Source organism: Bradyrhizobium sp. cir1, from assembly GCF_014198245.1.
Classification (GTDB): Bacteria; Pseudomonadota; Alphaproteobacteria; order Rhizobiales; family Xanthobacteraceae; genus Bradyrhizobium.
Genome location: NZ_JACIHE010000026.1, coordinates 1 through 57,671 on the forward strand (window position 1 = coordinate 1; position 57,671 = coordinate 57,671).

Genomic DNA, 57,671 nt, shown 5'->3' on the forward strand with positions numbered 1-57,671 from the left:
GCGGATAATCTGGCTCACGGACGGCTCCTGTGAATGGGTGTGTGACAACCTCATTCTGGCACACCTGATGCCGTAGGGGGCCGTCCACACCATCAGCCACAGGAAGTGGTTTGACGAAGACTCGGAGTTACCAGCTCGCGCGACAACCTCTCCCTGGGAGTATGGGTCCCGGATCTGCGCGCGCTTGAGGCGCGCTTGTCCGGGACGACAGCAGAGTGTTTGGCTACGGCGTCGGCGCGCGATATGCCTCGACCTGCGCCTTCAGCTCATTCAGCGACTTTAGCGGCGCTTTCGGGTCGACGCGGTACTCCCCGCTCGCCAGCCACTTCAGCACCATCGCGTCTACCGTCGGCGAATGGTGGATGACGTCGCTGTAATTATCGAGATCGTGGGTGACCTGCTTGATCGCGCGGAAGTCATGCAGGCGGACGTTGGGCAGCTGCGTCAATCGCTGCGCGATATGCGCCGTGAGATCGGTGACGATCTTCAGCGTCTCCGGCGAGGCATCGCGCATCGCGACGAATTGCAGGATCGAATAGGGCGGGAAGTAGACGTCGAAGGTCACGTCCGGATGGCGCGTGATGAGACCGACGGCATCCTGTTGGAAATGCCGGACCATGGCCTCATAGCCGTAGCCTTCGCCGAGGAAACGGCTGCGAACGGGACTCGTGATGTAGGCGAAGGCGGCGAGCGTCTTCTCCGCATTGTAGGTGCGCGCAATGTCGAAATTCCGCGGCAGCGCGTAGATGTCGTCGACCTCGGACAGCGCGAACTTGACGGGGAGAAACGGCGCCGCGCGAGCGAGCGGTTGCTGCAATGGCGGGATCGACCGCAGCAGCGCGAACAGCGATTCCTTCGCCATCGCCGCGCTGAAGACGTAGGACGCAATCCCCTTGGCCGTCCCGCGATAGAGATCGACGGACAGATATGGGTCGGTCTCGATATCAGCCGCATCGACGAAGCTGAAATCGTCCATCGCCCAGACCACGCGCCGAGCGCCGCGCTCGATCGCCTGCTCCAGCACGAAGGCCTGCTGGCGCGAGTTGGAGCCGGTCATCGCCAGCTTGAGCGAGCGGACGCCGAGCGCACGATCGATGTCGCTCTGGCGGAAATGGATCGCGAGCGAGGTACCCATGAAGGCGGTGTCGAAGGACTGGCTGCGGATCAGCCCGGCATTCTGCACGCGCGTGTCGTCGGAGTAGAACGCGAGTCGCGAGGGGCGAAACAATTGCAGGGGATCGACGACGTAGGTGAGCGCTGCTGCACCCAGCAGGCACACCCCGCTGGCAAGGAGAAGACGCTTCAGGCTGGTGAACGATCCGCGCATCAGAACCGGAAATAAATGAATTCGCTGTGGCTCTGGATGCCCAGGATGCCGAACGCGAGCACCAGCGACGCCGCATAGAGGACCAGCGGCCGCATGCGCCCTGCCCGCAAGCTCTCACCGACCCGGCGGTTGCCGTGATCGTAGCCCATGATCTCTTGCGTGTTCGGCGCCAGCCACACCAGCGCGGCATAGACCACGACCTGCACCAGTGCGGCGATCTCCTCGCGGCCGAACACGATGTTCGCGGGATCAGCCATCGCATGCAGAACCCGCAGCGCCCAGGCGACGCTCTCGGCCCGGAAGAACACCCAGGCGATGACGACGGCGAGGAACGTCAGCACGGCTCCAAGGATGCGCCCCGGCCGTGCCAGCAGCGAGGGAACGTTCGGCACCAGCGCGTTGAACGCGTGATTGATGCAGAGATAGGCGCCATGCAGCGCGCCCCACACCACGAACGTCCAGGCGGCGCCATGCCAGAGCCCGCCGAGCAGCATCGTGATCATCAAATTGACGTAGCGCAGCACCCGGCCGCGGCGGTTGCCGCCGAGCGGGATGTAGAGATAGTCGCGCAGGAACTGCGACAGCGTCATGTGCCAGCGCCGCCAGAACTCGACGATGCTGAAAGCCTTGTAAGGCGAGTTGAAGTTGACGGGCAGGAAGATGCCGAACATCAGCGATATGCCGATCGCCATGTCGGAATAGCCGGAGAAGTCGAAATAGAGCTGGAAGGTGTAGGCTAGCACGCCACACCAGGCCTGGTCGAAGCTCGGCGAGCGCGCCTCGAAGGCGAGCGCGACCATCGGCTGGATGCCGTCGGCAAGGCAGGTTTTCTTGAACAGGCCGATCGCGAAGATGATGATGCCGCACAGGATCAGATGCGCATCGGGGCGCTTTGAGTCCTCGTGCTCGAATTGCGGGATCATGTCCTTGTGGTGAAGGATCGGTCCCGCGATCAGATGCGGGAAATAGGTCACGAACAGCGCGTAATGCGGCAAGGCGTACCGCGCGACCTGGCCGCGATACGCGTCCACCAGGAACGCGATCTGGGTGAAAGTGTAGAAGGATATGCCGACCGGCAGCAGGATGTGGACTGCGAGGTGCGTGCCGAACACCGCATTGATGTTGTCGGCGGCAAAGCCCGCATATTTGAAGATGCCGAGCACGAGGAGATCCCCGGCGAGGCCGCATGCGAGCGCCGCCTTGCGTTGCATGGGGGCGAGCTCCGCCACGATCAGGAGGTGGCCGACGCCGTAATTGAAGGCGATCGAGATCAGCAGCAGGGCCACGAACTGCCAGCCGCCGATCGCATAGAAGGTGATCGAAGCCAGCGCCAGCCAGACCACCGGTGTCAGATTACTGCGCCGCCCAAGCCAGAAATAGCCGGCCAGCACAACCGGCAGGAACAGCAGGATGAACGGGTAGGAATTGAACAGCATCAGGCTGGACCGGCGGCGGGATATGAAGCCTAAAGCATACAAGGGGCGGATCAACAACCCGGCGACTTGGCGCAGTCCCGCTGGCAATCTGCGGAATCGGAACGATATAAGGGAACGCGCGCTGCATCTTCTCCCTCTCCCCGTTCTTACGGGGAGAGGGTCGGGGCGAGGGGCTCTCTCGACACGTGAGATATTCGAGAGACCTGTACCCCCTCACCCGGAATTTGCTCTCGCAAATTCCGACCTCTCCCCGCAGGCGGGGAGAGGTGAGGAGGAAGCGCCGCGCGAATACGTATTGAGATGAGGACCGAGTGACACAAGCCAAGACGCCTTCGAAGCCCCCCGTCGCCCCGCGCCGGCCGCATTCATTCACTCGGCACGGCATCACCGTGACCGACGACTATGCCTGGCTGAAGGACGAGAAATGGCAGGAGGTGCTGCGCGACCCCAAAGTGCTCGATCCTGACATCCGCAAATATCTGGACGAGGAGAACGTCTACACCGAGAGCCTGCTCGGCCATACCGCGTCACTGCAGAAGACGCTGGTGCGCGAGATGCGCGGACGGATCAAGGAGGACGATTCCAGCGTGCCGTCGCCGGACGGTCCGTTCGCCTATTTCCGCAGGTTCCGCGAGGGCGGCCAGCACGAACTGTTCGGCCGCATGCCGCGCGACGGCGGCGAGGGCCATATCGTGCTCGACGGCGATGCGCTCGCAAAAGACCACAAATATTTCAAGTTCGGCGGCAGCCGGCACTCGTACGATCACAAGCTGCAGGCCTGGAGCGCCGACACCAAGGGCTCGGAATATTTTTCGATCCGCGTGCGCGACTGGGCGACGGGCGAGGATCTCGACGATCTCGTCGAGGAGACCGACGGCGGCGTGGTCTGGGCCGCGGATGCTAAGTCCTTCTTCTATGTGAAGCTCGACGACAATCACCGGCCGATGCAGGTGTGGCGGCACAATCTCGGCACCAAGCAGGCCGATGACACACTGGTCTATGAGGAGCAGGATGCCGGCTGGTTCACCCATCTGCACGAGAGCACCAGCGGCCGCTTCTGCGTGATCGCGGGCGGCGACCATGAGACCTCGGAGCAGCGGCTGATCGATCTCGCCCATCCCGAGGCGCCGCCGCGCCTCGTCGCGGCACGCGAGGAAGGCGTGCAATATTCGCTCGCCGACCGCGGTGACGAGCTGTTCATCCTCACCAATGCCGATGATGCCATCGACTTCAAGATCGTCACCGCGCCGCTTAGCCAGCCCGAGCGCAGGAACTGGCGCGACTTGATCCCGTATCGGCCCGGCATCTACATCATCGACCTCGATCTCTATGCCGGCCATCTGGTGCGGCTGGAGCGCGCCAATGCGCTGCCGTCGATCGTGATTCGCGATCTCAAAACGAGCGAGGAGCACGCGATCGCCTTCGACGAGGCCGCCTATTCGCTCGACACCATGGGTTCCTACGAATTCGAGACGACGAATTTGCGCTTTGCCTATTCGTCGATGACGACGCCCTCGGAAGTCTACGACTACGACATGGCGAACCGAACACGCGTGCTGCGCAAGCGGCAGGAGATTCCGTCAGGCCATAACGCTGCCGACTACGTCACCACGCGCATCATGGCGAAGGCGCAGGATGGCGCCGAGGTGCCGGTCTCGATCCTCCATCGCCGCGGGCTCAAGCTCGACGGCACGGCGCCGCTGCTGCTCTACGGCTACGGCTCCTATGGCATGGCGATGCCGGCCTCGTTCAATGCCAACCGCCTGTCGCTGGTCGACCGCGGCTTTGTCTACGCCATCGCCCATATCCGCGGCGGCGCCGACAAGGGCTGGGGCTGGTATCTCGACGGCAAGCGCGAGAAGAAGACGAACAGCTTTGACGATTTTGCCGCCAGCGCCCGCGCGCTGATCGATGCGAAATACACCAGCGCCAAGCGCATCGTCGGCCATGGCGGCTCGGCCGGCGGCATGCTGATGGGCGCAGTCGCCAACCGCGCCGGCGAATTGTTCGCCGGCATCGTAGCCGAGGTGCCGTTCGTCGACGTGCTCAACACCATGCTCGACGACACGCTGCCGCTGACGCCGCCGGAATGGCCGGAATGGGGCAACCCGATCGAGAGCGAGAAGGATTTTCGCACCATCCTGTCCTACTCGCCCTACGACAATGTCGCAGCGAAGGACTATCCGGCGATCCTCGCCATGGGCGGCCTGACTGATCCGCGCGTCACCTATTGGGAGCCCGCCAAATGGATCGCGCGCCTGCGCGCCACCATGAGCGGCGGCGGCCCGGTTCTCCTGCGCACCAACATGGGCGCCGGCCACGGCGGCGCGTCAGGGCGTTTCGACCGGCTCGACGAGGTCGCGATCGTGTACGCGTTCGCGCTGTGGGCAGCAGGGATGGCGGAGGCCTGATCTTCTCCCTCTCCCCGCTTGCGGGGAGAGGGTTGGGGTGAGGGGGGTCTCCGCGGGGACGGCGATAGATGGATTCGCGGAGAGTCCCCCTCACCCGGAATCCGCGCTTTCAGCGCGCATTCCGGCCTCTCCCCGCACGCGGGGAGAGGCGAAGTGACTATCTCCCGTTCTTCTTCCGCCATTCCGCGAAATCGGTCAGCGTCTGCGGATCGGTCGCGGGATAAAGGCCGAAGATGCCGCGGCCCTTGCCAACTTCCTCGGTGACGAAATCCTCGAACGCGGTCATCTCGAAGGTCTCGCTGGCGATCTCGTCGGCGAGATGGGCGGGGATCACGATGACGCCGTCGGCATCGCCGAGAATGACGTCGCCGGGGAACACTGGCGCATCGCCGCAGCCGATCGGCACATTGATCTCGATCGCCTGGTGCAGTGTCAGATTGGTCGGCGCGGAGGGGCGATGGTGGTAGGCGGGAATGCCGAGCTTAGCGATCTCGGCGGAATCGCGAAAGCCGCCGTCGGTGACGACGCCGGCAACGCCGCGCTTCATCAGCCGCGTCACCAGGATCGCACCGGCCGAGGCCGCGCGCGCGTCCTTGCGGCTGTCCATGACCAGCACGGCACCGGGCGGGCAGTCCTCGACCGCCTTGCGCTGCGGATGGGAACGATCCTTGAAGACGTCGATGGTGTTGAGATCCTCGCGCGCCGGCATGTAGCGCAGCGTGAAGGCCTCGCCGACCATGGTCGGCTGGCCGGGGCCGACGGGGTGTACATCCTGGATCATCTGGATGCGCAGGCCGCGCTTGAACAGCGCGGTGGCGACGGTGGCAGTGGAGACGGATTTGAGCTTTGTGCGGGTGGCTTCGCTGAGTTTTGACATTGGCTGAGCTCTCTCGTTAGTCGTCATTCCGGGGCGCGCCACTTGGCGCGAGCCCGGAATCCATCAGGCGGCACAGACTGCGGCACGATGGATTCCGGGCTCATCGCTTCGCGATGCCCCGGAATGACAGGGTCATCAGTAAATCGACGGCTCGCCGATCGGCGCGCCGAAATCGGTCTCGAGGAAGTCGAAGTCGCAGCCGTCATTGGCCTGCTTGATGTGCTTGGTGAACATCCAGCCATAGCCGCGCTCGAAGCGGCGCTCGGGCTGCTTCCAGGCGGCGCGGCGCTTTGCAAGCTCGGCCTCGGGTACGTCGAGATTGATGGTGCGCGCGGCAACGTCGAGCGTGATGCGGTCGCCGTTCTGCACCAGCGCCAGCGGCCCGCCGATGTAGGATTCCGGCGAGACATGCAGGATGCAGGCGCCGTAGCTGGTGCCGCTCATGCGTGCGTCGGAGATGCGCACCATGTCGCGCACCCCCTGCTTCACGAGTTTTGTGGGGATCGGCAGCATGCCCCATTCCGGCATGCCCGGCCCGCCCTGCGGCCCCGCATTGCGCAGGATGAGGATGTGATCCTTGGTGACGTCGAGATCGGGATCGTCGACCGCCTTCTTCATCGAGGGATAGTCATCAAACACCAGCGCAGGTCCGGTGTGCTTGAGGAAGCGCGGCGCACAGGCGCTCGGCTTGATGACGCAGCCATCGGGCGCGAGATTGCCCTTGAGCACGGCGAGCGCGCCCTCCTTGTAGATGGGATCGTCGACCGAGCGGATCACGTCGGCGTTGTGGACCTCGGCGCCCTCGATGTTCTCGCCCAGCGTCTTTCCGGTGACGGTGATGCAATCGAGATGCAGATGTTGCTTGATTTGGCCCATCAGCGCCGGCAGGCCGCCGGCATAGAAGAAATCCTCCATCAGATAGGCATCACCGCTCGGCCGCACGTTGGCGATCACGGGCACCTTGCGGCTCGCGATCTCGAAATCGTCGAGACCGATGTCCTGCCCGGCGCGGCGCGCTTGCGCGATCAGATGGATGATGGCGTTGGTGGAGCAGCCCATCGCCATCGCCACCGCAATCGCGTTCTCGAAGGCTTTTCGAGTCTGGATCACCTTCGGCGTCAGATCCTCCCACACCATCTCGACGATGCGGCGGCCGCATTCACTGGCCATGCGGATGTGGTTGGCATCGGCGGCGGGAATCGAGGAGGCGCCGGGCAGCGTCATGCCGATCGCTTCCGCGATCGCGGTCATGGTCGAGGCGGTGCCCATGGTCATGCAGGTGCCGTAGCTGCGGGCGATGCCGGCCTCGATATCGAGCCAGTCCTTGTCGGAGATCTTTCCGGCGCGGCGCTCGTCCCAATATTTCCAGCCGTCCGAGCCGGAGCCGAGGGTCTTGCCCTTCCAGTTGCCGCGCAGCATGGGACCCGCCGGCAGATAGATCGCCGGGATGTTCATCGAGGTCGCGCCCAGCAGCAGCGCCGGCGTGGTCTTGTCGCAGCCGCCCATCAGCACCACGCCGTCGACAGGATGGCTGCGCAGCAGCTCCTCGGCGTCCATCGCCAGCAGGTTGCGATAGAGCATGGTGGTCGGCTTGAGCAGCGATTCCGACAGCGACAGCGCCGGCAATTCCAGCGGCAGGCCGCCGGCCATCAGGATGCCGCGCTTGACGTCATCGACGCGCGACTTGAAGTGCATGTGGCAGGGCTGCGCATCCGACCAGGTGTTGAGGATCGCGATGATCGGCCGGTCCTTCCACTCCTCCGGGGCATAGCCCATCTGCATGGCGCGGGAGCGGTGGCCGAACGAGCGCAGATCGTCGGGCGCGAACCAGCGCGCGCTGCGGAGCTGGTCGGGTGTTTTCTTCTTGGTCATGATTGGGTGCCCCATTTCTGCACGGTGTTCCGCTCGATGGCGCGGAAGATCAGGTTCTCGACAAAGAGCCCGATGATGATCACCGTCAAGAGGCCTGCGAAGACCGCAGGTATGTCGAGGAGGTTGCGGTTCTCGAAGATGAACCAGCCGAGCCCGCCTTGCCCTGAGGACACGCCGAACACCAGCTCGGCTGCGATCAGCGTGCGCCAGGCAAAGGCCCAGCCGATCTTGAGGCCGGCGAGGATCGAGCCGAAGGCGGCGGGTATGAGGATCTTCGCCACATAAGGCAGCCCGCGCAGGCCGTAGTTGCGCCCGACCATGCGCAGCGTGTTGGACACGCTCTTGAAGCCGGAATGGGTGTTGAGCGCGACCGGCCACAGCACCGAATGGATCAGCACGAAGACGAGGCTGCCATTGCCGAGTCCGAACCAGATCAGCGCCAGCGGCAGCAGCGCAATCGCCGGCAACGGATTGAACATCGCCGTGACCGTCTCGAGGAAATCGGTCCCGATGCGAGTCGAGATGGCGAGGATCGTGAAGATCGCGGCCAGCACGATGCCGGCCGAATAGCCCATGAACAACACTTTGAGCGAGGTCCAGGCGCGCATGGGAATGGTGCCGTCCTTGACGCGGTCGTAGAGCGTGGCGATTGTGTCGTGCAGCGTCGGGAACAGCAGCGGATTGTCGAGCGTGACGCCGTAAGCTTCCCAGACTGCGGCCAGGAACAGGATGATGACGGTCTTGCGGACAAAACCGTCGTTCCAGAGCAACTCGGCCACGCTCAGCTTGCGCTCGACCTCATCCGCGCCGCTGGCGGCAACAGGCGCATCACGTAGCAAGATTCTCGCTTCGCCCACAAACGACTCCCTCAATGCGCCGTTGCTTCGCCGGCGAACAGGAGATCGTGGATCTCTTTCTCCAGCCGGCCGGCGCCGCCGTCTTCGTTCGAGACCTTGTCGACATCGACCACCTCGGCCTTGACGCGACCGGGATGCGGCGACAGCAGCAGGATGCGGTTGCCGATGCGGATCGCCTCCGCGATCGAGTGGGTCACGAACAGCACGGTGAATTTGGTCTCGCTCCAGAGCTGGAGCAGCTCGTCCTGGCAGGTCCGGCGCGTCAACGCGTCGAGCGCGGCGAACGGCTCGTCCATCAACAAAATGTCCGGCTCCATCGCCATGCCGCGCGCGATCGCGACGCGCTGCTTCATGCCGCCGGAGAGCGTGTGCGGATAGGCATCGACCACGCGGGTGAGGCCGACCTTCTCGATATAGGCCCGCGCCTTCGCCTCGGCGTCCTTGCGCGACAGTTTGCGCGCGGTGAGCAGCGGAAACATGACGTTGGCCAGCACGCTCTTCCAGGGCAGCAGCTGGTCAAATTCCTGGAAGATCATCATGCGATCCGCGCCCGGACCGTGGATCTCGCGATCGCCGATCGTCATGCGGCCCTCGCTCGGGCTCATATAGCCGCCGACAGCCTTGAGCAGCGTCGACTTGCCGCAGCCGGACGGTCCGAGCAGCACGAAGCGATCGGACTTGTCGACCGTAAAACTCACCCTTTCCGTGGCGGTGACGACGGCGCTGGAGGTCTTGTAGCGCAGGGTCACGCCGCTGACGTCGAGCAGCGCCATCAGTTGCCTTTCAGGTCATGCGCGACGGGAAGATAGTAATCCGTCCAGGCCTTGGGCTGGTTCTTCAGCGTGCCGGTCTTGTAGAGATGGGCCGCGAACTTCATCGTGCCCTGCGGCTCGAGATTCCACTCCATCATGCCGGGTTCCTTCAGGAGATCGAGCAGCTCTTCCACCGAGGTCTTGTCGCCGGTGATCTCCTTGTAGATCTCGACGGCCTGCCTGGTGTCGCTGCGGATCAGGTCCTGCGCTTCCTTGGTGGCATCGCGCACGGCCTGGATGATCTTCGGATTGGCGTCGGCGAATTTGGTCGTAGTGAAGAACTGCGCCTGGCTGAGGGGCCCACCCATCACGTCCGGCGATGACAGCACGACATGCGCGCCCGGCACGTTCTTCAGCTCCAGGAAGGTGAAGGGCGGGATCGAGAAATGGTTGTGCACCTCGTGCTTGGGATTGGCGAGCGCCGCATAGGCGTCGGGATGACCGAGCTGCACGGTGTTGACGTCGAGCTTCGACCATTGGTCGGCGCCGAACGCCTCGGCGGCCGCGATCTGCAGCACGATGGCCTGGGTCGAGACCTTCACGGTCGGCACCGCGATCTTGTCGGCGGGGCCGAAATCCCTGATCGACTTGATGTTGGCATCGCGGCTGATCAGCGTCATCGGCTGCGCCGAGGTCGCGACAATGCCCTTCACGCCGCCACGGGTGCGATCCCACAGCAAGAGAAGATTGCCGGTGCCGGTGTTGAGGATGTCGACGCCGCCGGCGAGCAGCGCGTCGGTCTGCGCGCCGCCGCCGGAGAAGGTGATCCATTTGGTGGTGACGCCTGCTACGCCGAGGGAAGCTGCGTGCTTCTCGATCAGCTTCAGCTTCTCCATGATGTGGCTCGGCATGTAGAAAATGCCGGGCTGGCGCGACAGCGCGATCTCGGATTTCTGCTGCGCATGCGCCGCGGGCGCGAAGAGTGCGGCGGCGATCACGGCGGCGGCCGCAAGCTGGCTGCGAAGATGCTCGATCATTGTTGTGTGTTTCCTCCGGGTGCGCATCGGGCTGCGTTGACCCTGCTGATGCACTAATATATTAGTGCATCAAAGGCAAGCCCGCTGGGACCCGACATGGAAGCAGCCCATACCGCGACGTCTCGACCCGCCCGGCTCGACCGCGCCCGTCAGGCCGCGCCGCAGGTGTTCGAACGGCTGCGCAATGCGATCATCGCCCTGGAGCTGCCGCCGGGTGCGCCGCTGTCGCGCGCCGAGCTCGCCGGCCAGTTCGGCGTCAGCTCGACGCCGGTGCGCGATGCCCTGATGCGGCTCGAGGAAGAAGGACTGGTCGACGTGTTTCCGCAGCACGCGACCGTGGTCAGCCGGATCGACATCGGCCGCGCCCAGCAGGCGCATTTCCTGCGTCAGGCACTGGAGCTGGAGATCGTCAGGCTGCTCGCCGAGAAGCACGACGACGCCCTGATCATGCGCCTCGACCACGCCATCGCCCTCCAGCAGCAATTCGCGAAGGCCGGCGACTTCGAAGCCTTCATGGCCGGCGATAACGACTTCCACGCCCAGCTTTACGCGGCCGCCGGCAAGGAGGAACTCTGGGCGCTGGTGCGCAGCCGCAGCGGACATATCGACCGGCTGCGGCGGCTGCATCTGCCCTCACCCGGCAAGGCCCAGAACATCGTGCGCCACCACAGGCTGATCACGCGTGCGATCGAGGCGGCGGATGCCGATGCCGCGCAACAGCATCTGCGTAAGCATCTGTCGGGCACGCTCAGCGAGCTCGACAAGATCCGGAGCCACCATCCGGAGTATTTGACGGATTGAGCTAGGCCGCGTCGCGGCCGCTGCGCCGTTCCATCGGACCAGTGCGCAGCCTGAGGAAGAAGGCCTGGACCTCGGTGGCGAGGCGTTCGGCCGCCCCCGAGACGTGGTTCGCGGCCCCCATCACGTCGTCGGCCGAGCGGTTGGTTTCCGCGATGGCGCCGGAGACGGTACCGATGCTGCTTGCCAGCGTCTGCGTTCCGGACGCCGCCATCTGGACGTTCTGCGAGATCTCGCGCGTCGCCGCACCCTGCTCTTCCACCGCGCTGGCGATCGCCGCGGTCACCTCGTCGATCCGGCGCATGGCGGTTGCGACCTCCTTGACGGCGGCGACCGCGCTGCCGGTCGAGTTCTGGATCGCGGCAACGTGCTGGGCGATCTCCTGCGTCGCATTGCGGGTCTGGTCGGCCAGCGCCTTGACCTCGGACGCGACCACGGCAAAGCCGCGACCGGCCTCGCCGGCGCGCGCGGCCTCGATGGTGGCGTTGAGCGCCAGCAGGTTGGTCTGGGCCGCGATCGCCTGGATCAGATCGACCACCGAGCTGATGCTCTGCGCGGCTTGCGCGAGCCCCTCGATCTCGCTTTCCGAGCGCGCGGTCACCTCGCCCGCGGAGCGCACGGTCTTGTTGGACAGTTCGATCTGCCGGCCGATCTCGACGATGGAGCTCGCCAATTGCTCGGCCGCCGCGGCGACGGTCTGGACGTTGACAGCGGTCTGTTCGGAGGCGGTCGCTGCGGACGCGGCCTGGTTCGTCGCATGGTTGGCGATGCCGCCGAGGCTCTCTGCGGTCTGCCGCATGGTGCCCGCATTCTCGCCGACCAGCGCGAGCAGGACGTGCGAGGTCGCGCGAAACTCCTCGACCGCGTCCTCCATGTTGCGGTTGGCCGCTTCGCGCGCTTCCGCCTCGCGCGCGAGAGACGCCGCCGTCTGCTGCTGGGCGATCACATTGTCGCGGAATCTGGCCACCGCCTGCGAGACCACGCCGATCTCGTCGCCACGCTCGGCCGTCCTGAATTCGACACTGGTGTCGCCGCCGGACAGGCGCGCGGAATCGCCCACCAGCTCAACGATCGGACGGGTGATGGAGCGCGCAACCAGGATCGCAATCGTCGTCCCGAGCGCAAGCCCCGCGGCGAGCAGGATCCATTGCAGCAGCAGCAATCGCTCGACCGCATCGGCCACGTTGCGGGCGTCGTCGGCGAGCTTCGACTGCTGGTCGCTCTTGAGACCGCCCGAGCGCTTGCCGTCGGCGTCCTTACGGCCGTCGAGCAGATCGAGGATCCGCGCGGCGCGCGGCGCGGCCTCGGTGGACAGGATGAAGACCGGCATATTCCATTGCGGCGTCTGGCGGATTGCGAAGATCATCTGCGGCAGCGGGGTGAAGGCCTCGTTCGCCTTGACGATGGCCCGGTATGCAGTCGCCTGCCGTTCGGTGAGCAGATCCGCCTGGGTGCCGACCGATGCGAGCGCGCCCCTGAAGGTCGCCAGCGGCTTTTCGAACTTGTCACGATCGGCAGCCTCGCCCGAGGCCACGTACAGGCGCAATTGCGATCCCGCCGCGGCAAGATTGCCGCGGACGTCGGCGAACGTCTTGAGCAGGCGCTTGCGCTGCGGCGTCGCCTCCAGCGCCTCCTCCTCGTCGATCATCGCGGTGATCTCGGCAAACATGGTCGCGATCAGGGGCGCGGCCTCTTTGGCCAGGAGCTCGCTCGCCGGATAGGCCGACGGGGTGAAGGCGGCGGACTCGGCCTTGTCCTGGGCCTGGCGGAATTCCGCGATCAGCGCCCTGGCTTCGCTCCAGTTGGTCTTGTTCTGGGAGCTGGAAAAGCCCTCCGCCATGCGGTCGACTGCGGCGGCGGTGCGATCCAGCTCGGCCCAGACTGCGGCCCGGTCGCGCTTGCCCTGCGCATCGCCGGTCAGCAGATAGCCGCGCAGCGTCGAAAGCGTGGAATAGAGATTACCGACCAGCTCCGTGCTCGCGATCGCGACCGGCGCCCGCTGATCCACGACCGCCCTGATCCGCGACGAAATGTCCGAGACGGCGGCAACGGTGTAGATCACGGTCGCGGCGAGCAGGCCACAGATCAACGCAAAGCCGCCGAGCAGCCGGGCGCGAATTCCGGTGTTCGCGATCGATTTGAACATGAGAGGTCTCGTGGTGATGGGGGCCGACTTGATCGGTTGCCAGAATGCGGAAATGAAATGCGCGAAATGCTGATACGGAAACTATCGGAGATTGTAGTCCGCGGTCTTTAATTCATAGTGAAGGCTCGGATCCCGCACAACTACGGCGAGAATAATATCTCCTGTTTCTGGAATGGGTTACGGGCATTTGGAACCAGAGCTCGAATTCATATGCACGCAAGAGTGCGTATGATCTACAAGGGCATTGCCTCCCGGCGCCGCCAGGAAAGGCCATCGCAGCAAACGCGAGGCGCTTGCGGGGCGGACAGAATCCGCGCAACAATTTCGTATTTGTTGCTTTGATTTGGGGTCGCTGGAACGTCCCGTGCGCCCCGGAGGATTTCAGACATGGCCAACATCCTGATCGTGGATGACGACCCGGCCGTGCAGATCACGATCCGGCTGCTTCTGGAAAGGGCCGGCCATCACGTTACTGTCGCCGGCGACGGCTACAAGGGACTTGCGCTGTTCGAGGCCAGCCCGTTCGACCTGCTGTTTCTCGACATCTTCATGCCCGGCATGGATGGGCTGGAGACGATGCGCCACATCCGGGCGCTGGCCCCAGACATTCCGATCATCGTCATTTCCGGGCGCTCGATCACACCGGACGCCTATGCGGAACCGGATTTCCTGAAAATGGCGACCAAGCTCGGCGCAGTGGCGAGCCTTCAGAAGCCGTTCCGGCCCGACGCGCTGCTCGCCGCGGTCGACGGCTGCCTGAAGGCGGGCGAGCCGGAAGAATCCGATGTCAACTCCGGCCGCCGATGACGAGCCCCTCCTCTCTGCACCGGACCGGAGCAAGCTCCGCCGTCCGGCAAGTCCTGCGAACATCCGCATGACGCTCGCAACGCGGCTAGCCATCGCGATGATCCTTCTGGTGGCGGTGACCGTCGCCGCCGTCGGCTGGCTGGGCTATCGCAACACCACACAAGCGGTCATTCCGCGAGTCCTGGAGCGGGTCGAGGCCCAGTCACGCCTGCTGGCCGCCAATCTCGAATCCTACGTTGCCGGCGCTCGCGGCGATTTGACCGGCTATCGCTCCGCCGCAGCCATCAACGGCCTGATCCGCGCTCACCTCGGTGGGGGCATTGACGCTTCCGACGGCGTTTCGGAGCAAACCTGGCGCGAGCGCATCACGGCGCGATTCGTAGCCGAGATCGAGGCCAAGCCCAGCTATGGGCAGTTTCGCATCATCGGTCTCGGCGATAGCCAGCGCGAGCTGGTCCGCGTCGATCGCTCCGGCCCGAATGGAACAGTACGGATCGTCCCCGACAGCGAACTGGAGCACAAGAGCGAGCGAACCTATTTTCAGGAAACGATACGGCTGGCACCCGGCGAGATTTACGTCTCGCCCATCGATCTTGCCACCCGCCAGGGCGGTACGATGGACCTCCACATTCCGACTCTACGCGTCGCGACGCCCCTGTTCACGTCGGACGGCAAGCCGTTCGGGATCGTCATCGCCAATATCGACATGCGTCCGGCGCTCGACCGCGTCCGCTCGACCACGAGTTCGGGAGGAGAGATATACGTCGTGAATTCGCGCGGCGACTATCTCGTCCATCCCGACCGCACGCAGGAATTCGGCTCGTTGCGCGGACATCCCTCCGATTGGCGCAAGGACTTTCCGTTCTTCTCGGCGCTGGCGGGCACGCCGGACGTCGCCACGCGGCTTACAACCGATGAGTCAGGCCGGCCGAGCGGCGCGGCGATCGCGCCGACGCTGCTCGCGGGCAAGGAGTGGGTCGCCATCGTCGTGACCGTTCCTCCGTCAGTCTTCGGTCGCGTGCCGGCCGCCATTCAAAAGACGTCCCTTCTCGTCGGCGTGCTTGCCGTGCTCGCCGCAGCCTCACTTGCGGTGCTGCTGGCGCGCTCATTGACCCGTCCGATCGGGCGCCTGACCGCGGCGGTGGAGGCAATCGGCAGCGGACGGGCCGCGGACATTCCCGTCGATGCTGGCGGGGAGACCGGCGTGCTGGCGCGGGCTTTTGCCCGGATGGTCGAGGAGACGCAGGCGAAGACGGCCGCGCTCGAACGCGAGGTCCGGGAGCATCGCCGCACCGAGGCGGCACGAAGACATCATGAGGCGCGCGAGCAATTGTTCAGCGCGGCCGTCGAATCATCCGACGATGCGATCGTCATGCAATCGCTCGATGCCGTCATCACGGGTTGGAATCCCGCCGCCGAACGGCTCTATGGCTATGCAGCGAGCGAAGCAATCGGGCAATCCACTGCTATCATCGTGCCGCCCGACCGTCGCGAGCAAGGCAAGGACTATCTGCTACGGATAGCCCGAGGCGAGCTGATCGAGCGCTTCGAGACGGTGCGGCTGCGCAAGGACGGCACGCCGGTCGAAATCTCGCTCAGCCTTTCGCCGATCAGGGGCGCCACAGGCGAGATCATCGGCGCCTCCGGCTCGGCGCGCCGCCTCACCGACGCGCGGCGGACCGAGCGGGCGCTGCAACAGCAGCTCGAGGAGCGGCGACAGCTTTTCGACGCCTCGCAGGACCTGATCATGATCATGAACTCGCGGGGCCATGTCGTGCAGATCAGCCCGAGCTGCGAGGTCATTCTCGGCTACCGGCCCGACGAGATGATCGGCAGCAGCGGCGCAGATTTCATCCATCCCTCGCATCTCGAGCGATCCCGCGCGGAGATGCGCGCGCTCAGGCGCGGCGAGCACCCGAAGCTCGCCGACACCCGCTGCATCCACAAGGATGGGCGCGAGGTCTGGCTGTCCTGGCTCGGCAACTGGTCCGACCAGGCCAGGCGCTTCTTCTTCGTCGGGCGTGACATGACCGAGGCGAGGCTCGCGGAAGAATCCCTGCGCGAGAGCGAGCAGCTCGCGCGCAACATCGTCGAGACCGCACTCGACGCCTTCGTCCAGACCGACGAGCGCAGCATCATCCTGAACTGGAGCTCGCGGGCCGAAGAGCTGTTCGGCTGGCGCCGCGACGAAGCGCTGGGCCGCAGTTCAATCGATCTCATCGTCGCTCCCGGTGAGCGTGAGAGGGTCAGGGAAGGCCTCGCGCGCTTCCTCGTTTCGAGGGACGGCCAGATGCTCAACCGCCGCCGCGAACTGATGTGCTGCCGCCGCGACGGCAAGGAATTCAAGGCCGAGCTGAGCGTCACTGCACTGAAGCGCCGCGAGGGCATCCTGTTCAACGTCTTCTATCGCGACCTTACCGACAAGATCGCGTCCGAGGAGCGCATCCGCCACGCCGACAAGATGGAGGCCGTCGGCCAGCTCACCGGCGGCGTGGCACACGACTTCAACAACATCCTCACCGTGATCACCGGGACGATCGAAATCCTCGGCGACGCGGTGGCCAAGGAGCCCGAGCTCGCGGCGATCACCAGGATGATCGACGAGGCGGCCGGACGCGGCGCCGAGCTGACCCAGCACCTGCTTGCGTTTGCACGCAAGCAGCCGCTGCAGCCGCGCGAGATCGACATCAACTCGCTGATCGTCGACACCGCAAAGCTGCTGCGGCCGACGCTGGGCGAGCAGATCCAGATCGAATCGGTGTTCGAGGACGAGAGCTGCGTGGCGATCGTCGATCCCAACCAGCTGACCACGGCGATCCTCAACCTCGCGCTCAATGCGCGCGATGCCATGCCCGACGGCGGCAAGCTGATCGTGGAGACGGGCGCGGCCTATCTCGACGAGGTCTATGCCAGCGTCAACGATATCAGGCCCGGCCACTACGTGCTGATCGCCGTGAGCGATACCGGCACCGGCATTCCATCCAACATGCTGGCGCGGGTGTTCGATCCTTTCTTCACCTCGAAGGGGCCGGGCAAGGGCACCGGGCTCGGGCTTTCCATGGTCTACGGCTTCATCAAGCAGTCCGCCGGCCACATCAAGATCTACAGCGAGGAAGGCCACGGCACCACGATCAAGATGTACCTGCCGCCGGGCAAGACCGCGACGGCGGTCGGCGACGGCGTGACGCCCGCGACGATCGAGGGCGGACACGAGACGATCCTGGTGGTCGAGGACGACCGCCTGGTGCGCGACTACGTGCTGGCGCAACTGCATGCGCTGGGTTACGTCACCCTGCAGGCCGCGAACGCCGCAGAGGCGCTCGCGATCGTCGCCGCCGGAAAGCCGTTCGACCTGCTGTTCACCGACGTCATCATGCCCGGCAAGATGAACGGGCGGCAGCTCGCCGACGAGCTGATGAAGACGCGCCAAGATCTCAAGGTGGTCTACACCTCAGGCTATACCGAGAACGCGATCATCCATCACGGCCGGCTGGATTCCGGCGTCCTGCTGCTGGCAAAGCCCTATCGCAAGTCGGATCTGGCGCGGATCATCCGCAAGGCGCTGAACGGGTGAGACCCCGTAGCCCGGATGAGCGAAGCGACATCCGGGACTCTGCGCCGGCGTTCCCGGGTATCGCGGAGCCTGTCATCGGGCGGCGCTTCGCGCCGACCCGTTGGCTCACCCGGGCTACGACATCTCGCGCAAAAGCTACGACGCGCGCTGGGCCGCGGTCATCACGATGCGGATCAGGTCGGCGGCGTTGCGCGCACCGAGCTTCTTCATGATGTTGGCGCGGTGGTCCTCGATGGTGCGCGGGCTGATGCCGAGGGTGCGGCCGGCTTCCTTGTTGGACGCACCGGAGGCGAACTGCTCGAGCACCTCGCGCTCCCTGCGCGTCAACGGCTCGCGGCCGGGGAAATGCAGCGAGCCGAATTTCGGCGACGCGTTCTCTGCCTGCCTGCGTGCATAGGCACCGATCGCCTCGTCGAGACGACCGACGATCTCACTGCCGCGGAACGGCTTCTCGATGAAGTCGAGCGCCCCGTTCTTGATCGCGCTCACCGCCATCGCGATGTCGCCCTGCCCGGAGATCATGAAGATCGGCGCCGGATAATCCTCGCCGTGCAACTCCCTCAGAATGTCGAGACCCGACTTTCCGGGAATGTGCACATCGAGCAGTATCGCAGCCGGTGTGCGGTTTCGCGCGACGGAGAGCAGCGCTGCGCCGTCCGCGAAACAGATCACTTCATAGCCCGCCGCCTTCAACACCATCGACAAGGTGTCGCGAACGGCAGGGTCGTCGTCGACCACGAAGATTTCACCGCGAGAGCTTTGTTCGGCCATGTGCCACATCCAGTTGGCATGAAGGACTCGCGTCCGCGCCTCCCGTTATGGCGTTCGGCGCGGATTCGGCCCACCCGTATTTGTACGGGACATGGACTTAACGCACAAGTAGCGGCAGGGTGCCTTATTGCGGGGGACGGAGAATATCCATGCTAAATTACGCAGGCACACCCCCGCTCGCCGCGATGGCTGACGCCGACAGCCGTCAGTTGATCGCAGCCGAACTTCGCTCTCTGATCGCGCGCATCGACCTCAGTATGCGTCTGATCGACGCGGCCATGACGCCGGAAGACATGACCCCCGAAGACATGGAGCCGAAGGACGACAGCGCTAGCGCGGGTTCCAACGAGATTTTCGTGCTCGACGACATCACGCCCCGTTTTGCCACGGCAAGCGCCGCCCTCAACGCCTGCCGGGCGGAACTCGACCACGCCCTGCAGCAGCTGTCGGAATCGGACAGTCCCGCGTAAGCCGCAATCGCGCGCAAGTCAGGCGCGGTGCCGCTCCACGATCGCGTCGGTCGCGACACCACCCCAGGTGTGGATCGCCGGCAGGCCCATCGCGGTCTTGCCGAGATTGGCGAGGCTGATGCGCAGGGCTGCGAGGTCGAGCGGCTTCGGCAGGCTCTGGAGCTCGATCCCGACCGAACGGGCAAAGCTGCGGGCGGCGCTGCGGCGCTTGCCGTCCATGCCGCTGATGACGATTACCGCACCGGCGAACTTCGCCTCGGCCATCTCGCGCAGCACGTCGATGCCGTCGCCATCCTCCAGCACGAGATCCAGCGTCACGCAGTCGAAGCGCGCGCCGCGGAGCTTTTCGATCGCCTCCGCCACCGACGGCGCCACGGTGACCTCGTGGCCGGCCTGCTTGGCCGCGACGGTGATCAGGCTGCGCTGGGTGGCGTCGTCATCGACGACGAGGAGCTGAAGCGCACGCCGCTCGGCGGCGTCGGGGAGGTTCGAGGTGGCGGGGGAGAGGGAACTTCTGGGCATTGCCGGATCCTGAGATTGAGACGGGCAATGGATACACGGCGCGCGCTTAGGCCACGTAAAGCCGCTGCGGCAAATTCATTCGGATGTTTCAGCAAATATAAAGCAACGTGGCGGAAAGCGCAGGCCGCGCCACGCGCCGGTCAGGCCGCCGCGTCGTGACCGCCGGCTGCGCCGCGCTTCTTGCGGTTCTTGCCGCGCAGGAACTGGATGTCCATTTCGGCGCCGTTGACCCGCACCAGCTCGCAGCGGCGGTAGGCAAGGCCGGTCGACGACAGCAGCAGGAAGAACTCCTTCAGGTTCAGCCCCTGGATCGAGCCTTCAACCGTCAGGATGGCATCGGTGTCGGAAATGGCGTTGAGCTTGCAGTCGCGACGCCAGGTGCCGTCGATGGCCATGATGCAGACATCATAGCCCCGGCTGAACGTCACGCGTTCGGCGCCCTTGCCATCCTCGGCCATGCCTATCGTCCTGCCATGACCGCCATGCGCGGCGCCGCGCCGGCAAGAGCCGGCTTGGCAACCGCCGCACGCGGATCGTTCGGCTTGTAGAGACCGCGCCGGTCCGGAAGCGGCCTGAACGTATCGGTCAATCCGACCACGGTTTCCGCCGCGCCAAGCACCAGGAAGCCATCGGGCTCGATCTGGCGCGCCAGGCGGTTGAAGATGTTGATCTTGGTGTCCTGGTCGAAATAGATCAGCACGTTGCGGCAGAAGATGACGTCGAACGTACCAAGCTGGGAGAAATCGTGCAGCAGGTTGAGCTGCCGGTGCTGGATCATCGCCCGCAATTCGGGATTGATCTGCCAGGTCTCTCCGGTCTGCTTGAAATACTTCACCAGCATCTGGATCGGCAGACCGCGCTGCACCTCGAACTGGCTGTAGACGCCGGCCTTGGCCTTCTCCAGCACTTCCTGCGACAGATCGGTCGCAATGATCTCGACGCGCCAGCCGGTGAGGGCCGCGCCCATCTCCTTCAGGCACATCGCCAGCGAATAGGGCTCCTGCCCGGTCGAGCCGGCGGCGCACCAGATCCGCACGCTGCGGCGGCCGGCGCGTGCCTTGATGACCTCCGGCATGATCGTGTCGCGGAAATGATCGAACGGGACCTTGTCGCGGAAGAAGAACGTCTCGTTGGTGGTCATGGCTTCGACCACGTCGGTGATCAGCGTGCGCGAGCCGGCTTGCAGCTTCTGCACGAGCTCGGCGATGCCGGAGAGCCCGGTCTTGCGGGCGAGCGGCAGCAGGCGGCTTTCGATCAGATATTGCTTGTCTGCGGACAGGTCGAGACCGGAATTATCCTTCAGAAACTTACGCAGATACTCGTACTCGGTCGGCGTCACGGATGGCCTCTCAGAAAGCTGCACTGGAACACTCTGGCCCAAACACTTTGGGCCAGACACACTCAGACCATGGCTTGTCCGACCGGGATCAAACCAACTTCAGCGAACTTGTCGGCGATAATGTCTTTGTCGAAGGGCTTCATGATGTACTCGTTGGCGCCGCCGCTGAGCGCCTGGGCGATATGAGCCACGTTGTTCTCGGTGGTGCAGAACACCACCTTGGGCTGGTCGCCGCCGGGCAGGCGGCGCATATGGCCCATGAACTCGAAGCCGTCCATGACCGGCATGTTCCAGTCGAGCAGCACCGCATCGGGCAACTGCCGCTGGCAGATCTCGAGCGCCTTCGAGCCGTCCTCGGCCTCGGTGACCTCGAACTCCAGGCCTTCCAGGATCCGGCGCGCAATCTTGCGTACGACGCTGGAATCATCGACCACCAAACACGTCTTCATTTTGGTTCTCCGGCTTCGATGTTTTCGTTGGCTCACGCTGCCATTTGCACTTTGGTTTCGAGCTCGAGGACGCGATCGACGTCGAGCACGACCATGAGCTGGCCGTCGAGGCGGTGGACGCCGCCGGCGAGCTTGGCCATGCGGGGGTCGAGGTTGACGGGGTTCTCTTCCATGCCGGCCTCGGGCAGGCGCAGCACTTCGCCGATCTGGTCGATCAGGAGGCCATAGGATTCACCGCGCAGGTCGACACCGACCGCCATCGGGGTCTTGCCGTCCTCGTCCCTGGGCAGGCCGAGACGCGAGCGCATGTCGACGACGGTGACGATGCGGCCGCGCAGGTTCAGCACGCCCGCGATCTCGCGCGAGGACAAGGGCACGCGGGTGACGCGCTCGGGCATGAACACGTCCTGGACGCGGGAGATCGGCAGGCCGAACAGCTGGCCGCCGATCATCGCGGTGACGTATTCGACCATGGCGCCTTCGCTGGACTGGGTCTTGCTCATCTGCGTTTCTCCTGATCCATCCCGCTTGAGGTTACGCCGCCGCCCGGCTCAGCTCGGAGGCGCCGGCGGCGCCCGCGGTCTGCTCCTTCAGCGCCGCGATCAGACCGGGACGGTCGAACTTGGCGACATAGTCGTGGAAGCCGGCCTGACGGCCGCGCTCGATCGCCGCCGGCGACACCAGCGCCGAAAGGCCGATGATCGGCGTCGCGGCGAGGTTGTTGTCGGAGCGAATGGTCTCGGCAAACTCGAACCCGTTCATGTCGGGCATCTCGATGTCGGTCAGGATCACGTCGAAGCTCTGCGCGCGCAGCGCGGCGAGGCCCTCCTGCGCGGTCGGCGCGGTGCGGACGCGGTAGCCGGCCGCCTTCAGCACGGGCGCGAGCATGTTGCGGAAGAAGGCGCTGTCGTCGACCAGCAGCACCGACTGCGAGTGCATCGACGGCTTCATCTCCTTGCGGGTGAACCAGTCGGCGAACGCCATGGGGAGGAAGTGGCCGACGTCGATCACCTCGGTGGCCTGGCCCTTGATCACGGCCGAGCCCAGAATGCCCTGGCTGGAGCCGCCGACCTCGATGTTGAGGCGTTCCTCGACGATGTCGATGATCTCGTCGACGACGAGGCCCATGGAGCGGCCGTCGTCGGCGAACACCAGGATCGGCTGGGCGCCCTGGCTCGCAGTGGTGACGCCTTCCATGGCGACCAGCGGCATCAGCTGCTCGCGGTACTGCACCATGTAGCGGCCGTTGGAGAACTCGATCTTGTCGGCGGGCAGCTCTTCCAGGCGCGTGACCAGCCCGAGCGGCACCGCCTTGGGCTGGGACGAGCCGGCGCGGAAGACGAGGAGCGAGGTGGTCTGCTCGCCCGTGCCGATGTGGTGCGCGCCATTCTCGTCGCCCATGTCATGGGCCGAGGAGCCGGCGGCGCCAAGCGCCTTGGCAATGCCGTTGGGGTCGATGATCATGATCACCGCGCCATCGCCCAAAATGGTGTTGCCGGAGAACATGTCGATGTGACGCAGCTTGGTCGACATCGGCTTGACCACGATTTCTTCGGTGTGGAACACGCCGTCGACGACGATGCCAAAGGTCTGGCTGCCGACTTGCGTGACCACGATGAAGCCGTTCTCGGGATCGCTGGCCGCGCCGTCGTCGATCTTCAAGAGCTTCTTCAGGTGGATCAGCGGCAGCAGCTTGTTGCGCAGACGAAGAACCGCGGTGTCCTTGATGCGCTCGATGCGGTGCTCCGAGTTGGCGCGGGCACGGACCAGCTCGACCACCGAGAGCTGGGGAATCGCAAAACGATCGCCGGCGGCTTCCACGATCAGGGCGGAGACGATGGCGAGGGTCAGCGGGATCTTGATGGTGACGCTCGAGCCTTCGCCCGCCACCGACTTGATGTCGATGGTGCCGCCGATCTGGTCGATATTGGTGCGCACCACGTCCATGCCGACGCCGCGCCCGGAGACCGAGGTGATGGCGGCCGCGGTGGAGAAGCCCGGCGCGAAGATGAACTTGTGGATCTGGGCTTCGCTCATCTTCTCCAGTTCGGCCTCGGTGACGAGACCTGAGGAGATGGCCTTGGCCTTGATCTTCTCGGTGTTGAGGCCTCTTCCGTTGTCGGCGATGCAGATGATGATGTGGCCGCCCTCGTGATAGGCGGAGAGGCGAATGGTGCCCTGCTCGCCCTTGCCGCTGGCCAGGCGCTCGGCGGGGGTCTCGAGGCCATGATCGGCGGAGTTGCGCACCATGTGGGTGAGCGGGTCCTTGATCAGGTCGAGCACCTGGCGGTCGAGCTCGGTGTCGGCGCCGTGCATCTCCAGCTCGATCTGCTTGCCGAGTTCGCTCGAGAGGTCGCGGACGATGCGGGGCAGCTTCTGCCAGGCATTGCCGATCGGCTGCATGCGCGTCTTCATGACGCCCTCCTGCAGCTCGGCGGTGACGTTGGAGAGGCGCTGCAGCGGCACCTTGAACTCGGTGTCCTCGTTGCGCCTGCTGATCTCCAGGAGCTGGTTGCGGGTCAAGACCAGCTCGGAGACCATGGTCATCAGATGCTCCAGCGTATCCACGTTGACGCGGATCGACTGGTTGGCGACGCGGTCGCCCTCGCCGGCGCTCTCGTCGGCCATCGACTTCTTCGGCGCGGCCTTTTCCTTGGCGGGCTTGGCGGCTTCCTTCGCGGCCGGGGCCGGCGTTTCAGCAGCAGGCGCGGGCTCCGCCTTGGCTTCGGCTTTCGCAACGGGCGCGGGGACCGGCGCTTCGATCGCGGTCTCGCGGAAGGCGCGCTCGAGCTCGTCGAGCGAGACTTCGCCGGGACGTAAGGGGCGCTCCAGGGTCTGGTCGATCAGCGTGCCCGTGGTCATCTCTTTTGCCGGCGCGGCGGCAACAGGGGCTTCCGGCACCAGCGGCGGCGCGTCGGCAACGGGCGCAGAGCTTCCTGCCGCCATAGCGGCCATGCCCTGCTCGACCATTGCTTCCAGCTTGTCGATGAGATCGCGGTCGTTACCTTCGGGCTCGGCTTCGGTCGCCTCCAGGCCGGCCAGAATCTCCTTGATGCGGTCGATCGAGGACAGGATCACCGTCACCGCTTCGGCGGTGACCGGCATGCCGTCGCGGAATTTGCCCATCAGCGTCTCGCCGGCATGCGCCAGCGCTTCGAGCCGCGGCAGGCCGAGGAAGCCGCAGGTGCCCTTGATGGTGTGGACCAGGCGGAAGATGTTATCCAGGATCTTGGCGTTGTTCGGCTCCTGCTCGAACTTCACCAGCTGATTGTCGACGGTGTCCAGGCTCTCGCTGGTCTCCGTCAAAAACTCCCGCAACAGATCATCCATGGGGTACGCCTTACTGAGCTGGACTTCGACGCCCGAGCCGCGCCTGGAATCGGCGGACGTCTTCGCTTTAGATCGTTAGACAACCCCTTTCACGGTCCCGTTAATTTCATCCTCCGTGCTAATACGGATATTGAAGAGAAGTTTGCGGTTCGACCGCACGCAGCAGCGGTTTTCGGCAAGACCGGCGCCGCGACGTGACGGCAATTAACGTCGGGTAAACGAGCCCTGAAAGGCGCGACGATGCGCGCGAAAAAGTCCCGCTCGTGAAGGGCGATAGGCGCGACCAGCGGGAAATCGCCGGCGATCGCGGGTGGTCAGGTGGCCATCGCGTCGCGATCTTCTGGAATCCGCAAGATCCGCATTTAGAGTAAACGAAGGCTTACTCCGATGCCGATGCAACCGGTGCCGCGCTAACCGAGGCGCGCGGCCGAGGCGACATCGTCCGGACGGTGCTCCGCGAGGCAATCGTTGATGGCGGCGAGCAGCGCGTGCGGCGTGAACGGCTTGCGCAGACAGCGTGCCGCGCCGGGCTCGAGTGCCATCCGGAGGAAGTCGGGAGCGGGTGAATTCAGATTTGAAAATGCGTAGCCGGACATCGCGATCAGCGGAATGGCGGGCGCGCGCTCGTGGAAGACCCTGATCGATTCGAAGCCGCGCATGTGCGGCATGAAGATGTCGATGATCATCAGATCGAACAATCCGTGTTCGAGAGCCCGCAGTCCCGCTTCACCTCCTTCGGCAATCGTCACTCGAAAATGATTTCGCTGGAGATAGACCTCGATGGCCATGCACACCATCGGTGTCGTCGTCGACAACGAGAATATGGCGCAGACTTTCTGTCCCCGTTTGAATTTCCCGTTTCGACGATTCAAGAATTGAACCGTGGGACACGCCGTTCTCCTCTGGTTTGGATCGAAGTATTGACGGTTGCGAACGCCGGTGGCGGAGCCAGGACAAAGGCGGCGACGGACGCGAGATATGTGGCGGCATCACTGAAGGGCGCGAAGCAATCGCTGACGATTGATTTAAGTCGGTGGGCAAGGGAGGCTGCGCGGATTGCCCGACGTCCGATGGCATTGGTAATCCAATGTCTGCCGCCGACCGAAAGCTTCCGGCTCATCAAGCCCCCCTGCCGGTTCTTCCCGACTGGCGACATTGGATTGCACGCCAGCCGCGTGCGCGAATCAGCACGCAACCGACATTTCCGCCGCAAATGCGCCAGCGTGTCTGCCCTCTAACGGGTATATGGACACTCCTACAACCTCTGGAATATGATTTATTTGCCGTGCAACTGCGTGACGGAAAGGGCGCGGCTCCGATCGTCGCTTGAACGTATGGAATTGATCCAGCATGACCGCGAGCGGCCGCCCGCCCAATCAGTTGCTGCAAATGCTCGACGCGGCAGATTTCGATCGGCTGCGCCCCCATCTGGCGACAGTCGAAATGGTCAGGGAATCTGTCCTGGGCGAGGCCGGCGCGGCGCTGAGATACGTCTACTTCCCGCACGGCGGTTCCGTTTCGATCTCGGTGAGCTTGTCCGAAGGACAGACGATCGAGGTCGCGATGCTGGGACGCGACAGCGTCGTCGGCGGCGGCGCGGCGCTTGCCGACGGCATCGCACCGGCGGACGCGGTCGTGCTCTTCCCCGGCAGGGCTTCCACGCTGGAAGTCGCAGCATTCCGGACGATCGCCGCCGCAAGCCTGCCGTTTCGAAGCCTGATGATACGCCATGAGCAGGTCCTGCTTGTGCATGCGCAGCAGTCGTTGCTCTGCAATACGCTGCATCCGGTCGGGGCGCGACTGGCGCGCTGGCTGCTCAGAGCCCGCGATCTGTCCGACGGCGCAAGCCTTCCGCTGACACAGGAAGCGCTGGCGCAGATGATGGGCGTGCGGCGCAACGCCATCTCCCTCGTTGCGCATGCGCTGCAGCGGTCCGGCGTCATTCGCTACACCCGCGGCCAGATCGAAATCGTCGATCTGCCCGCGCTGAAAGCTAAGTCCTGCGACTGCTATTCGGCGGTCAAGGCGTCGCATTCGCGCCTGCTCGGAGCGCCGCAGTGACGCGAGCCGGGCGCGGCCACCTGCATGCCGCGGTGAGCACAGTGCCGCAGGAGCGATCGTTGCACCCCGGACATCTTGTCCCAATTGCCAATATATCCCGACGTGAACATGATGGAACTTGCCCGTGTCGGGAGGAATTTCGCTTGCCGCGACTCACCGATGCAGGAGACGGGAGGCAGCTTTGGAAACGATGGTGCGCCCATCCAACGGTTTCCTGTCCGCGCTGTCGGCGGACGATTATGACCTGCTCCGCCCATACCTGCGCACGGTCGAACTGCCGCATGAGGCCGTGCTGGTCGAAGCCGGCGAGACGCTCACGCGCGCCTACTTTCCGCACCGCGGCGTCATCTCGCTGGTGGTGAAGCTTGCCAAGGGCGAGCATGTGCAGGTCGCCATGATCGGCCGCGACAGCGTGCTCGGCGCGCTCTCGGCCATGGGCGATGCATGCGCACTGAGTACGGCGATCGTGCTGGTTCCCGGCACCGCATCCGTGATGGATCTCGACCGGCTGCGCGGCGCGGCCGACCAGAGCGGGACCCTGCGCACCTTGCTGACGCGCCACGGGCTGGCGGTCTACGCGCAGGTCCAGCAGACCGCGGGCTGCAACGCCGCCCATCCCGTGGAATCGCGGCTGTCGCGCTGCCTGTTGCACACCCATGATCTGTCGGGCGACTACCGGCTGCTGCTGACCCAGGAGGCGATGGCGCAGATGATCGGAGCGCGGCGCAACAGCGTGTCGCTGGTCGCCAATACCTTGCAGCATGCCAATTTCATCCACTACAGCCGCGGGCACATCCAGATCCTGAACCTGGAGGGCCTGCGCCAGACGGCGTGCGAGTGCTACGCCACCGTGAAGGCCCAGTATGACCGGCTGCTCGGCCAACGCTGAGGGGCACGTGGTAAACCTGCGGCTAACGGCGGGCCGCAAACACCTTCCGTCCCGCTACCGGAACTGAAATTCAGATGCCGTAGACACGGGGCGAGCCGCGCGCCGCATGCGCCGCGCGACCAACGAACCGTGACCAAGGCGAGACCATGTTTGACGTCACCGTTACGCCCGCGCAGGGAACCTTCGATGCCGAACCCGCGCGTGAGCCGGGCGCGTACGCGGCGCTGGTGCGCGAGATCGGCGAGGACGGCGCCGGTGAAGTGCGCGCCGTGTTCTGGAGCGAGACCTGCGCGCGCCTGCAGCTGTTCCGCACGCTCTCGCTGGCGCAGCAGCACGCCAAGATCGCGCGCGAAGCCCATTCGCTGAAGAGCGCGGCGGGAACGTTCGGCTATGTTAGGCTCGCGGCGCTGGCGTTGCGGCTGGAGAAGACCGCGGAGACACTGGGCGATGCCGAATTCCGCGAACTCTTGAAGCAGATGGACGCCGCCTACGAAGCCGCGCGCGCGCAGGAGCCGCAAGGCTAGCGCGGGCCGCGCTAAACCCGCCGTACTTCTACGGTTTGTGATTTTTAGAGATGGCTAATCATAGGTGGCGATAGTCGCGGGAAACCAGGAGGGTTTTCCATGTTCACCTATGAGACTGCGGACCAGAAGGAAGTCCGTCGCTTCCGCATCGCCCAGTTCAACGGCCGGATGGCGACCGTGAAATCCGGCGAGTCGACGGTGACTGGCTTCGTCCGCTCGGTGCTGGAGCAGGAATCGAGCGTCCCTCCGCGCTGGACCATCACGATCATCCCGAACGCGCCGAAGGAAGAGCTCAAGCCGCTGCGGCCCACATCGCGCGCGCGTCCCTTCGCTGAAGATTATTTCTGACCGTCGATCGGGCTTCTCCAGCCCCCGCGCCGCCGGCGGCGGGCGCAAGACAAGAACCTCAATCGATCGAATGCAGCAGCGCCGCGCGGACGAGATCCGCGGTGTTGCGCGCACCCAGCTTGCGCATCGCCTCGGCGCGATGGCTCTCGAAGGTGCGCGGGCTGATCTGCATCCGAAGCGCACCCTGCTTGTTCGAATACCCCTCGCTGATCAGGCGGAGCACCTCGCGTTCGCGCTTGGTCAGCCGCTTCTGGCCCGACAGGCCGATCAGTTCGGCGCTCGGCACGCGCTGGGCTTGCTGTGCGCGCGGGGCGTTCGGTTCTGCGTCTTCGATCCGGGACGGAATCGGCAGGGCACCCTTGTGGGGACCGGCAAGCTGCTTGACCAGGCCGCAGACGCGCTCGGTCTGCGTCAGCGCATTCTCCACCACCCGCTGCAGATAGGCACGGTCGGCCGTGACAGGCGCGAGCTGATCGCTGTGATGCTTGATCTCGCCCATGTAGAGCAGGAGCGCAGTCAGGGGACCGTTGAGCTCGCGGGCGATGGCGGCCGCCATTTCGTCGGCCGCCTTGGCCCGGGCGGCGTTCAGGCGGACGAAATCAAGCTCTTCAGCTGGAGCAGTGCTGCTTTCGTACCTTTCAGACGGCCGCGAATCGGCGGCCGTATCATTCTGTGACCCCATGTGACCTGTTTAGCGGAACCGGCGCCGGTCTGTGGTTAACTTTCTGCTCCGTAAGACTACGGTGATTTTGGCGGTTTTGCGCTAAAACGTCGGCATCGGCACAATTTATGCTTGCGCAAGGCTTGCTTCGACCATGCAAAGGTTGAGAACTTCGCCCAAAACCCCGGCAAACAGTCCGAAGCTTCCTTGATCGCCGCCCCAGCCGGACGCCCGGCCCCCCGGATTTTACGGATTAATTAACGGCGACTTGCTTCTCTAGGTCACGATTGAGAGCGCGCAAATGCCTCCATGCATTGGGCCGGTAGGCCAGCTGGAATCGTTGCGGAAGATTGCGTGCCATGAACGAGATCGATCGGCTGTCGGAATTCCTGCAGAGGCTCACGCCGCTGTCGCGCAGCTGTCTGCTCAGCGAGCTCGAGCGACTTGAGCTGTGCGGCATCGACATGCCCGGCTCGGCCGAGGTGCTGGCGCGCCTGCGCGCCGAATTTCGCAAGGACGGATCGACCCAGGCGCGCGCCACCAGCCCCTCGCGCTATTTCTTCGCGCCGCTCGAGCTGCTGCTGATCGACGGCGCGCCCGAGCATGCCAATGCGGGACGCATCTCGCGCAATACCCTCACCCCGATCTGGGAGTGGATCTGCCGCGACTTGCTGCCGACCATGGCGCGCGACTACATCAAGGCGATCAACGACCAGGTCGCCGCCAACAACCCGAAGGAAGTGCAAAAGATCGCATCGAGCTTCCAGACCAAGGTCGTCAAGGTGCTCGAGAACACCCTCGCCTCGGCCGAGAGCGCCGAGATCGCCCGCGGCAAGCTCGCGCAATACACGGCCTCGCACACCGCCTTCGACGACGTCAGGAAGATGCAGCATGTGCTGCGCGCCGGCGACGCGCTGCCGAAGTTCAACGAAAAGCTGCCCGAGAAGATCGCGAAGTTCGACGACGGCCAGGTTGCCCAGATCACCGCGCAGCTCGATGCCTTCAGGAAGTCACATCCCGAGGCGCTGCCCTTCGCGCTGGCGCTGGTGGCACGGCGGCTGAAGACCTCCTGGCAATTGGTGCGCCTTGCCACCAAGGCCGCCGCGAGCAAGGCCGCGGCCGACGTCGCCGCCACGCCCTATTCTAGCGTCGTGCCCATGGTGCTCGACCGGCTCGACGACAAGCGCCTCGCTCTCAGGGTCGCGCTCCGGCACAACCGGGTGCTGGTCGCCCGCGACCTGCTGGCCGAGATCTACGACACCGAATATGCGCTCAAGGTCCGCATCGACGGTATCGAGGCCAGCGAATGGGGCATCCGCCTCCAGCAATTGATGGACGCGATCGCAGCGCTGGTGTCCGCCGAGGTGAGCCGCTTCCCGTCCAATGTCGGCCACATCCTCGGCTCGCGCCGGCTGCGCAGCCACGACACGCTCGGCGGCAAGCTGACCTACCTCGCCTGGAAGGGGCGAGACGCCATGCAGGACGGCGCGGCCGCGTTTCGGAAGTTGATCGGGCAGACCTAGATCCGGGTTCGGCCGCGAAGGGCCATGGAGCGTGGCTAACGCGGCAGGCACAGGAAGCGACCCATAAATCGCCCTGACAGCACCAATCTGAACCACCAATACATCATTCGCCGCATCGACATAGCTGTAATCCTCGACAGCCCACCACCGGCTACGCGGACCATTAGCGCCGTTGCAGCAATGCACATGTGATCTGCTTCACACGCGCGCCGTCTGGCCCGCGCGCATTGTCGCAGAACCGTCACGAGCGAAGCCGGAACATGCGCGCATCGCGCGAAAATGAGTTCTGCGGCCATGCCATCGCTCCTATCCTCCGATGCATCGCATGAGCATTGGGAAGGAAGCCGTGATGAGCCGACGGATATGGACGATGTCTGCCCTGCTGACGGTGGCGCTGGCGCTGACATCGACGACGATGGCGCAGACGTCGCCGCCGCAGGGCAATGCGGCGCCGACCGCGGACGATGCGGTGCTGCTCACCATCTTCTTCAAGCACGACCAGTCCCGCCCGTTGAACGAATTGAACGCGCAGCTCGACAAGCAGGGCTTCCGCAAAGCGTTTCCGCCGCCCGGCATCGAGGTCGTGAGCTGGTACGTGATGATGGGCATCGGCCAAGTCGTCACGCTGCGCCTGCCGGCCTCGCGGCTGCGCGAAGTCAACCGCGTCGTCGAGGACACCGCGTGGGATCCCTACCGCACCGAGTTCTATCCGACCTACGACTACAAGGCGGTCGGGATGGCTCAACACGACAAGGCCACAAGCAATTGAGGCGTCCATTATTCAATTGGGCGAAACGCGAACGGCGTCGTCCTATTGCAGGACAGCGACCTCGCGCCCGCAACTCGCCGCGTCATTCGAGATTCTTCCGCGATGACGGCGTCACGCAGCCGTCATGTGTGGCCGGACGTAAAAACTTCTGCAACGAGATCCGAACAATTTTAGACGTGGTGCGCGCTTTAACGTTACCCAGATAATTCAACAATCGGCTGAAGCTCTCCATATTTGAAACTGCTCCCGTCGCTAACACCGGTCGCGGAACGGGAGTGGTTTGCGATGAACGATAAAATTGTTGAGCTCGCCGGACGAAGGCCAAAGACCTTCGGGCGGCGAAAGATGATGCCGCGCGCTTGCGTCGCCGACGGCAAGCGCCACCTGCGCGCCTTCCTCGCCGAAGTGCTGGAGGACCTCGGCTTCGTCACCAGCGAGTGCGCCAGCGCCGACGAGCTGCAGGCGATGCTGACCAATGAGCTGCCGGACCTGATCCTGCTCGGCATCGCCGCCGACGGCATCGAGCCCGGAAAATTCCTGGAGATATTGGTGCGCGAGTCCTTCGACGGCAAGGTTCTCGCCGTCGGCGCCCGCGAGTCGATCATCGTCAGGGCCGTGCAGCAGGTCGGCGAGGAATATGGCCTTGCCATGCTGCCGCCGCTGACCACGCCCTTTGCCGCGGAGACGCTGCGCGAGCGCGTCGCGATGCTGCTGCCGGAGGAGCCGGCGCCGAGCCCGGCCGTGCATGTCGGCGAGGCCCTGCATGCCGGCTGGCTCGAGCTGTGGTACCAGCCCAAGATCGACGCGAGGACGCTGATCCGCAGCGGCGCCGAAGCGCTGGTGCGGATGCGGCATCCGACCTGGGGCGTGGTGCCGCCCGCCTATTTCATTCCCGAAGCGGACGATCCGCATCTGCGTAGCCTCTCGGAATTCGTGATCGAGCGCGCCGTGCAGGACTGGCACTATCTGCTGGAGCGGCAGGGCCCGGTCGATCTCTCGATCAACCTGCCGGCCTCCTACCTGAAGGAGCCGCAGGCCGTGCGCGATCTCTGCCGCCGCGTGCCGACGCATCCGGCCTTCGGCGGACTGACGGTCGAGATCGACAGCGAGGAGGCGATCCGCGACCTCGATCTCCTCGTCGAGGTCGCCCGCGAGGTGCGCCTGCACAATGTCGGCTTGTCGATCGCCAATCTCGGCGCCAACTGGCCCTCGCTGATGGACCTCGGCAAGATCCCCTTTATCAAGCTCAAGGCGGACCGACACTTCGTCACCGGCAGCGGCGATGATCGGCTGAAGCGGACGGTGTGCCGCCACATCGTCGAGCTTGCACAAGGCTACGGCGTCGGCGCCATCGCCGAAGGCGTCGAGAGCCGCGCCGACCTCGTCGCCGCAAACGAGCTCGGCTTCGACCTCGTGCAGGGCTTCCTGTTCGGCAAGCCGATGCCGCTGAAGAAATTCGCCCGCTCGACCGTGACGAAGACGGTGATGGGGTAAGCTCGCTCGCGGCGCTCGAACTCCGTCGCTCCATTGACGATCGCTGTGGAGCGATTCCGTCGTGCCGCGCGCGCTGTCGCGAATCTCGCGCGCGGCACGCAAGGCAATTCGCACGACTACGCAATGGCCGCGCTGATTTCTGTCGCCGAACGCAAGATGTCCGGCTCGTCATGGCGGGTCCCGGCCCGGCCGACGTGAAGTGCAAAGCCGCTCAGGCCTGGATCCCCCAGTCCTGAGCGCAGCTGCATGCTGGGAATCAGGTAGTCATCGCCGTTCTGGCGCCGATACGCAATGGGCGAGGTCGTCGCAAGCGTGCTCATCCTCTCGTGCAGACGCGCCGCAATCGCCGCGAAAGCTACCTCGTCGAGCTTGTCGGACTTATAGACGACGAACGGCGGAAGCACGTCATATCCCGGGTAATACAGAATGCCGTGATTGATCGGAAACAGCAGGTCGTCGATCGGCCCGTTGATCCCGCGGGCCGAATAATGCTCCTGCCATCCACCTGCCGTCACGATCAGCATCGCGCGTTTGCCTGCTAGCGTCCCCTCGCCGTAACGATCTCCCCATCGCTTGTCGCTATGTTCACCGACACCGTATGCGAAGCCGTAGGCAAACACGCGGTCGACCCAGCCCTTGAGGATCGCCGGCATGCTGAACCACCACAGTGGAAATTGCAGGATCAGCACGTCCGCCCACAGCAGCTTCTCGATCTCGCTTTTGACGTCGGCGGTCAATGTGCCCGCCTCGAACGCCTGCTTGGACGCGGCGGCGGGCGCAAGCCGGGCATCGCTTGGAAGCGACGGGAAGTCCGCGCGGTCGACCTCCGATTTCCAGCTCTGGGCATAGAGATCCGACACCCGCACGCCGTGGCCCTGCGCCTCGAGCGCCTTGACGGCAACATCCCGCAATGCGCCGCTCAGCGAGCGCGGCTCGGGATGAGCGAAAACAATCAACACTTTCATGTTCGGCACCGTCTGGTTGGAGGATTTCGCACAGCAGGTAGCGCGACGGGCCGCGATTCGTTAGATGTAGCGAATGGATAAGATTATGCCGGAAAATGGATAAATCGGAGATCACGCTCGAGCGCATGCGCAGCTTCGTGCGGGTCGCCGAGCGGGGAAGCCTGTCCGCGGTCGCGCGCGAGCTCGGTCTCGGCCAGTCGACGGTGACGCGGCACATTCGGGAACTGGAGCAAGCGGTCGGCGTGCCGCTGCTCACGCGCACGACGCGCAGGGTCACCATGACCGACGAAGGGCGTCGTTACTACACCGACTGCGTGCAGATCCTGCGCCTGATCGAACAGGCGAGCGAGGAGGCGCGCAGCACGCGCGGCGCGCCCGCCGGGACGGTGCGGGTTTCCTGCACTGCAGCCTTCGGCGTGCTCCACGTCAGCCGCTTTGTCTTCGCCTTCCAGGACCGCTATCCGGACGTATCGGTGGATCTCAGCCTGACCGACGAGCGGATCGATCTCGTGCGGGAAGGTGTCGATGTCGCGCTCAGACTGGGGCCACTCACCGACAGTTCGATGAAGCTCAAGCCGCTCGGCCAATCGCAGCGGATCCTCGTGGCCTCATCCGATTATCTGGCCGCGCGCGGCAGGCCCGCGCGCCCGCAGGATCTCGCCAAGCACGAGGGAGTGCGGATGTCCAACATCGCCGGGAGCGATGTGCTCGTGCTGCACGGACGCCGCGGCGGCCGCCATGCGATACCGCTCGCCGGGCGCTTGCGCGTCGACCACGGGCTTGCGGCACGAGAAGCGCTCGCGGCCGGCCGCGGTATTGCGCCGGCACATCTCTGGCTGGTCGGTGATCTTCTTGCCGCCGGCAAGCTGGAACGCGTGCTTCCCGACTATTCGCCGCCTCCCGTTCCACTGAACATGCTGATCGTGCCCGAACGGTCCGGCATCGCGCGGGTACGGCTGCTGGTCGATTTCCTCGCCGAGCAGATCGCGCGAATGCCCGGGATCGAAAGACTTCCGTCCGCCAGAAGGCCGAACTAGCGGGCTATCGTCACGCGAACCGCCGCGCAAGGAAGACGCAGACGACGACGAGTGCGGTCGCGGCGATCATGCTCCAGGCGACCGGCTCGTGCAGCAGGAAGCCGGCGAGCGCGAGGCCGAAGAACGGCTGCAGCTGCTGCAGCTGACCGACGCGGGCGATGCCGCCGATGGCAAGCCCGCGATACCAGAAGATGAAGCCGACGAACATGCTGAAGACGGAGACGTAGGCGAGCCCGATCCAGGCGGGCGCGTCAACGCCGCTCCATGCCTGCGGCCAGGTCAGGGCCACCACCGGCACCATCAGCGGCAGCGCCAGCAGCAGCGCCCAGGAGATCACCTGCCAGCCGCCGAGGCGGCGCGACAGCGCGGCGCCTTCGGCATAGCCGAGCCCGCACAGCACGATCGCCGCGATCATCAGGAGATCGCCGGTGAGCGAGGCCGAGCCGTCGCTGGAGAGGGCGAAGCCGGCCACCGTGGCGCTGCCGAGGATCGCAAACAGCCAGAACAGCGGCTTTGGCCGCTCGCCGCCGCGCAGGACGGCGAAGATGGCGGTCGACAGCGGCAACAGCCCGATGAACACGATCGAATGCGCGGAGGTGATGTGCTGGAGGGCGAGCGCGGTCAGCAGCGGGAAGCCGACAACGACACCGATGGAGACGATGGCGAGCGAGGCGAGATCACGCCGCTCCGGCCGGGTTTGACGGAGCAGGCCGAGCACGGCCGCACCGATCAGCGCGGCAATGACCGCGCGCGCCGATGTCAGGAACAGCGCGGAGAAGCCGCCGACGGCCACGCGCGTCGCCGGCAGCGAGCCGCTGAAGATGATGACGCCGAGAAGCCCGTTGCCCCAGCCGCTGCCCGCCGATTGCATGTCCACCTCTTTTTCGGACCGCGATTTTCGGCCTTGCGCGATGGCCAGGACAGCGACAATCCAGTACAATTTCGCCAACCTGTATTGATATGGAAGGTCATACACTTTGGGCGACGCGCAAACAAAGGGGCGCAACGGAACGCGGACGACCGATGTGATGAGCGCGATCCGCGCCAGGGTGGCCGGCCGCGCGCTCGGTCCCGGCGACCGGCTGCCATCGATCCGGGGTCTCGCCGCGACGATGGGCGTTTCGCCCTCCACGGTGGTGGAAGCCTATGATCGCCTGGCGGCCGAGGGTCTGATCCGCGCCCGCCGCGGCTCGGGCTTCTATGTTTCGCCGAGCGTCATGCCGCCGCTGGCATTGACCGAAGCCGAGCCGCGCCGCGACCGCGCGGTCGACCCGTTCTGGGTGTCCAGGCAATCGCTCGATGCCGACGAGAGCGTGCTCAAGCCCGGCTGCGGCTGGCTGCCGCCGAACTGGATGCCGGAGGACGCTCTGCGCCGCGCCGCGCGCGCACTCGCCCGCACGGATGCGAGTGTATTGACCAATTACGGCTCGACATCCGGCTCCCCCGCCCTGCGCCGGCTGCTGCTGAAGCGCCTGGCCGAAGACGAGATCGAGGCCTCGATCAACCAGCTGATGCTGACGGGCTCGGGCACGCAGGCAACCGACCTGATCTGCCGCTTCCTGCTCCGCCCGGGCGACACCGTGCTGGTCGATGACCCCTGCTACTTCAATTTTCGCGCGCTGCTGCGGGCGCATCAGGCCAGGATCATCGGCGTGCCCTATACGCCGTCGGGCCCGGACATCGCGCACCTCGAGCAGATCCTCGGCAGCGAGCGGCCGCGGCTCTACATCACCAATTCAGCGCTGCACAATCCGACCGGCGCGACGCTGTCCGTGCAGACCGCGCACCGGCTTCTGACGGCGGCGGCCGCGCACGATCTCACCATCGTCGAGGACGACATCTTTGGCGATTTCGAGCCGGAGCGCTCGCCGCGCCTTGCCGCGCTCGACGGGCTCGATCGCGTGATCCGCATCGGCAGCTTCTCCAAGACGCTGTCGGCCTCGGTGCGCTGCGGCTACATCGCGGGGCGAGCGGACTGGATCGAGCAATTGGTCGACCTCCAGGTCGCGACCAGCTTTGGCGGCCCGAGCCCGGTTGCGACCGAACTCATCGCCAACGTGCTGGCCGGCGGCAGCTATCGCAAGCATATGGACGAGCTCAGGCAGAGACTCACACGCACGCGCCGCGACATCGCGCGAAAACTTCAGGCCCTTGGCATCGAGCCCTGGCTGATGCCGCGCGGCGGCTTCTTTCTCTGGTGCCGCCTTGCGGGCGGACAGGACGCCACCGCGGTGGCGCGCGCAGCGCTCGAAGAGGATGTCGTGCTGGCGCCCGGCAACGTGTTCAGCGTGTCGCAGACGGCAACGAGCTTCATGCGATTCAACGTGGGGCACATGAACGAGCCGCGCATGTGGGACGTGCTGCGGCGGGCGCTGAAGGCGGCTTGAAGATCGGCGACGCCTAAAGCGCGATAGGATCAGGATGAATCGCCATCGCGCTTTAGGTTATTGTTTGAGCATGATCTTTTCGGAAAACCGCTGCACACTTTTCCGAATCATGCTCTAATACCACGGCTCCTCATACACCGGCTCGCCGTCGAGCAGCAGCCGCTTGATGGCGGCGCGGCCTGAGGGCAGCACGGCGGCAACGACGCGCAGCTTCTGCTGGTTGCGGGCCTGCTCGAGCGTCCTGCCCTGGCCTTCGGGCACGAAATAGCTTTCGAGACCGTATTTGATCGTCAGCTTGTCACAGAAGATGGGGCTGGACGAACCGCAGGAATAACTGACGCGGCCGCGGATCAGGATTTCGGGAGCCGTGACGGGAACAGGCTCGGCATGCACCGAGACGGCCTCGTAAAGCCCGTTGGCATTGGGCGCGAGCTTGACGAACACGACGGGATTGCGCGTCCCGGACGGCTTACCGGTGAGTGCGCCCGCCGGCAGCTGCGAAATGTCGTAGCGGAGCACGACATAATCGCCGCGCAGGAGATCGCGGGGATCGACGGGCTGGGTCTGCAGGGTCACTTCACGGCCGTCGCGCAGGATCTGCATGCGATCGGCGATCATCAGGACCAGCAGCACGCATTGGATCAGGATGGCGACACCGAACAGCACGGCTTTCGGAATGCGCTGCCAGAGTTTTGTGGCGGATGCGATCAGCTCGGTCATCGCTCGGCCCTCGGCAGAATGCGGTTGAGCGCGGTTGCAAATGCGACGGCCGCGACGCCCGCCGCCGCAAGGAAAGCCGAGCGGCGCAGCAGCGACCCTTTCACTGCCCAGGTGATGCCGGCGATGACGCCGGCAATCCCGAGCCAGCCGGCGACGATGCGCGGACGCACGTCATCGAGCATGCCGGAGACGACGAGACAGAGCATGGCTGAGAGCAGCGCGGCATAGGCGAACCAGGACTCGCCGGCCATCGATGCCGGCCAGACCGGCGCCGCGAGCAGCACCAGCCCGATCGCAGATGCTGCCAGGACTTCACCTGCGCGCCTGGTGATCCCGGCGGATGCCAGCGCAAGGATCACGCCGGCAACCCCGCACACAATGGCCCAAAGCGGCTGGCCCGCACCAGAACCGGTCCGGAAGCGGACGATGTCGTCAACCGTCGTCACCTCCAGGAACGCGGCGACGGCCAGCGAAAACGCTCCGTAAATCGACAGAACGCTGCCGAGCCGGAGCGCCCTCGGCGACGGCGCGGCGGCGATCGCGAGCCCGGCGCCGAACAGCAAGGCCGCGCCGTTCGCGAGCACGAAAGACGGCTGGGCGCCGTCGAACTCGAAGCGAAACGACGTCGCAATCCACCACGGCAGCACTGCGATCGCGACGAGGTGGGCGGCGACGCGGGAATGCCAGGCGAAGGCGAGAGCGGCGGCGAACAGCCAGACCGCCAGGAACGGAAGATGCAGGACATCAGGCGCATCGTAAACGCGCATGCAGGTCCACACCGAGGCAGCCGCGAGGCCGACCGCGAGCGCGCCGCGCGAGCCGGTCAGCACCGCCGCTGCAAACGCGCCGATCGACCACAACAGCATGCCGCCGGCAAAGTCTTCGCCGAGATGATACATCTGGCCGACCAGCGCGATACCGGCGCCGAAGATGATCGCGCCGATGCTCGCACAGAGATCGGCGAGAACGGTGTGCCCCTTCGCGGCGAACCAGGCGCCGAGACCGCCGGCGACGGCCATGCCGGCGATCAGGATCGCAAACCGCATCAGTCGCACGATCTCCGTCCAGTGCGCCGCGATGAAGGCGAGGAACGCGGCTGCGATCAGGAGGCCGCCGACGATGGCGACGACCACGGCGATGTTGATGCCGGGCGACAGCGGTGGAAGCGCGTTTCGGATGCTGGCGGCCGCCGCCGGCGCGATCACGCCATCGGCTTCCCATTGCGCAAGATCAGCTTCGAGGCGCTGCCGGTAGGCTTTGTCGAACATCGTCGTGGGTTACCTGGCGCCAGTCAGCCGGCGGGATGTTGCTTGGTCGGATGCCGACGGTGGTGGGTTCAAGCCGTCGCCGATACGGCAAGGCTGCTCAGGGAGAGCGTCGCATCCGCCAGCACGCCTTGTCTAGTTCGCCTTGATGCCGGCCTCACTGATCAGCTTGCCCCATTTCGTGCTTTCGCTCTGAATGAAGCGGCCGAACTGCTCGGGCGTCATCGGTGCCGGCTCTGCGCCGAGGGTCCTGATCTTCTCGACCACCGCGGGATCCTTCAGGGCTTTGGTGAAGGCTTCGTTCAGCCGGCCAATGACATCCGCAGGCGTGCCAGCGGGGGCAACGAGCCCGAACCAGCCGACGGATTCGAAACCCGCAATGCCGCTCTCGGCAAGCGTCGGCACGTCGGGCAGGGATGACAGGCGACGCGCCGACGACACACCGATCGCGTTGAGCTTGCCGTCGAGGATCAATTGCCGCGATGCCGGAATATCCAGCACCGCGAAGGGGACGTGGCCCGCGAGAACATCGACCGTCGCCGGCGCCGTCCCGCGATACGGGACCAACTCCATGGCGATCCCGGTCTTCTGCGTGAACAGCGCAGCCGTCAAATGCATCGCCGTCGAGTTGCCGCCATGCCCGATCGACAGCGCTCCCGGCTTGGCCTTGGCCAGCGCGATCGTCTCCGCGGTGGTGTGCGCCGGGATATTCGCGGACGCGACCAGCACAAAGGGAATTTCCGCGAGCAGGGTGATGGGCGCGAGATCCTTCAGCTCGAACGGCATCGCGGAATTGAGGTGCGGATTCACCGTCAACGCGCCCGCCGGCGCCACGCCGAGCGTGTAGCCGTCGGGCCTGGCCTGCGCCACCGCGGCCATGCCGATGTTGCCGCCGGCCCCCGCGCGGTTCTCGATGACCAGGCTCTGCTTGAGCTCGGCGGTGACGAGCGGCTCGAGCGCGCGGATGACGGTGTCGGCGCTGCCGCCGGGTGGGAAGGTCACGATGACCTTGATCAATTGCTCCGGATAGGCGGCACGGCCTGCCTCCAGCGGCAACACGGCGAAAGTCGCAGTCGTCAGCACGGCCAGGATGCGGCGCCTTGCAGCGTGAAACAAGTTCTCCTCCTTAAGTAGGCTTTTGTTCTTGAAACACGGCCGGCGGCCTGTGCCGCCAGACTGTCCGCTTGAAATCGCCTTACGCCGCAGCGCCAGTGATGCGCGCCAGCAAGCCCAGTGGATCTTCGGGCGCGGCCTGCCCGCGCCAGGCGATGTGCTGATCGGGCCGCGCCAGCACCAGCTTCTCGGCATAGGCGCCGTTCGCCTCCTCCGGCGCGATGTCGACCAGCGCAAGCGGCACGCTGCGCTCCCTCGCGGCGGACTGCATCCGCGTCACGTCGATCGCCGGGTCGAACCGCAGCAATGTGTAGCCGGCGCCGAACGCATCGTAGAGCGACCGCCCGTCACGCAGGAACAGATGCGGCGCGCGGGCGCCCGGCACGGTGGAGGGCGTGAAGCTGCCCATCGCGTAAGGCGGCGGCGTCTCGCCATCATAGGCGATGATCGGCGAGGCATCGTAATAGTAACCGAAGTTGAGGCCGGCGCAGCAATATTGCTGCACGTTGAGATCGTAGGCTGCCCTGGCCAGTGTCGCGCGCGCCGCTTGGCCGCGCGGCGTGTCGTCCTCGATCTCCGCCGAGACGCCGCCGCGCTGCGCCATCATCTTCATCGCGTGGTCCATCGCAAAGCGCGACACCTGCTCGGTGATGGGCTGGCGCTCCGCCTCATAGGCATCAAGGATCGCAGCCGGCGCCCAGCCGTTCAGATGGGCCGCCAATTGCCAGCAGAGGTCGACGGCGTCGGCAATGCCCGCATTCATGCCGTAGCCGGCATAGGGCATCCACAAATGCGCGGCGTCGCCGCAGATGAAGACCCTGCGGTCGCGGAAGCGATCGGCCACGAGGCGACGTCCGACCCAGTCCTCCTTGCTGATAACCTTGTATTCAAAGCGCTCGTCCACACCGAGGATGGCGCGGATGGACCAATCGCGATCGACCGAGTCGAATTCGGGCTCGTCGGGCTTCAGGTGATTGTGAATCAGCCAGCGGTCGTGACCGTCGATCGCGACCGTGGTGCCGGAACGGCGCGGATTGAGCGAGAGCACCATCCAGGCCGGCTTGTGTGCGCCCATCAACTCCTTCAGTTGCGGCGCTTCGATGAAGGTCGATTGCACGCGCTGGATCACCGGCGTGCCGGACAGGCTGGCACCGATCGATTTGCGAACGAGGGAACGGCTGCCGTCGCAGCCGATCGCGAAGGACGCTTCGATGCGGCGCGAATCGCCGCTGTCGAGATCGCGCGCCAGTGCGACGACATGGTCGTCGTGCTGCTCGATGTCGGTGATTTCCGTGCGCGCCAGGATCCTGATCCGCGGCTGCGCCGCGGCATGGCTGAACAGGATCGGCTCGAGATAGATCTGGTTGATCCGGTGCGGCGGCTCGGGCGTCGGCCACCAGGTGTCGGGACCGCCGGTCGCGCTATAGCGGCGCGCGCGGGAGGGAATGTCGATGCGGCAGAGCTCAGTGCCGGTCGCCGTGGTCCGATAGGAGCAATCGTTGGGAAAGTCCGCAGGCAGACCCGCATCGCGCAGCTTGGCGGCAACGCCCAGCCGTCGGAAGATCTCCATCGAGCGCGCCGACACGTGATTGCACTTGACGCTGGGCGGATCGCCGGCGTGACGGATCTCCGCGACGACGACGTCGATCCCGCGCGAGGCCAGATCCATCGCCGCGGTCAATCCGACGGGCCCGGCGCCCACCACCAGTACCTGTGTCCTCATGTTCACTCCCATCCTCGCTGCGGATTCTCCGTCCGCGCATCATGCATTTTATTGCAGGTCCGTTTATGCGATAAGCCGGAAAGAGCTCATCAATTCATGAGATATGCCTATGAATGTCACCTTGCGCCAATTGCGGGCCTTCACGGGCGTGTACCGGACGCGCAGCATCACGCGGGCCGCCCGCGAGCTCGGGATCACGCAATCGGCGGCGAGCCTGTTGATCCAGCAACTCGAAGCCCAGCTCGGCGTCAGACTGTTCGACCGCTCCACACGCTCGGTGCAGCCGACGCTGGCCGCCGACGAGGCGTTCGACGCCGCCGAACGCATGCTGAGCGATGCGCACGGCCTGTCCCGCCGTATGCGCGACCTCGCGCAGGCCCGCGCCGGCCGCGTCGCGTTCGTCGCGTCAGCCGGCGCCGCCTCGGCGCTGATGCCGTCAGTGCTCGCGAAATTCCGCGCCAGCCATCCCGGCATCGAGATCGACATGCGGGATGTTGCCGCCGACGATCTCGTGCCGCGCCTGAGCACCACCGATGCGGAGTTCGCGATCGGCAGCGTGGAAGGCGAATTCGCCGACATGACGGTCGAGACACTGACAAGCGGCCGCCTCAGCGCCATCGGCCGCCGCACCGCGGACTTCGCCGCGCGGCGCTCCCTCACATGGGACGAGCTGGCGCAACTGCCGACCATCGCGATGCGCAGCGAGACGCGGATCCGCATGCAGATCGATCAGGCACTTAGTGCGCAGGGCAAGCGCCTCGATCCGACCTATGAAGTGACGCTGATCAACACCGCGCTCGCCATGACAGCCCAGGGCCTCGGCCTCGCCATCCTTCCCGCCACGATGCTGCCGGCCGACCAGTTTCCAACGCTGATCGCAAGGCCGCTGGTGCGACCGGCGATTACGCGACCGGTCTCATTGCTGCAGCGTCAGGGGCGGACGTTGTCGCCTGCGGCGCAGTCGTTTGTAGCGACGGCGCGGGCGGTGCTGGCAGCGCGAGGGTCGCAGGCGTGATCCGCCAGACTCCTGGCGTTCAAGGCTCGATTGACGAGTCGCGACGACCTAGAGCTTCCCAACAAGGTCAGCAAATTTCTTGCTGACCAGCCTGAAGCCCTCTTCCGTCGGATGCAGCTCGTTTCCCCAATCCTTCTTGTAGGTCCCGTCGTGCCGAAGGGTGTTGCGAAGGTTCAGATAGTGGACGTGTTCAAAGCCGGGAGTAGCACTGACGTCCTTCAAGATCGCGTTGAACCGGTCGATGAGCTTGACGATCACGGCGGAATTCTTGCCGAAGTCAACGTGCCCCTTTTTCCGAAACCCGGGCTCCAGCCAGGGGCCGGGCAGCAGCCAGAATCCGCCCAGGTAGCCCCGGCCATCGGGAAGCGCGTAATCGTAGCCATGAGTCACGATGGGAATCGGTCGGCCGAGATAGGTTTGCGCGATCGTGGTCAGACCGCTGATGATTCGTGCATAGGCCGCTCGCAGCCGCACATCGATCAACCCGCGAACAATGTCGTCATTGATGGCCGGTAGGGAGGACGCCGCGTGGTTGAGCAGGATCGCGAATTCGTCTCCGGCAATGTCATTGCCGCCGCCGGACAGCAGAATCGCCCGCGGGACCTTGTTCGCACGCAATAATTTCTCCAGCCGGCGCGCAAATTCCTCGAACTGGCCGCCCGAGTGCGCCATGTCTTCGACCGTGTCGCCCTTGTGAGCAACGGATTCCACATCGTAGAGATAGTCGTCCTCGAGCATCTGCAGAACGTCGTAGAAAGGATAATCAAACCAGGAATCGCCTTCGGCGATCAGCACACCCGCGCTCACCGCAGTTCCGAGCAAGGCTCGCGTCCGTGAGGGAATCTGCGGCGGAGCCGGCGCTCGCCGCGGTTTGGGCGCACGCGCCATCCGTCTGACTGCCGCTGCCCGCTTGCGCGTCTGTCCGGTTCGGAATGCGATGACATCCTCCGCCATCGCCTGGCCGCTCTTTATTGCGGCGCTCACACCGGCAGGAACGCGCGCCGACCGCCTCGACTTGCGTGCCTTCTTCGCCATCGCTCACCTCTCTTCATGGAAAGACATTGAGCAGTGCATCGAGTGCATCGAGCTGCACACCAAGACCCTTCAGCTTTTTCCGGCAACCCTCGTCGAACCTTTGCCGGGCGATGAGATGTTCGAAATTGCGCTCCAGGTTGAAGTACAGCGGGCACTCCTTGCTTCCCTTCGCGTGGCCGTCCAGATCGCCATAAAATCCGGCGAGGCCCGAAACCATCGCATTGGCGATGACGCGATCGGTTTCACGCCCCTCCGGCGCGAGCTGGTTGAATCCGGCCACGGAGCCGATCAGGATCCGCGGCTCCTGATTGTTCGGCCACCACCCGTAGATATTCTCCCACGCATCATCCCGCAGCGGATGGCGCGTGATACAGGCGAGGATGTCGACGTCCAGCTCGACCGGCATCCCGCGCAATCGACCTGCAAGGCGTTCCGCCCACAGAATCATCGGTTTGCCCTTCTGCAGGTCCCAGACATCGAGTGGAACCGACAGCCGGACGAGCTCGAAGCCAAATTCCTTCTGGGCAGCATTCATCTGCGCGAGCGTGCGATCCAGTGCCGGAAAGACGTTGTCCATGTCCCAGACGGCGATGCGGGCAGTGTGTCCAGCAGTCGCGCGCCGTGCGTCGGGACGCACGCGGGTCTCGGGAACGAAGCTGCGCTTTGCAGGGGGCCTGCACAGCACAAGGCTTGAATCTCGTGCATACAGCACGGGGATGGCCCAGTCGATCGGTTCGCCGTGCAATGAATAGTTGACCGCAATGCGCGCTTCCCGCGCCGAATCGCCGAGCGAATTGCCCTGGGCGAGCGACCAATAGAAGTGCTGCGCGAACGAGGTGGCGGACGAGTCCAGCACACTATACTGGTTTGCGACCACCGCCGGCAGCCCGTGCGCGACCAGCGACTGCGCGACGCCCTTATTGAACTCGGCGCGCCCCGCGGCACCGGTTTCGCAGGCGTTGAGAAACACCAGGCTCAGGTTTCGGCTGCAGAAAATCTCCCGCACCGAGCGTTCGCCAAGACTGTGCTCTTGTTCTTTCTCATTTACGAAGACGAGGCGCCCCTCACCGCGGCTCTCATCGTACGTCCCGTGGCCGATGAAATGGACGACGTCGAATTTTCCGTTCGAGAGATAGCCGTGCAGCTTTGTGGGCGTTGCCCGCGGCAGCGTTGTAACGGTCACGAGCCCGGCCGCGATGAGCGGCTCGAAGCCACTCCGGATCACAGCCTCTTCCTGCTCGGTGGACAATCGGCCATATCCGACGGGCTGAGCCGACGCGACCAGGATTCGCAGCGGCCCGGAGCCTGGGTTGATCTGGTCGGCGGGAATACTGGTCAGAACATTGCGCGAGAAGCGCATCTCTTCGGTTGCAAGGAAGCACTCCCGCCCCGGGTCGTAGGTGAACTCCCAGGGCTTTTCCGCGATCCAGGGAATCATCGAGGTGAAGATGAAATCGAGCTTGCGGCCCTGCCGCGTGCGCGCTTCGTCGTACAGGCGGCGGACGTCACCCTGAAACAGCGTATCGAACAGCTGTTCGCCGAAGGTGATCATGTCCTTGTCCCCGGGAAGCGAACCTTCTTCCCGGTTGGTGTATTTCTTGATGCGCTCGTGCGTTCCGATGATTTTTCCGAACAGAGTCTTCTCGCCGTCTTCGCCGGCGCGAAGCCGCATCACCGACGTGACGCGCGCGCCGCCGTAACTCGCAAGCACCTGGGCGAATTCTGGTGTCGCACCACCGGCGCTGCGTGGCGCGTCATGGTTCGGCCGAAACTCATCCATGATCACGAGTTCGAAGACGTTTCCCTGCACGCTGTGTGGTGTGGCCCCGGTCCCAGGCCCGGGCGCAGTCGTGGCGTCCGGCTGCTCTGAGGACTGAGGCTCAGTCGATCCCGGCGTCGGCTGCGAGATATCCTCGAAATCGAGTGGCGGCGGTTTGGCGGTCCTGCTCGTCTTTGGATAGAGCGAGGCCGCGAACGCATGGTCCCTCGGATTGATGTCCTTGCCGCCCTTGATGGGCTTGCCGTTCTTCATGATCGCGGCGGGCAACTGGTAGCACATAATCGAGATCGGATCAGCTTCCTTGGTGCCCATGATCGACTTCTTCGCCAGCGGCGTCAGAACCTGCTCTTTCACCTCCTCGGGAGTCCAGCCCTGGTCCTCGTCGAAGAAGCTGATAGCCTTGTCGCGATCGATGAGTTTGACGATGTCGCTGCGCATGTGCTCGTGGTCGAAGCCCAAAGTATGCCCGGCTTCATGGCGGACGACGCGCTTGAATTCGGCTTCCGACGTTCGCATCGTGAAGCCTTCGAGGTTCATGGTCGGCTGATCCTTGTCGATCTCCAGGATCTCGGTGCCGACATAGGACCAGTAGCCAGCCTGGTCTTCGGGAGAATCGAGCCGCGCAATGCGGACCTGTCCAACGCCGGAGGTCTCGGCAAATTTCACGTTGGCTTTCTTTCCCCAAGCGTTCATGTGCAGCAGGATGCGATTTCGCAAATCGCTCTTCGGGCTGTCCATGAAAGAGACGCTCAATTGCACTCCCTTGGCCGGCCACTTGCGACCGATCACTACGGCAATGCGCCGCGGGCCACCTCGACGTCCGACGGGCGTGCGTTCGATCGTGTGCCGCTCGGTCTCGTTGGCTGGATTGATGATCAGCGCTCTCCGCTCCGCGTTCGCGAGCATTTCGGGCTGAAGAATCTTTGGCCGGCAGATGATGACTGACATCGGACCCCCTGGCTCTCAGCAATTGTCACCACGCAACGAAGTCACACCGGCGTTTGCCGCGAGACTATTTGCGCTCTGGCACCGACCGCCCCCTATGGCGAATTTGCAATGTGCTCAGCGCCGTAACCGGCATTCTCTGCTGGATTGCAAAGCAGATTGGTCACGGCAATATCTCCACGTGCCACGCATGCAACGATCAAAGTATTCGGCGCACTCAAAACAGCCACGAAAGTGTATCGAAATCCGATGCCAATGTTAGGTTGAATGCCGGGAATCGGATTGTCAACAAGACATCAGCGCCCGCTGATCGGGCGAAGTGAATCGAACCTCGTATGCAACTTGGGAAGCTTATGCACCTCCGGACCCCGGTATCCGCCGTCCGAAGCCGGTAGCTCTAGAGACGATCGGTTTGATTGGGTTGTCCGCATGGCGCGGTAAGCTGGCGGAGAGGGAGGGATTCTGCGCCAGTTATCCTCCGTACCCCAATTTGCAGGCGTTTCGTGCAGGTGGCGACGCCGCTGGTACAATTGCCGGTACGAACGAAAAACGCAAGCCCCCTCTCGATGCAATCGGAACGTACGGCAAACTAGATTAAATGCGCTGCGCGCAAGCGGACTTGTTCTGTCAGCTTGATAGCTTGCTATCAGTTCGCACGCTGGCAGCCGGTTTCGCTCCCCATGGCTCCCCGCAGCGGCTCGAACTTGTCGGGATATTTCGGATCACACCGTGTCTTACCGTCATCCGGCCTGTATCCTACCCGTGAGTTGCTGTACCGGGAAGTTGCGGGTCAGCCACCGATCCGCCCTCGCCCACGGGTGCCGAGCTGCTGAGTATCCCGCCAGTTCCGGTGACTAATCGCACGCGGGGCCGCACATGATCTTGCTAACATGTCAGCTTGTCGATCCGCAGGCTTGCTGACTTGCCAGCTTGTTTGCTTGCTGGCTCGCCAGCTCGATCGATTGCTCGCTTGCGTGCCTGCTATCCTTGGCGTTCCAAGAACGCCTCCGCCGCGAAGATGGCCCGCGGGCGGCGTAGCCTTGCTCGCGGCCAGGGGCTTGCACCGGTCGGGTGCAAGCCCCTTCCTCCCGCCACCAGCCAGGATTGCGAGCCAACGACATGCCCGACGCAGAAACAAGGAAGTCCGTCACCCTCAGCCGTGAAGAGCTGTATGCGCTGGTCTGGGCTACGCCGATGAGCCGACTGGCGATCCAGTACGGTCTTTCCGGCAACGGCCTCGCCAAGATCTGCCGGCGCCTTGACGTACCCTATCCGCCGCGAGGCTACTGGGCCCGCAGGGAGGCCGGCAAGAAGGTCATCCAGGCGGCCTTGCCGGCGATCAGCTCGGGCACGAGGGCGCAGGTGACGATCGCACCGAGCCTACCGGCCTCACTACCGCCCCAGATGCCATCCGAACTCGAGGGGGGCCTTGCCACGGCACGCCGGCTGACCGCGGCGCTCAGGGTCCCCAGCAAACTTCATCAGCCCCATCGCGTCGTCGCCGGCTGGATCGAGGAGCGCCAACGCGAGCGCGAGCAGGCCAAGCGCTATTCCTGGAGTCGCGGCGGCTATGTGCCGCCGGACTTTACGATGATGGAGCGTCGCCGCCATCGCCTCCTCAGCACCCTGTTCATCGCGCTGGAGAAGCACGGCTACACGGCGAAGGTCGACGAGCGCGGGCGCCCAGCCGTGGAGATCGCCAGGCAGGTGGCTGCTCTCGTCATCAAGGAGAAATATCGCCACGTCCGGCAGCCCCTGACCGAAGAGGACAAGAAGCGCGGGTTCAATCCAAAACGGCCATGGAGGCAGGAGATGCAGCCGACCGGCCTCTTGCAGCTGTCGATCGAACCCCGGCCGCATCCCACGCTGCGCCACTCCTGGATCGACGCCGCTGACGAGCTGCTCGAAGCTCAATTGCCGGAAATCGCGGCCGTCTTCATCGCGGCAGCACCAATCCTGCAGGAGCGCCGCCGGCAATATGAGGAAAACGAGCGGCGGCGGCACGAAGAGGAGATGCGCCGCTACAAGGAACGCCAGAGGCAACAGCTTGAACGAAACCGCCTGCGCGGGTTTCTCGAGCTCGCTTCGCGCTGGAGGCAGGTTGAAGACGCGCGGCAATTCCTCAACGCACTGGCATCCCGCGCCGCAGAAGAGCCGGGACAAGCGGTCGGCGACCTCTCGTTGGACGAATCGATCGCATGGGCGCGCGAGCGCCTCACCGGACGAGATCCCCTAGAAGCCGGCCTGGTTGAGTGTTTCAGGCAATCGCATCCATCGATCAATGGACGTACCGTGACGACACCTCTTAACTTCGGCTCGAACAGAGGTTCGTCATCGCTGTCGTCCTCGGGCCTTCCCCACCATTTGTTCACACATTCTCCGGATACAAGTCGCTGCGGTAGATGCGCTCGTATTCTCAGTCATCGAGAGAGCATCTCTAGTCGCAGCTCAATTTAGCCTTTTGAGAATCTATTATGTCAAAATCCAAACTGACACTTCCTTTTGCACCTTTGAAATCTTCGTCGATGTCCCATTTGCCGCCATTGGTGGGCTCGACATGACCTTTGTTGTCAACCCACTCGCAATGCGCCGTGCAGCCCTTGTCCGCCTGAGCACCGTTATTCTCGAAATAGAAGACGCCCACGCGTCCATTCCCTTTGCACGTTAGTGTGGTTGCTCTCGAACCACTAAGATCCGTCGACCAGTTTGCTGCGGCAGCCGAGTGAACGCCCACTACTGTCAAAACCATTGCCAATAATTTTTGCACGGACTCCTCCCATTCGATCAAAGGTTTGTTTGAGTGGCTCGGAGGAAGCGCCGACAGAGCGAATTGCCGTCGTAGTGCTCGCCGATCGCAGCGATCCGCCGCACCGGCACGCCGCCATCGCGACCACCCCGATAATCCCTCTCTCTCGGTCCTATAAGGACACCGTGAACAGCCCTTTACCTGCTAGTACAAATCTCATCATCTATGACAGCCTGGTCAAACCATGAACCACCATCATGATTGCAGCCGTGAGCGGCACGACGAAGACCAAATTTGGACCTCGAGGCAGATCGGCTGGGAAATCTGGCTCTCCAAACAGTCGGACCACCAATTTGATAAAGATAGCGGCCGCTACTGAATAGAGAACGTAGATGGTATATGTTCGTGGATCTAGCACCCAGGGATAGCTGCCGAAGTTCGGGAGACCTCTCATTACTAAATAGAGCAAGTCGTAGTCCTCGCCGAAACCGCGGCCGAGCACATAGCCCATTGCTAACATCAGAAGCGACGTAACCCACTGCAGCAACAGAGTGACAGCCCAAATCCGAACGCGGGCTGAGTAAGATGCTCCATCCCGGATCAGAAGCGCCATTATACAACTGATGCCAATGGCCATCCCAATCGTCAGTAACGCGATGAATACGATGGGCAGAGACCATATCTCGACTCCGCCGGTAAATCTGGTGAGCAAGTAGTATTCCAGCGGAATCGCCAGCCACACAAACCGTGAAGCGAAATCTTCAAATCCCCGACGAGCGACAATGGCTCCAACTGGAAACTCGAGGCAGTCGGCATGCTGAACGGCCGCACCATTTGTCATTGCTGTGGCGCCCAAGAGATTGAAAAGAGCCCGTTTCCGGCACCATTCAACTCCCGAAGGATTACGATCGTCTTACTAGGCTGCCACTTTTGAGCATCCTGTAGGGCCTGCGAGTACCGCTCCCAGCGCGAGAAGGGCCAACCAATACCGCCGAGAATCTGCGTTCCAACAGTTGCACTGGTCGGCAATGGCGCTGCGAAACCGAAGCACGTCGGTTCACCGCTAGAAACATGGGCAATTTCTGAAGTTAGTCCCGAGTATACCGAAGAAACAATGTCGGCTCGTGCCGGTCTGGGTTCGGAAGCTCTTTCAACAACGAGAGGGCCGGGATTAACGTCCTCAAAGCGATATACTTCCTGAAGGGGTCCCACAGTTTGCGGATCGTCAGTACGCCCGGTGCATTGTCCATCGCTGTTGCGCATTGGCATATGAAATTTTCTTGATAGATCATCGTCACGCCTGCGCGCCGACGGCGGCGCATGGTGCTGATAATAGCGCTGCAAAGACACGAACCTATCGTCCCGGCCGAAACTCTCTAATGTTCTGCCGCCGGAGCATTCCGTCACTATCCCGGGCCGCCAGAGCATCGCCTCGTTGGCCTTCGCCGAACGAGCGACAGTTTTCGTTCGCACTGTCCAAACTGCTTCTCTCTCGGGACGTTTGTTGCCGACGTAGTACAGCCTAGCTTCTGGTTCGTAGACAACGGAAGATCCGTTTACGTTCAGTAGCTGGCCACTAGACGTGCGCAGATAAAGTCCAGGCTGTCCTTTCACAGCCAGTGACTGGCATGTGCTTAGGTCTTGAGGATCACCAGCAAAGGAGGGAGATGAGCCCAGCGAAGTTAGGACAGCTAACAGTATAGATTGCGCTCGCATCCACTATCTCCTCAAATTTTCTTCAACAGCCGCCATAAAGCTGGCGATATCCCCTTCATTAAAGCTGCCTGCAGGCGCCAGATTTTGGACCGAGTACTCTCCCAGCGCGCGATACGCTTCGAATTGTGACTCCCCGAAGAACTGGTTCGCGGTTGATTCGTGCGGGAATTCCGGGTGCATTTGCCCATAGCTACGCACAGATGCAGGCTCACTCCCGCCGCGGTACCCCGGCTTGATGTATAGTAATTTGCCTGGCCAACCCGGCAGTTCCGGATAAATGACGTCAGCAATCGCCGCGACAGGAGCGTCGTTGGAGCTGGACTCGCTGCGGCCCTTCAGGCGTTCCAAACCGAAAAACTGAATATCGACGCCGAAATCGATTCGAACTTTTCGCACTAAGCTTCCAAGATCCTCGAACGTGTAGTCCCCATCACAGCCTGCGTCGCTTATTACGATGAATCGACACCGACGGCGTATCATTTCGTAAGCGCCGAGATTTTCGAAATGTCCCCCATCAGACAGGTAAACGAATGCACGATCTTCATCGGTCAGCCCGAGGGCCTCCTGGAAAAGCGGTCCCACAGCAATCGCCGGTCCGGTACAGTGTATCTTTTTGGAGCCTGCGGGTCCCGGATTCGCAAACCAGGCACCCAGCCGAACGTTGAATAGTGTGAGGAGAAGGCTCAATGCCGCTGAGGAATGATAACCCATATTGGGGCTTGCCGCGGCGCCTGAAAGCGTCATTACCGTTCCAAGCGTGAGCCCCTTCCTAAGTCCCGGCTTCTTTTCACCACACGCATAGAGGCGTGCGGAACGATAACACCCATATCGCTGGCTCGGTTCGCAGTCTATCCAAAGTAGGCTGCCACAGCCGACATACCGAGGAGTCGCCACGAACGGCAAAGCCCTTCTCTCCTGCCATGCAAGCTCGTTTCCGCGGAGCACGTTCAACGACATGTTCACGTAGAGCAACTGGGGCGGAGCGCCGGGACTGGTTATTGATGCCGATGGCCACAATTCATGCATACTGAGGTTGTCGCGATCGTCGAAGTCCGTCTCGGGACTAGGTTCCCTCTGAAAGTTTGATGCTCCTAAAAATGCGCGTATCAATCGGTTTCGGTACACATTGTGGAGCGAGAATCGATTGATATTCACAAAGCATGAAAACAGCAGTCCCACGAATAGACATGAGACGATAACGACCGAGTATGGCCGCCAGGGCGATAGCTCTAATTTAAGAAGCGCTGATTGTGTGAGCGAAGACTGAATCGTAAGCTTGTCTAGGCTCCACGAGATCAGAGCCAGTAAACAGACGGAAAAAATAGGAACGGCAAGCGCCAGGATTGCTCCGATCGAATAATCTGAAAAAGTCTTTTTGGCCGTATCACGGACGATCGCAGCGGTTCTCGGAGCCTTACCCAGAAGGGCAATGAGCATTCCCGCCACCCCACCCGCGGCAGCCAAAGAGACAGCTCCAGCCTCTTGAAAGTACGAAATAATCAAAGGCCCGAATAAGACGGTACCGACGGCGACGCCCCACAAAGCTGCTGCGAGACCGTGACGGCCCCCCGAGCGAGCCAACCATTCGCGTTCTGCGTCGCCCCAAGGAGCATAGCTCGTCAGCCCTACATACAGAAGTTCGCCTGCGAAGAGCGCCAGAATGACGACGCTTGGGCCTAGGGTGATGATCGCCGACACTGCGAGATCATCGCGAAGATCGGCCGTGTGGACCGTGATCAATGCAAAGAGGACGCCTACGAAGGCGCCAGAAACTGCGAACGCCAGTCCGGCAATCACTACGTGATGGGTAATAGTACGTTCGCTTGAGGCATCAACCACGTTGAACTCGACCGACTTCGATCGATTGCGTGCGAAGTTCGCAAAATAGTAGGCAAATAGCCATGCCGTGGCAGCGAGGGCGGCACCGCACATGGCGAAGTCCAAAATTACTCGCGAGCCATTGTCGTCTATGTCGCTCTTGTTACTCAGCATCGCCATGGTCGCACAAATCGCACCCAGCAGCATCGGGAGGAGTTCTGCGACGCCGAATGGTATGGCTCCGGCGGATCGAACCTCCCAGCCCGGACGCTGAAGAAGGGAATCGAGCAAAGCCCAGCCGGCGAACATCACCGCAAGAGAAACCAACATCCCAGACGACGACGGCGATGTTGACCAGCTTATCACCGCGATCGCCTTGATCGCTACAATCCCGATAGCAACAAAGGGGATCAATACTAACCAGTTAAGCAACAAATTGCGAACGTAGAGAGTGATCAGCGTCAGGAAATCGGTCGAGAGAAGGCCAGCACGAGGAGCAAGATATCGGCTGTATCGCCAGAGATGTGCCACAGGCGAGTGGGGATCGGGCATGCGGCTCGGGTGAATGTCGGAAAGCACCCGCGGGTAGCCGCTTCTTTGCACCCAAGCCGTCAACCAGCTTCCGATGTACCCTCCGCCCGAGACGGTGGATAAGCGATCGAACTTGTCCAACAAGCCGAATTTGGCAAAACCTTGGATCACCCCTAGCGCGAACGCTGCACTGCGAATTCCCCCTCCCGATAGACACAGCGCGTTCAGGTTCGGACACCGATGCGCCTTCTCCAGGTACGGCCCTAGTGGGTTTCCATCAGTATTAATCTCGAGCTTGCAGTCATCCGGGCTCGCTTCACTTTCGACACGTGTCTTATCGGGATCTGCAAGCTTACGCCTCGCGAGAACGTCTTCGTGTTCTTCCAGCAAAACCGTCAGAAGATCGATCGGATATTCGCTCGGTTGACGAGCCTTCGGGCCTTCGAGCCGTTTCTCAGGCCGTGTCCCGTCAACAGCTTTCCAAGTAGCAGCATCCATCGGTAAAAAATAAACTAGGGTGCAAAATACATCCTGAACGGTAGTTCAACTGGAGCGAGAGTCAAGACAGTTGCGGCGAATTCAACTACCCGGACCGGTGGCGCGACAGTTGGCTGCGCCTGAGCGGAACGATGGCTCGAGGCAGGCCGTAGCGAGCGCTAGAGCCGGCGGCGTACTAAGGCGGCAGCAAAGATCGCCGTGCACCGTGGCTTTGCAAGGTGTGCCCCGGATTATGATGAAGACGTCCCCGCCATTCTCGCAGGGCTCCCGTACGACGCATCCCCCAAAGCTAACCAATGTCAGTTCTCGATCCGACTGTCCGGCGCATCAAACGAATAACTTCACTTGATCGCGTTCGGCCCTCTTTACACACCCCGCTTCCTCGGCCACTATCTTAGATAGTACTTTTTTGTTTTTGACGAGATCATTTTTGGCGGGGGCGAGATGGCAGATCCAAAGGATCCGCGTCGGATAGCTTTGATCGCCGTGCGGACGGGGCCAGGTGACGGCGGCGCTTATTCTGGTCATCCCCAAGCCATCGTCATTGGCGAGGTGCCTGTGGCCGCCGACGGCGCCACGATCGTGGACCCCACGATCGTTGCCAGTTTTACCTGGCAATGGCGTTACGCGCTTTTTCGGCTGGATGATCTCGAACGATTGCTTGCCAATGCCAACCGCGAGAGTGGCAAGAAGCCGTGGTCTGAAATCCCGCATCCGCTCGGCGGGCCCGGAGCATTCGAGGCATTCCAGCAGGATTTCTACAAGCCGACCTATTACGACATGTTCGGGCCTGCTCCGACGGTGCTGCTGGACGGCGACGAAAAAGCCGACGTGCTGTCCGCGGAAGAGCTCTCCGCAAGCCTGATCGCGAAGCTCAAGGAGCCGATCCACCCCTATATTGACGATGCCGGCACCAAGAGTCCCAACGCGGTGTCGCGGCTGAATTTCGCGATCCCGCTGCGCGACGTGGTGCGGCTGGCGATCTATGACAAGGATACCCAGCCATTCGGCGCATCGCAGACCTCCGCCGGCGGCCCGTTGATGGCGCTCGACACCTGCCGCTTCATCAAGGCTGACGGCAAAGTCGATCCGCAGCCGCCGGCGCCGAACAATGATCCGCCCGGCACGCGCATTCTGCTGTTCCCCGACCCGATGTCGATCGCGACCGGCGGTCCGGATGCCAAGAAACAAGAGAGCGCGAAAGGCAAGCTTCTCGGCTTCGCCGTGCTGGCCGAGGTCCGCCTGGCGCTCAACGGACACGACACCCAGGACGGCCGGCATCGCGGCTTCTTCCGGTTCTACGCGGCCCAAATCGGCACTCAGAGAGACAAAGGCACGCTGTTCGCTCGCGTGGCGACCACGTCGAAGACGCCTTCGCTCGGACCTCTGTTCGACAACATGCGGGTCGGCTACACGCTGGGCAGCAACGCTCCGCGCTACATCCCGCCGAGGCGAAACGCCTGCCTCAGCGAGCTCTGCGACGCCGATGCGCGTGCGTCGGACAGCGCGGCGGGCTCGCCGGTCGCCAATCGTGTCCCCATCCTCGACGCGCTCAAGATCGGATTTACGTCGGATTCTGTGATCCGGACGCTCGGCTTCCGCCTCATCGACGTCAACCGGATGGCCCTGCGCTTCGAGGCGATCTACTTCATCACGGACGATCGCGATCTCAAGGTCCCATTCGCACCATCGCTACAGCTCGGCGCCAGAAACATCCGCTTTGCGCAGGAGCAGCCGAGCCAGGCTGTCAATTGGGTGCTTTCGCCGAGCCGGCAGACCCGATGGATCTTCACCGCGCGCTCCTACAACTATGCCAGCGACGAGGACATCACGAAGGCCATTATCGAAGCCTTCAATGCTCGGGTCGAGGAGCTGCACGCCGGGCTTCGTCAAGTCGAGGATGCCACGCCGATCTCGCTGCTGCCGCGGCTGACGATCAAGGCCGGTGACAAGGATGCGGACGGAAATCCGCTGGTGCCGGCCAGATGGAGTGACGGATCAAGGCGCCTGTACACGCCGGCCTGGCATTTCGTCGGCTCGATGATCGACCGCCGCCCCTATGCCCGGACGATCACGACGACCACGTCGCCGCGCGAAATCGATGCCGAATTCCTGACGCTGGAGCCGCGCTTCATCGGTGACATGTTCCACGGCGCGGACTGGCTCTTTGACAATGGCAAGCCAAAGGGTCCTTTCGGGATCACCGGTGAGTTCGGCGTGTCGGCCAGCGCCGAATTCCCTCGCCTGGTTCTGACATCCGGCGCGACGCCGACCTACGACGTCATCCTGAGCGCACCGGTCTTTACCGATCCGAGCGAGGCGCAATCGCCGCCGTGGGTCAGGCCACCGGCATTCCAGCCAGCCGGCAGCGGCCGCGACCCTGTCGATGCCTATCGCGGCGTGATGCTGGGTATCAAGATCATCAAGAAGACGGCATCGACCAAGCCGGCCCGCATCGGCGCCCTCCAGATGGATCTGCAATCCGCCTTCCCGGACAGCCTCGAACCCGGCGGCATGCTGCGCCTGCTGGCGCTCGAGGCGGGCGCCAACGGAGGCCTCATCGCGTCGGCGATCGATGCCTTGGTCAAGCTGCCGATCGGCAGCGTTCTGCCGGCGGGCCAGGATGATCTGCCGAGCGATGCGCGGATCACCACCCAGGACCGGGTGCTCGACGCACTGCGCGAAACCGGCCCAGATCCCGATGCACCATTGCTGCTGCCGCTGACGCCGCCCGCCGAAACGACGGAAGCAAAACTCACCCTTTTTGCCAACGAGACCGTCGCCCGCCATCGCAATCACACCGTCCAGCTGTCGTTGAAGGCGATCCAGGTCAATCCTTTGCCCGCGCCTCACGATGCGTCCGACAAATTGCTCGTGATCGATCCCGCGCCATTCCGCATCGCGGTCGTCAAGACGCGCAACCTTGCCGACGCGCAGACCAATGAATCGAACGAAGTCGCGGTCTGGAATGCTGCCGGCGAGAACGGCCTGTCGTGGCGTCTCGCCAGCACTGACGGAGCCGTCAGCCTGCTGCTGCCGCCGCAGGTCATCGGCGAGGCCATGGAGAAGGACCGCGGCATCGAGGAAGGCCGCCCGGCGGACATTGCCGAGGGTGTTCCTGCCGCGGCACGCTTCGGCTCGGCGACGCGACTGGACCTCAGCCCGTCCTTTTTCGACACCCGCTATGTCGAGCCCGGCTGGAATCTGCGCCGCATCATGGGCTATCCGGGCCAGCGCGCGCCGGGCGCAGGGCTGCGCGACCTCAGGCTGGAATTGATGTACGGCATCATGACCCGGCTGAAGCCCTCCGATGCCGGGGTGCGGGTTGCCGAA

The 57,671-nt window shown here is 63.8% G+C and carries 44 protein-coding genes and 1 pseudogene (1 of these 45 running past the window's edge); 17 read left to right on the forward strand and 28 right to left on the reverse strand.

Annotated elements, in window-relative coordinates; all coding sequences use genetic code 11:
- Nucleotides 1-223 precede the first annotated feature (223 nt).
- Both GGD63_RS33535 and GGD63_RS33540 read right to left on the reverse strand, forming a co-directional pair.
- Nucleotides 224-1,327, reverse strand: a complete 1,104-nt coding sequence (locus GGD63_RS33535) for a hypothetical protein (RefSeq protein WP_183248560.1) — start codon at nt 1,325-1,327, stop codon at nt 224-226.
- Nucleotides 1,327-2,763: an MBOAT family protein gene (locus GGD63_RS33540; protein ID WP_183248562.1), complete on the reverse strand. Its 1,437-nt coding sequence runs from the start codon at nt 2,761-2,763 to the stop codon at nt 1,327-1,329. Before GGD63_RS33540 ends, GGD63_RS33535 begins: the two co-directional genes overlap by 1 nt.
- A 311-nt stretch (nt 2,764-3,074) precedes the next feature.
- Here GGD63_RS33540 and GGD63_RS33545 point away from each other — a divergent pair, with 311 nt between their 5' ends.
- Complete coding sequence (locus tag GGD63_RS33545; protein WP_183248564.1) at nt 3,075-5,174, forward strand: S9 family peptidase; 2,100 nt, start codon at nt 3,075-3,077, stop codon at nt 5,172-5,174.
- A 157-nt stretch (nt 5,175-5,331) separates the two neighbouring features.
- Here GGD63_RS33545 and GGD63_RS33550 read toward each other — a convergent pair whose 3' ends face one another.
- The 5 genes from GGD63_RS33550 to GGD63_RS33570 form a co-directional block, all read right to left on the reverse strand.
- The gene (locus tag GGD63_RS33550; protein ID WP_183248566.1) at nt 5,332-6,051 is read right to left on the reverse strand and encodes a ribonuclease activity regulator RraA; all 720 of its coding nucleotides are present in this window, start codon (nt 6,049-6,051) and stop codon (nt 5,332-5,334) included.
- A 135-nt stretch (nt 6,052-6,186) separates the two neighbouring features.
- A complete protein-coding gene (gene araD, locus GGD63_RS33555) occupies nt 6,187-7,923 on the reverse strand; it encodes an L-arabinonate dehydratase (protein ID WP_183248568.1) in 1,737 nt (578 codons plus the stop codon).
- Nucleotides 7,920-8,780 (reverse strand): ABC transporter permease, encoded by an 861-nt coding sequence (locus tag GGD63_RS33560; protein WP_183248570.1) that lies wholly within the window; start codon nt 8,778-8,780, stop codon nt 7,920-7,922. The genes araD and GGD63_RS33560 overlap by 4 nt, the downstream gene beginning before the upstream one ends.
- A gap of 11 nt (nt 8,781-8,791) precedes the next feature.
- Nucleotides 8,792-9,553, reverse strand: a complete 762-nt coding sequence (locus tag GGD63_RS33565; protein WP_183248572.1) for an ABC transporter ATP-binding protein — start codon at nt 9,551-9,553, stop codon at nt 8,792-8,794.
- Nucleotides 9,553-10,569: an ABC transporter substrate-binding protein gene (locus GGD63_RS33570; protein WP_183248574.1), complete on the reverse strand. Its 1,017-nt coding sequence runs from the start codon at nt 10,567-10,569 to the stop codon at nt 9,553-9,555. The genes GGD63_RS33565 and GGD63_RS33570 overlap by 1 nt, the downstream gene beginning before the upstream one ends.
- Before the next feature lie 96 nt (nt 10,570-10,665).
- Here GGD63_RS33570 and GGD63_RS33575 point away from each other — a divergent pair, with 96 nt between their 5' ends.
- Nucleotides 10,666-11,370, forward strand: coding sequence for a GntR family transcriptional regulator (locus GGD63_RS33575; protein ID WP_183248577.1), 705 nt, complete (start codon nt 10,666-10,668; stop codon nt 11,368-11,370).
- A 1-nt stretch (nt 11,371) separates the two neighbouring features.
- On the opposite strand, the gene GGD63_RS33580 is transcribed toward GGD63_RS33575, so the two are convergent.
- Nucleotides 11,372-13,513 carry a methyl-accepting chemotaxis protein gene (locus GGD63_RS33580; RefSeq protein ID WP_183248579.1) on the reverse strand — a complete coding sequence of 714 codons (2,142 nt, stop codon included), beginning with the start codon at nt 13,511-13,513 and terminating at the stop codon, nt 11,372-11,374.
- A gap of 387 nt (nt 13,514-13,900) precedes the next feature.
- On the opposite strand from GGD63_RS33580, the gene GGD63_RS33585 reads away from it, so the two are divergent.
- Nucleotides 13,901-14,320, forward strand: coding sequence for a response regulator (locus GGD63_RS33585; RefSeq protein WP_183248581.1), 420 nt, complete (start codon nt 13,901-13,903; stop codon nt 14,318-14,320).
- Entirely contained in the window at nt 14,298-17,894 is a 3,597-nt protein-coding gene (locus GGD63_RS33590; protein ID WP_183248582.1) for a PAS domain S-box protein, read from the forward strand. The genes GGD63_RS33585 and GGD63_RS33590 overlap by 23 nt, the downstream gene beginning before the upstream one ends.
- A 135-nt stretch (nt 17,895-18,029) precedes the next feature.
- Here the strand turns inward: GGD63_RS33590 and GGD63_RS33595 are convergent, their stop codons facing one another.
- Nucleotides 18,030-18,665, reverse strand: coding sequence for a response regulator transcription factor (locus GGD63_RS33595; protein ID WP_183248584.1), 636 nt, complete (start codon nt 18,663-18,665; stop codon nt 18,030-18,032).
- A gap of 149 nt (nt 18,666-18,814) precedes the next feature.
- Between GGD63_RS33595 and GGD63_RS33600 the strand changes: the two genes are divergently transcribed.
- Nucleotides 18,815-19,135: a hypothetical protein gene (locus GGD63_RS33600; protein ID WP_183248586.1), complete on the forward strand. Its 321-nt coding sequence runs from the start codon at nt 18,815-18,817 to the stop codon at nt 19,133-19,135.
- A gap of 18 nt (nt 19,136-19,153) precedes the next feature.
- Here GGD63_RS33600 and GGD63_RS33605 read toward each other — a convergent pair whose 3' ends face one another.
- From GGD63_RS33605 to GGD63_RS33635, 7 genes and pseudogenes are all read right to left on the reverse strand, one after another.
- Nucleotides 19,154-19,657 (reverse strand): response regulator, encoded by a 504-nt coding sequence (locus GGD63_RS33605; RefSeq protein WP_183248587.1) that lies wholly within the window; start codon nt 19,655-19,657, stop codon nt 19,154-19,156.
- 140 nt (nt 19,658-19,797) lie between these two features.
- Nucleotides 19,798-20,115 carry a hypothetical protein gene (locus GGD63_RS33610; protein WP_011083221.1) on the reverse strand — a complete coding sequence of 106 codons (318 nt, stop codon included), beginning with the start codon at nt 20,113-20,115 and terminating at the stop codon, nt 19,798-19,800.
- A 2-nt stretch (nt 20,116-20,117) separates the two neighbouring features.
- Nucleotides 20,118-20,996 carry a protein-glutamate O-methyltransferase CheR gene (locus GGD63_RS33615; protein ID WP_183248589.1) on the reverse strand — a complete coding sequence of 293 codons (879 nt, stop codon included), beginning with the start codon at nt 20,994-20,996 and terminating at the stop codon, nt 20,118-20,120.
- Between the two features lie 62 nt (nt 20,997-21,058).
- On the reverse strand, nt 21,059-21,445 hold the full coding sequence (locus GGD63_RS33620) for a response regulator (RefSeq protein WP_018321619.1): 387 nt from the start codon (nt 21,443-21,445) through the stop codon (nt 21,059-21,061).
- Between the two features lie 32 nt (nt 21,446-21,477).
- Nucleotides 21,478-21,948 (reverse strand): chemotaxis protein CheW, encoded by a 471-nt coding sequence (locus tag GGD63_RS33625; RefSeq protein WP_183248591.1) that lies wholly within the window; start codon nt 21,946-21,948, stop codon nt 21,478-21,480.
- Nucleotides 21,949-21,979: 31 nt separating this feature from the next.
- On the reverse strand, nt 21,980-24,775 hold the full coding sequence (locus tag GGD63_RS33630) for a hybrid sensor histidine kinase/response regulator (RefSeq protein ID WP_183248593.1): 2,796 nt from the start codon (nt 24,773-24,775) through the stop codon (nt 21,980-21,982).
- A 410-nt stretch (nt 24,776-25,185) separates the two neighbouring features.
- Nucleotides 25,186-25,666: pseudogene (locus GGD63_RS33635) on the reverse strand (response regulator).
- A 459-nt stretch (nt 25,667-26,125) separates the two neighbouring features.
- Between GGD63_RS33635 and GGD63_RS33645 the strand changes: the two are divergent.
- From GGD63_RS33645 to GGD63_RS33660, 4 genes are all read left to right on the forward strand, one after another.
- Nucleotides 26,126-26,836, forward strand: coding sequence for a Crp/Fnr family transcriptional regulator (locus GGD63_RS33645; protein WP_183248595.1), 711 nt, complete (start codon nt 26,126-26,128; stop codon nt 26,834-26,836).
- A gap of 190 nt (nt 26,837-27,026) precedes the next feature.
- Nucleotides 27,027-27,725 (forward strand): Crp/Fnr family transcriptional regulator, encoded by a 699-nt coding sequence (locus GGD63_RS33650; RefSeq protein ID WP_183248597.1) that lies wholly within the window; start codon nt 27,027-27,029, stop codon nt 27,723-27,725.
- 146 nt (nt 27,726-27,871) lie between these two features.
- Nucleotides 27,872-28,249 carry an Hpt domain-containing protein gene (locus tag GGD63_RS33655; RefSeq protein ID WP_183248598.1) on the forward strand — a complete coding sequence of 126 codons (378 nt, stop codon included), beginning with the start codon at nt 27,872-27,874 and terminating at the stop codon, nt 28,247-28,249.
- Nucleotides 28,250-28,348: 99 nt separating this feature from the next.
- Nucleotides 28,349-28,597, forward strand: a complete 249-nt coding sequence (locus GGD63_RS33660) for a hypothetical protein (protein ID WP_183248601.1) — start codon at nt 28,349-28,351, stop codon at nt 28,595-28,597.
- 58 nt (nt 28,598-28,655) lie between these two features.
- Here the strand turns inward: GGD63_RS33660 and GGD63_RS33665 are convergent, their stop codons facing one another.
- Nucleotides 28,656-29,279 carry a helix-turn-helix transcriptional regulator gene (locus tag GGD63_RS33665; RefSeq protein ID WP_183248603.1) on the reverse strand — a complete coding sequence of 208 codons (624 nt, stop codon included), beginning with the start codon at nt 29,277-29,279 and terminating at the stop codon, nt 28,656-28,658.
- Nucleotides 29,280-29,617: 338 nt separating this feature from the next.
- Here GGD63_RS33665 and GGD63_RS33670 point away from each other — a divergent pair, with 338 nt between their 5' ends.
- The 3 genes from GGD63_RS33670 to GGD63_RS33680 all read left to right on the forward strand — a co-directional run bounded on the left by GGD63_RS33670 (nt 29,618) and on the right by GGD63_RS33680 (nt 33,044).
- Nucleotides 29,618-30,781 (forward strand): hypothetical protein, encoded by a 1,164-nt coding sequence (locus tag GGD63_RS33670; RefSeq protein ID WP_183248605.1) that lies wholly within the window; start codon nt 29,618-29,620, stop codon nt 30,779-30,781.
- A 370-nt stretch (nt 30,782-31,151) separates the two neighbouring features.
- On the forward strand, nt 31,152-31,550 hold the full coding sequence (locus tag GGD63_RS33675) for a hypothetical protein (RefSeq protein WP_210316076.1): 399 nt from the start codon (nt 31,152-31,154) through the stop codon (nt 31,548-31,550).
- Between the two features lie 285 nt (nt 31,551-31,835).
- Nucleotides 31,836-33,044, forward strand: a complete 1,209-nt coding sequence (locus tag GGD63_RS33680) for an EAL domain-containing protein (RefSeq protein ID WP_183248608.1) — start codon at nt 31,836-31,838, stop codon at nt 33,042-33,044.
- Between the two features lie 116 nt (nt 33,045-33,160).
- On the opposite strand, the gene GGD63_RS33685 is transcribed toward GGD63_RS33680, so the two are convergent.
- Nucleotides 33,161-34,009 (reverse strand): NAD(P)H-dependent oxidoreductase, encoded by an 849-nt coding sequence (locus tag GGD63_RS33685; protein ID WP_183248610.1) that lies wholly within the window; start codon nt 34,007-34,009, stop codon nt 33,161-33,163.
- A gap of 95 nt (nt 34,010-34,104) precedes the next feature.
- Here GGD63_RS33685 and GGD63_RS33690 point away from each other — a divergent pair, with 95 nt between their 5' ends.
- On the forward strand, nt 34,105-35,046 hold the full coding sequence (locus tag GGD63_RS33690; protein WP_183248611.1) for a LysR family transcriptional regulator: 942 nt from the start codon (nt 34,105-34,107) through the stop codon (nt 35,044-35,046).
- Nucleotides 35,047-35,056: 10 nt separating this feature from the next.
- Here GGD63_RS33690 and GGD63_RS33695 read toward each other — a convergent pair whose 3' ends face one another.
- On the reverse strand, nt 35,057-35,917 hold the full coding sequence (locus GGD63_RS33695) for a DMT family transporter (RefSeq protein ID WP_183248613.1): 861 nt from the start codon (nt 35,915-35,917) through the stop codon (nt 35,057-35,059).
- A 157-nt stretch (nt 35,918-36,074) separates the two neighbouring features.
- On the opposite strand from GGD63_RS33695, the gene GGD63_RS33700 reads away from it, so the two are divergent.
- Nucleotides 36,075-37,433 (forward strand): PLP-dependent aminotransferase family protein, encoded by a 1,359-nt coding sequence (locus GGD63_RS33700; protein ID WP_183248615.1) that lies wholly within the window; start codon nt 36,075-36,077, stop codon nt 37,431-37,433.
- A 114-nt stretch (nt 37,434-37,547) separates the two neighbouring features.
- On the opposite strand, the gene GGD63_RS33705 is transcribed toward GGD63_RS33700, so the two are convergent.
- The 4 genes from GGD63_RS33705 to GGD63_RS33720 form a co-directional block, all read right to left on the reverse strand.
- Nucleotides 37,548-38,153 carry a GDYXXLXY domain-containing protein gene (locus tag GGD63_RS33705; protein WP_183248617.1) on the reverse strand — a complete coding sequence of 202 codons (606 nt, stop codon included), beginning with the start codon at nt 38,151-38,153 and terminating at the stop codon, nt 37,548-37,550.
- Entirely contained in the window at nt 38,150-39,421 is a 1,272-nt protein-coding gene (locus tag GGD63_RS33710) for a DUF2157 domain-containing protein (RefSeq protein WP_183248619.1), read from the reverse strand. Before GGD63_RS33710 ends, GGD63_RS33705 begins: the two co-directional genes overlap by 4 nt.
- Before the next feature lie 132 nt (nt 39,422-39,553).
- The gene (locus GGD63_RS33715; protein ID WP_183248621.1) at nt 39,554-40,534 is read right to left on the reverse strand and encodes a tripartite tricarboxylate transporter substrate binding protein; all 981 of its coding nucleotides are present in this window, start codon (nt 40,532-40,534) and stop codon (nt 39,554-39,556) included.
- 79 nt (nt 40,535-40,613) lie between these two features.
- Nucleotides 40,614-42,254 (reverse strand): FAD-dependent oxidoreductase, encoded by a 1,641-nt coding sequence (locus GGD63_RS33720; protein WP_183248622.1) that lies wholly within the window; start codon nt 42,252-42,254, stop codon nt 40,614-40,616.
- Nucleotides 42,255-42,363: 109 nt separating this feature from the next.
- On the opposite strand from GGD63_RS33720, the gene GGD63_RS33725 reads away from it, so the two are divergent.
- Complete coding sequence (locus tag GGD63_RS33725; RefSeq protein WP_183248624.1) at nt 42,364-43,269, forward strand: LysR family transcriptional regulator; 906 nt, start codon at nt 42,364-42,366, stop codon at nt 43,267-43,269.
- Between the two features lie 48 nt (nt 43,270-43,317).
- Here GGD63_RS33725 and GGD63_RS33730 read toward each other — a convergent pair whose 3' ends face one another.
- Nucleotides 43,318-44,304, reverse strand: coding sequence for a GDSL-type esterase/lipase family protein (locus tag GGD63_RS33730; RefSeq protein ID WP_183248626.1), 987 nt, complete (start codon nt 44,302-44,304; stop codon nt 43,318-43,320).
- Nucleotides 44,305-44,317: 13 nt separating this feature from the next.
- On the reverse strand, nt 44,318-47,032 hold the full coding sequence (locus GGD63_RS33735; protein ID WP_210316077.1) for a CHAT domain-containing protein: 2,715 nt from the start codon (nt 47,030-47,032) through the stop codon (nt 44,318-44,320).
- 1,116 nt (nt 47,033-48,148) lie between these two features.
- On the opposite strand from GGD63_RS33735, the gene GGD63_RS33745 reads away from it, so the two are divergent.
- Nucleotides 48,149-49,486 (forward strand): hypothetical protein, encoded by a 1,338-nt coding sequence (locus GGD63_RS33745; protein ID WP_183248628.1) that lies wholly within the window; start codon nt 48,149-48,151, stop codon nt 49,484-49,486.
- On the opposite strand, the gene GGD63_RS33750 is transcribed toward GGD63_RS33745, so the two are convergent.
- From GGD63_RS33750 to GGD63_RS33760, 3 genes are all read right to left on the reverse strand, one after another.
- Complete coding sequence (locus GGD63_RS33750; RefSeq protein WP_183248630.1) at nt 49,467-49,796, reverse strand: hypothetical protein; 330 nt, start codon at nt 49,794-49,796, stop codon at nt 49,467-49,469. The two genes, GGD63_RS33745 and GGD63_RS33750, sit on opposite strands and share 20 nt — an antisense overlap.
- Before the next feature lie 202 nt (nt 49,797-49,998).
- Complete coding sequence (locus tag GGD63_RS33755; protein ID WP_183248632.1) at nt 49,999-50,616, reverse strand: hypothetical protein; 618 nt, start codon at nt 50,614-50,616, stop codon at nt 49,999-50,001.
- A gap of 878 nt (nt 50,617-51,494) precedes the next feature.
- Nucleotides 51,495-54,338, reverse strand: a complete 2,844-nt coding sequence (locus tag GGD63_RS33760; protein WP_183248634.1) for a patatin-like phospholipase family protein — start codon at nt 54,336-54,338, stop codon at nt 51,495-51,497.
- Nucleotides 54,339-54,896: 558 nt separating this feature from the next.
- Between GGD63_RS33760 and GGD63_RS33765 the strand changes: the two genes are divergently transcribed.
- Nucleotides 54,897-57,671 carry the 5' end (the start) of an apolipoprotein A1/A4/E family protein gene (locus tag GGD63_RS33765; protein ID WP_183248636.1) on the forward strand. 4,563 nt of this gene lie beyond the right edge of the window, so only the first 2,775 of its 7,338 coding nucleotides appear in the window; the start codon lies at nt 54,897-54,899; its stop codon lies off the right edge, out of view.

Bases quoted from the DNA above. Each gene is read 5' to 3' on its own strand.
- GGD63_RS33535 (WP_183248560.1), bottom strand. From the start codon at position 1,327: ATGCGCGGATCGTTCACCAGCCTGAAGCGTCTTCTCCTTGCCAGCGGG.
- GGD63_RS33540 (WP_183248562.1), bottom strand. From the start codon at position 2,763: ATGCTGTTCAATTCCTACCCGTTCATCCTGCTGTTCCTGCCGGTTGTG.
- GGD63_RS33550 (WP_183248566.1), bottom strand. From the start codon at position 6,051: ATGTCAAAACTCAGCGAAGCCACCCGCACAAAGCTCAAATCCGTCTCC.
- araD (WP_183248568.1), bottom strand. From the start codon at position 7,923: ATGACCAAGAAGAAAACACCCGACCAGCTCCGCAGCGCGCGCTGGTTC.
- GGD63_RS33565 (WP_183248572.1), bottom strand. From the start codon at position 9,553: ATGGCGCTGCTCGACGTCAGCGGCGTGACCCTGCGCTACAAGACCTCC.
- GGD63_RS33570 (WP_183248574.1), bottom strand. From the start codon at position 10,569: ATGATCGAGCATCTTCGCAGCCAGCTTGCGGCCGCCGCCGTGATCGCC.
- GGD63_RS33575 (WP_183248577.1), top strand. From the start codon at position 10,666: ATGGAAGCAGCCCATACCGCGACGTCTCGACCCGCCCGGCTCGACCGC.
- GGD63_RS33580 (WP_183248579.1), bottom strand. From the start codon at position 13,513: ATGTTCAAATCGATCGCGAACACCGGAATTCGCGCCCGGCTGCTCGGC.
- GGD63_RS33585 (WP_183248581.1), top strand. From the start codon at position 13,901: ATGGCCAACATCCTGATCGTGGATGACGACCCGGCCGTGCAGATCACG.
- GGD63_RS33590 (WP_183248582.1), top strand. From the start codon at position 14,298: ATGTCAACTCCGGCCGCCGATGACGAGCCCCTCCTCTCTGCACCGGAC.
- GGD63_RS33595 (WP_183248584.1), bottom strand. From the start codon at position 18,665: ATGGCCGAACAAAGCTCTCGCGGTGAAATCTTCGTGGTCGACGACGAC.
- GGD63_RS33600 (WP_183248586.1), top strand. From the start codon at position 18,815: ATGCTAAATTACGCAGGCACACCCCCGCTCGCCGCGATGGCTGACGCC.
- GGD63_RS33605 (WP_183248587.1), bottom strand. From the start codon at position 19,657: ATGCCCAGAAGTTCCCTCTCCCCCGCCACCTCGAACCTCCCCGACGCC.
- GGD63_RS33610 (WP_011083221.1), bottom strand. From the start codon at position 20,115: ATGGCCGAGGATGGCAAGGGCGCCGAACGCGTGACGTTCAGCCGGGGC.
- GGD63_RS33620 (WP_018321619.1), bottom strand. From the start codon at position 21,445: ATGAAGACGTGTTTGGTGGTCGATGATTCCAGCGTCGTACGCAAGATT.
- GGD63_RS33625 (WP_183248591.1), bottom strand. From the start codon at position 21,948: ATGAGCAAGACCCAGTCCAGCGAAGGCGCCATGGTCGAATACGTCACC.
- GGD63_RS33630 (WP_183248593.1), bottom strand. From the start codon at position 24,775: ATGGATGATCTGTTGCGGGAGTTTTTGACGGAGACCAGCGAGAGCCTG.
- GGD63_RS33645 (WP_183248595.1), top strand. From the start codon at position 26,126: ATGACCGCGAGCGGCCGCCCGCCCAATCAGTTGCTGCAAATGCTCGAC.
- GGD63_RS33650 (WP_183248597.1), top strand. From the start codon at position 27,027: ATGGTGCGCCCATCCAACGGTTTCCTGTCCGCGCTGTCGGCGGACGAT.
- GGD63_RS33655 (WP_183248598.1), top strand. From the start codon at position 27,872: ATGTTTGACGTCACCGTTACGCCCGCGCAGGGAACCTTCGATGCCGAA.
- GGD63_RS33660 (WP_183248601.1), top strand. From the start codon at position 28,349: ATGTTCACCTATGAGACTGCGGACCAGAAGGAAGTCCGTCGCTTCCGC.
- GGD63_RS33665 (WP_183248603.1), bottom strand. From the start codon at position 29,279: ATGGGGTCACAGAATGATACGGCCGCCGATTCGCGGCCGTCTGAAAGG.
- GGD63_RS33670 (WP_183248605.1), top strand. From the start codon at position 29,618: ATGAACGAGATCGATCGGCTGTCGGAATTCCTGCAGAGGCTCACGCCG.
- GGD63_RS33675 (WP_210316076.1), top strand. From the start codon at position 31,152: ATGTCTGCCCTGCTGACGGTGGCGCTGGCGCTGACATCGACGACGATG.
- GGD63_RS33680 (WP_183248608.1), top strand. From the start codon at position 31,836: ATGAACGATAAAATTGTTGAGCTCGCCGGACGAAGGCCAAAGACCTTC.
- GGD63_RS33685 (WP_183248610.1), bottom strand. From the start codon at position 34,009: ATGAAAGTGTTGATTGTTTTCGCTCATCCCGAGCCGCGCTCGCTGAGC.
- GGD63_RS33690 (WP_183248611.1), top strand. From the start codon at position 34,105: ATGGATAAATCGGAGATCACGCTCGAGCGCATGCGCAGCTTCGTGCGG.
- GGD63_RS33695 (WP_183248613.1), bottom strand. From the start codon at position 35,917: ATGCAATCGGCGGGCAGCGGCTGGGGCAACGGGCTTCTCGGCGTCATC.
- GGD63_RS33700 (WP_183248615.1), top strand. From the start codon at position 36,075: ATGAGCGCGATCCGCGCCAGGGTGGCCGGCCGCGCGCTCGGTCCCGGC.
- GGD63_RS33705 (WP_183248617.1), bottom strand. From the start codon at position 38,153: ATGACCGAGCTGATCGCATCCGCCACAAAACTCTGGCAGCGCATTCCG.
- GGD63_RS33710 (WP_183248619.1), bottom strand. From the start codon at position 39,421: ATGTTCGACAAAGCCTACCGGCAGCGCCTCGAAGCTGATCTTGCGCAA.
- GGD63_RS33720 (WP_183248622.1), bottom strand. From the start codon at position 42,254: ATGAGGACACAGGTACTGGTGGTGGGCGCCGGGCCCGTCGGATTGACC.
- GGD63_RS33725 (WP_183248624.1), top strand. From the start codon at position 42,364: ATGAATGTCACCTTGCGCCAATTGCGGGCCTTCACGGGCGTGTACCGG.
- GGD63_RS33730 (WP_183248626.1), bottom strand. From the start codon at position 44,304: ATGGCGAAGAAGGCACGCAAGTCGAGGCGGTCGGCGCGCGTTCCTGCC.
- GGD63_RS33735 (WP_210316077.1), bottom strand. From the start codon at position 47,032: ATGTCAGTCATCATCTGCCGGCCAAAGATTCTTCAGCCCGAAATGCTC.
- GGD63_RS33745 (WP_183248628.1), top strand. From the start codon at position 48,149: ATGCCCGACGCAGAAACAAGGAAGTCCGTCACCCTCAGCCGTGAAGAG.
- GGD63_RS33755 (WP_183248632.1), bottom strand. From the start codon at position 50,616: ATGACAAATGGTGCGGCCGTTCAGCATGCCGACTGCCTCGAGTTTCCA.
- GGD63_RS33760 (WP_183248634.1), bottom strand. From the start codon at position 54,338: ATGGATGCTGCTACTTGGAAAGCTGTTGACGGGACACGGCCTGAGAAA.